The organism is Mesorhizobium sp. M0195, from assembly GCF_040322115.1.
In the GTDB taxonomy this organism is placed as follows: Bacteria; Pseudomonadota; Alphaproteobacteria; order Rhizobiales; family Rhizobiaceae; genus Mesorhizobium.
Window position 1 is genome coordinate 1 of sequence record NZ_JAMYSV010000025.1, and the last position, 55,574, is coordinate 55,574.

The 55,574-nt window shown below is 62.5% G+C and carries 45 protein-coding genes and 1 pseudogene; 30 read left to right on the forward strand and 16 right to left on the reverse strand.

What is annotated here, in order from left to right:
- Positions 1-826 (reverse strand): alcohol dehydrogenase catalytic domain-containing protein (locus NKJ12_RS28080; RefSeq protein ID WP_352706565.1); only part of this gene is annotated, 826 nt, incomplete at its 3' end.
- Between the two features lie 213 nt (positions 827-1,039).
- Here NKJ12_RS28080 and NKJ12_RS28085 point away from each other — a divergent pair.
- From NKJ12_RS28085 to NKJ12_RS28100, 4 genes are all read left to right on the forward strand, one after another.
- On the forward strand, positions 1,040-3,049 hold the full coding sequence (locus NKJ12_RS28085; RefSeq protein WP_352706567.1) for an acetyl-CoA carboxylase biotin carboxylase subunit: 2,010 nt from the start codon (positions 1,040-1,042) through the stop codon (positions 3,047-3,049).
- A 421-nt stretch (positions 3,050-3,470) separates the two neighbouring features.
- A complete protein-coding gene (dnaE, locus tag NKJ12_RS28090) occupies positions 3,471-6,998 on the forward strand; it encodes a DNA polymerase III subunit alpha (protein ID WP_352706569.1) in 3,528 nt (1,175 codons plus the stop codon).
- 39 nt (positions 6,999-7,037) lie between these two features.
- Positions 7,038-8,048, forward strand: a complete 1,011-nt coding sequence (locus tag NKJ12_RS28095; RefSeq protein ID WP_352706572.1) for a methyltransferase — start codon at positions 7,038-7,040, stop codon at positions 8,046-8,048.
- Between the two features lie 108 nt (positions 8,049-8,156).
- Entirely contained in the window at positions 8,157-8,960 is an 804-nt protein-coding gene (locus NKJ12_RS28100; RefSeq protein ID WP_352691110.1) for an ion channel, read from the forward strand.
- 9 nt (positions 8,961-8,969) lie between these two features.
- On the opposite strand, the gene NKJ12_RS28105 is transcribed toward NKJ12_RS28100, so the two are convergent.
- Positions 8,970-9,851, reverse strand: coding sequence for a DMT family transporter (locus NKJ12_RS28105; RefSeq protein WP_352706574.1), 882 nt, complete (start codon positions 9,849-9,851; stop codon positions 8,970-8,972).
- A gap of 174 nt (positions 9,852-10,025) precedes the next feature.
- Between NKJ12_RS28105 and NKJ12_RS28110 the strand changes: the two genes are divergently transcribed.
- Positions 10,026-10,532, forward strand: a complete 507-nt coding sequence (locus tag NKJ12_RS28110; protein WP_352706576.1) for a hypothetical protein — start codon at positions 10,026-10,028, stop codon at positions 10,530-10,532.
- Positions 10,533-10,535: 3 nt separating this feature from the next.
- Here the strand turns inward: NKJ12_RS28110 and NKJ12_RS28115 are convergent, their stop codons facing one another.
- Positions 10,536-11,864 carry a DNA polymerase IV gene (locus NKJ12_RS28115; RefSeq protein WP_352706578.1) on the reverse strand — a complete coding sequence of 443 codons (1,329 nt, stop codon included), beginning with the start codon at positions 11,862-11,864 and terminating at the stop codon, positions 10,536-10,538.
- 68 nt (positions 11,865-11,932) lie between these two features.
- On the opposite strand from NKJ12_RS28115, the gene NKJ12_RS28120 reads away from it, so the two are divergent.
- The gene (locus NKJ12_RS28120) at positions 11,933-12,508 is read left to right on the forward strand and encodes a GNAT family N-acetyltransferase (protein ID WP_352706581.1); all 576 of its coding nucleotides are present in this window, start codon (positions 11,933-11,935) and stop codon (positions 12,506-12,508) included.
- A 104-nt stretch (positions 12,509-12,612) separates the two neighbouring features.
- A complete protein-coding gene (locus NKJ12_RS28125) occupies positions 12,613-14,166 on the forward strand; it encodes a hypothetical protein (protein WP_352706583.1) in 1,554 nt (517 codons plus the stop codon).
- A gap of 184 nt (positions 14,167-14,350) precedes the next feature.
- Here NKJ12_RS28125 and NKJ12_RS28130 read toward each other — a convergent pair whose 3' ends face one another.
- Entirely contained in the window at positions 14,351-14,650 is a 300-nt protein-coding gene (locus tag NKJ12_RS28130; protein ID WP_352706585.1) for a DUF3572 domain-containing protein, read from the reverse strand.
- Between the two features lie 217 nt (positions 14,651-14,867).
- On the opposite strand from NKJ12_RS28130, the gene NKJ12_RS28135 reads away from it, so the two are divergent.
- The 8 genes and pseudogenes from NKJ12_RS28135 to NKJ12_RS28170 all read left to right on the forward strand — a co-directional run bounded on the left by NKJ12_RS28135 (position 14,868) and on the right by NKJ12_RS28170 (position 23,395).
- Entirely contained in the window at positions 14,868-15,239 is a 372-nt protein-coding gene (locus NKJ12_RS28135) for a response regulator (RefSeq protein WP_006334976.1), read from the forward strand.
- 34 nt (positions 15,240-15,273) lie between these two features.
- Positions 15,274-16,647: a PleD family two-component system response regulator gene (locus tag NKJ12_RS28140; protein ID WP_352706587.1), complete on the forward strand. Its 1,374-nt coding sequence runs from the start codon at positions 15,274-15,276 to the stop codon at positions 16,645-16,647.
- 463 nt (positions 16,648-17,110) lie between these two features.
- Entirely contained in the window at positions 17,111-17,845 is a 735-nt protein-coding gene (locus tag NKJ12_RS28145) for a FadR/GntR family transcriptional regulator (protein WP_352508833.1), read from the forward strand.
- The gene (locus tag NKJ12_RS28150; protein ID WP_352706589.1) at positions 17,842-19,029 is read left to right on the forward strand and encodes a PLP-dependent transferase; all 1,188 of its coding nucleotides are present in this window, start codon (positions 17,842-17,844) and stop codon (positions 19,027-19,029) included. Before NKJ12_RS28145 ends, NKJ12_RS28150 begins: the two co-directional genes overlap by 4 nt.
- Positions 19,030-19,059: 30 nt before the next feature.
- Positions 19,060-20,336, forward strand: a pseudogene (locus NKJ12_RS28155) (ABC transporter substrate-binding protein).
- Between the two features lie 215 nt (positions 20,337-20,551).
- Entirely contained in the window at positions 20,552-21,475 is a 924-nt protein-coding gene (locus NKJ12_RS28160; protein ID WP_352706591.1) for a carbohydrate ABC transporter permease, read from the forward strand.
- Entirely contained in the window at positions 21,475-22,323 is an 849-nt protein-coding gene (locus tag NKJ12_RS28165; protein WP_352706594.1) for a carbohydrate ABC transporter permease, read from the forward strand. The genes NKJ12_RS28160 and NKJ12_RS28165 overlap by 1 nt, the downstream gene beginning before the upstream one ends.
- Positions 22,324-22,327: 4 nt before the next feature.
- Positions 22,328-23,395, forward strand: coding sequence for an ABC transporter ATP-binding protein (locus NKJ12_RS28170; protein ID WP_352706595.1), 1,068 nt, complete (start codon positions 22,328-22,330; stop codon positions 23,393-23,395).
- A gap of 169 nt (positions 23,396-23,564) precedes the next feature.
- On the opposite strand, the gene rpmG is transcribed toward NKJ12_RS28170, so the two are convergent.
- The 8 genes from rpmG to NKJ12_RS28210 all read right to left on the reverse strand — a co-directional run bounded on the left by rpmG (position 23,565) and on the right by NKJ12_RS28210 (position 32,619).
- On the reverse strand, positions 23,565-23,732 hold the full coding sequence (rpmG, locus tag NKJ12_RS28175) for a 50S ribosomal protein L33 (protein ID WP_006201775.1): 168 nt from the start codon (positions 23,730-23,732) through the stop codon (positions 23,565-23,567).
- Positions 23,733-23,851: 119 nt separating this feature from the next.
- Positions 23,852-24,307 (reverse strand): YqfO family protein, encoded by a 456-nt coding sequence (locus NKJ12_RS28180; protein WP_352706598.1) that lies wholly within the window; start codon positions 24,305-24,307, stop codon positions 23,852-23,854.
- 109 nt (positions 24,308-24,416) lie between these two features.
- Positions 24,417-25,592 (reverse strand): MFS transporter, encoded by a 1,176-nt coding sequence (locus tag NKJ12_RS28185; RefSeq protein ID WP_254820145.1) that lies wholly within the window; start codon positions 25,590-25,592, stop codon positions 24,417-24,419.
- A gap of 16 nt (positions 25,593-25,608) precedes the next feature.
- A complete protein-coding gene (locus tag NKJ12_RS28190) occupies positions 25,609-26,343 on the reverse strand; it encodes an NUDIX hydrolase (RefSeq protein WP_352706600.1) in 735 nt (244 codons plus the stop codon).
- 72 nt (positions 26,344-26,415) lie between these two features.
- A complete protein-coding gene (locus NKJ12_RS28195) occupies positions 26,416-26,868 on the reverse strand; it encodes a DUF983 domain-containing protein (RefSeq protein ID WP_352706603.1) in 453 nt (150 codons plus the stop codon).
- Positions 26,868-29,174, reverse strand: coding sequence for a ribonuclease R (rnr, locus tag NKJ12_RS28200; protein ID WP_502905742.1), 2,307 nt, complete (start codon positions 29,172-29,174; stop codon positions 26,868-26,870). Before rnr ends, NKJ12_RS28195 begins: the two co-directional genes overlap by 1 nt.
- A gap of 6 nt (positions 29,175-29,180) precedes the next feature.
- On the reverse strand, positions 29,181-31,796 hold the full coding sequence (gene topA, locus NKJ12_RS28205) for a type I DNA topoisomerase (RefSeq protein WP_352706605.1): 2,616 nt from the start codon (positions 31,794-31,796) through the stop codon (positions 29,181-29,183).
- 445 nt (positions 31,797-32,241) lie between these two features.
- A complete protein-coding gene (locus NKJ12_RS28210) occupies positions 32,242-32,619 on the reverse strand; it encodes a COG4315 family predicted lipoprotein (RefSeq protein WP_254820149.1) in 378 nt (125 codons plus the stop codon).
- A gap of 206 nt (positions 32,620-32,825) precedes the next feature.
- On the opposite strand from NKJ12_RS28210, the gene NKJ12_RS28215 reads away from it, so the two are divergent.
- Positions 32,826-33,572, forward strand: a complete 747-nt coding sequence (locus tag NKJ12_RS28215) for a cytochrome c biogenesis CcdA family protein (RefSeq protein WP_254820150.1) — start codon at positions 32,826-32,828, stop codon at positions 33,570-33,572.
- A 22-nt stretch (positions 33,573-33,594) separates the two neighbouring features.
- On the opposite strand, the gene NKJ12_RS28220 is transcribed toward NKJ12_RS28215, so the two are convergent.
- Entirely contained in the window at positions 33,595-34,488 is an 894-nt protein-coding gene (locus tag NKJ12_RS28220) for an SDR family oxidoreductase (RefSeq protein WP_352706630.1), read from the reverse strand.
- 129 nt (positions 34,489-34,617) lie between these two features.
- Between NKJ12_RS28220 and NKJ12_RS28225 the strand changes: the two genes are divergently transcribed.
- From NKJ12_RS28225 to NKJ12_RS28240, 4 genes are all read left to right on the forward strand, one after another.
- A complete protein-coding gene (locus NKJ12_RS28225) occupies positions 34,618-35,565 on the forward strand; it encodes an AraC family transcriptional regulator (protein WP_352706609.1) in 948 nt (315 codons plus the stop codon).
- Positions 35,566-35,695: 130 nt separating this feature from the next.
- Positions 35,696-37,057 carry a bifunctional UDP-N-acetylglucosamine diphosphorylase/glucosamine-1-phosphate N-acetyltransferase GlmU gene (glmU, locus tag NKJ12_RS28230; RefSeq protein WP_352706610.1) on the forward strand — a complete coding sequence of 454 codons (1,362 nt, stop codon included), beginning with the start codon at positions 35,696-35,698 and terminating at the stop codon, positions 37,055-37,057.
- A gap of 235 nt (positions 37,058-37,292) precedes the next feature.
- The gene (gene glmS, locus NKJ12_RS28235; RefSeq protein ID WP_352706613.1) at positions 37,293-39,116 is read left to right on the forward strand and encodes a glutamine--fructose-6-phosphate transaminase (isomerizing); all 1,824 of its coding nucleotides are present in this window, start codon (positions 37,293-37,295) and stop codon (positions 39,114-39,116) included.
- A 79-nt stretch (positions 39,117-39,195) separates the two neighbouring features.
- Positions 39,196-39,948: a DUF502 domain-containing protein gene (locus tag NKJ12_RS28240; RefSeq protein WP_352479017.1), complete on the forward strand. Its 753-nt coding sequence runs from the start codon at positions 39,196-39,198 to the stop codon at positions 39,946-39,948.
- Here NKJ12_RS28240 and recG read toward each other — a convergent pair.
- A complete protein-coding gene (gene recG, locus NKJ12_RS28245; protein ID WP_352691101.1) occupies positions 39,900-42,008 on the reverse strand; it encodes an ATP-dependent DNA helicase RecG in 2,109 nt (702 codons plus the stop codon). The genes NKJ12_RS28240 and recG overlap by 49 nt on opposite strands.
- 91 nt (positions 42,009-42,099) lie before the next feature.
- On the opposite strand from recG, the gene NKJ12_RS28250 reads away from it, so the two are divergent.
- The 6 genes from NKJ12_RS28250 to NKJ12_RS28275 all read left to right on the forward strand — a co-directional run bounded on the left by NKJ12_RS28250 (position 42,100) and on the right by NKJ12_RS28275 (position 49,127).
- On the forward strand, positions 42,100-42,387 hold the full coding sequence (locus NKJ12_RS28250) for an FAD assembly factor SdhE (RefSeq protein WP_352706616.1): 288 nt from the start codon (positions 42,100-42,102) through the stop codon (positions 42,385-42,387).
- A 13-nt stretch (positions 42,388-42,400) separates the two neighbouring features.
- A complete protein-coding gene (gene mfd, locus NKJ12_RS28255) occupies positions 42,401-45,901 on the forward strand; it encodes a transcription-repair coupling factor (RefSeq protein WP_352508815.1) in 3,501 nt (1,166 codons plus the stop codon).
- 180 nt (positions 45,902-46,081) lie between these two features.
- Positions 46,082-47,455, forward strand: coding sequence for a class II 3-deoxy-7-phosphoheptulonate synthase (locus NKJ12_RS28260; RefSeq protein ID WP_352508814.1), 1,374 nt, complete (start codon positions 46,082-46,084; stop codon positions 47,453-47,455).
- A 125-nt stretch (positions 47,456-47,580) separates the two neighbouring features.
- Complete coding sequence (locus NKJ12_RS28265) at positions 47,581-48,000, forward strand: GFA family protein (protein WP_352508813.1); 420 nt, start codon at positions 47,581-47,583, stop codon at positions 47,998-48,000.
- Between the two features lie 77 nt (positions 48,001-48,077).
- Positions 48,078-48,437 carry a diacylglycerol kinase gene (locus NKJ12_RS28270; protein WP_352508812.1) on the forward strand — a complete coding sequence of 120 codons (360 nt, stop codon included), beginning with the start codon at positions 48,078-48,080 and terminating at the stop codon, positions 48,435-48,437.
- 102 nt (positions 48,438-48,539) lie between these two features.
- Positions 48,540-49,127 carry a hemerythrin domain-containing protein gene (locus NKJ12_RS28275; RefSeq protein WP_352508811.1) on the forward strand — a complete coding sequence of 196 codons (588 nt, stop codon included), beginning with the start codon at positions 48,540-48,542 and terminating at the stop codon, positions 49,125-49,127.
- Between the two features lie 3 nt (positions 49,128-49,130).
- Here the strand turns inward: NKJ12_RS28275 and NKJ12_RS28280 are convergent, their stop codons facing one another.
- Positions 49,131-49,718, reverse strand: a complete 588-nt coding sequence (locus NKJ12_RS28280; protein WP_352706618.1) for a DedA family protein — start codon at positions 49,716-49,718, stop codon at positions 49,131-49,133.
- Positions 49,715-50,278, reverse strand: a complete 564-nt coding sequence (locus NKJ12_RS28285) for a DUF1003 domain-containing protein (RefSeq protein WP_352479010.1) — start codon at positions 50,276-50,278, stop codon at positions 49,715-49,717. The genes NKJ12_RS28280 and NKJ12_RS28285 overlap by 4 nt, the downstream gene beginning before the upstream one ends.
- A gap of 83 nt (positions 50,279-50,361) precedes the next feature.
- On the opposite strand from NKJ12_RS28285, the gene NKJ12_RS28290 reads away from it, so the two are divergent.
- The 4 genes from NKJ12_RS28290 (at position 50,362) to NKJ12_RS28305 (ending at position 55,443) form a co-directional block, all read left to right on the forward strand.
- Positions 50,362-51,075: a DNA-3-methyladenine glycosylase I gene (locus tag NKJ12_RS28290; RefSeq protein WP_352706621.1), complete on the forward strand. Its 714-nt coding sequence runs from the start codon at positions 50,362-50,364 to the stop codon at positions 51,073-51,075.
- A gap of 65 nt (positions 51,076-51,140) precedes the next feature.
- On the forward strand, positions 51,141-52,823 hold the full coding sequence (locus tag NKJ12_RS28295) for an NAD+ synthase (protein WP_352706623.1): 1,683 nt from the start codon (positions 51,141-51,143) through the stop codon (positions 52,821-52,823).
- A gap of 26 nt (positions 52,824-52,849) precedes the next feature.
- On the forward strand, positions 52,850-53,263 hold the full coding sequence (locus tag NKJ12_RS28300) for a GNAT family N-acetyltransferase (protein WP_352507841.1): 414 nt from the start codon (positions 52,850-52,852) through the stop codon (positions 53,261-53,263).
- 374 nt (positions 53,264-53,637) lie between these two features.
- On the forward strand, positions 53,638-55,443 hold the full coding sequence (locus NKJ12_RS28305) for an ABC transporter ATP-binding protein (protein ID WP_352706626.1): 1,806 nt from the start codon (positions 53,638-53,640) through the stop codon (positions 55,441-55,443).
- Positions 55,444-55,574 lie beyond the last annotated feature (131 nt).

A 55,574-nucleotide genomic window follows, 5' to 3' on the forward strand; every position in this document is an offset into this window, starting at 1 on the left:
TGACCTTGGTGTTGCCGGTGCAGTCGAAGGTGTAGTCGGCGCCGCCGATCTGGTCGGCGCCGCGCTTGGTCATGTTGACGAGATGGGCCACGATGTCGCCATCGATCTCCTTCGGATTGACGAAATGCGTCATGCCGAACTTCTCGCCCCATTCTCGTCTGTCGTTGTTCACATCGACGCCGATGATCATGTCGGCGCCGGCAAGGCGCAGGCCCTGGATGACGTTGAGGCCGATGCCGCCGAGGCCGAAGACGATCGCCGTCGCGCCTTGCTCGACCTTGGCCGTGTTGATCACAGCACCGATGCCGGTGGTGACGCCGCAGCCGATGTAGCAGATCTTGTCGAAGGGCGCGTCGGCATCGACCTTGGCCACCGCGATCTCGGGCAGCACGGTGAAGTTGGAAAAGGTCGAGCAGCCCATATAGTGGAACAGCCTGTCCTTGCCGATCGAGAAGCGCGAGGTGCCGTCGGGCATCAGGCCCTGTCCCTGCGTGGCACGGATGGCGGTGCACAGGTTGGTCTTGCGCGACAGGCAGGACGGGCACTGCCGGCATTCCGGCGTATAGAGCGGGATGACATGGTCGCCCTTCCTGACCGAGGTGACGCCCTTGCCGACGTCGACGACGAGGCCGGCGCCCTCATGGCCGAGGATCGCCGGAAACAGGCCTTCCGGGTCGGCGCCCGACAGCGTGAACTCGTCGGTGTGGCAGATGCCGGTTGCCTTGATCTCGATCAGCACCTCGCCATCGCGAGGACCCTCGAGGTCGACCTCCATGATCTCCAGCGGCTTTCCGGCGGCGACAGCAACAGCGGCGCGCGTTTTCATCAGGCAATCCTCCCAAGACGGTCTGCAATCCAAGCTAGATTTAACTTACCATTCAGCTCCGCGCTATGCACGAAGCGACGTTCCGACCCCGGATTTTCGTCAGCGCTCACCGATCTACATCCGGGATAGGCTCCGACTTTGCCTTGACCGCCCTTCTGAAGCCCATAAAACGGGAAGCCCGTTAAAAAAAGGCAGCCGAGGGACGAGGCCTGCATGTTCACAAAGATCCTGGTCGCCAACCGTGGCGAGATCGCCTGCCGCGTGATCAAGACGGCGCGCAAGATGGGCATCGTCACCGTCGCGGTCTATTCCGATGCCGACCGCGACGCCGTGCATGTCGAAATGGCCGACGAGGCGGTGCATATCGGGCCTTCGCCGGCCGCGCAAAGTTATCTGGTCCCGGAAAAGATCATCGCCGCCTGCAAGGCCACAGGAGCAGAGGCCGTGCATCCCGGCTACGGTTTCCTGTCCGAGCGGGCATCCTTCTGCGAAGCGTTGGAGCAGGAAGGCATCGTCTTTATTGGCCCGAAGCCCAAGGCCATCAAGGCGATGGGCGACAAGATCGAATCGAAGAAGTTCGCCAATACGGCCAAGGTGTCGACGGTGCCCGGCTGGCTCGGCGTCGTCGAGAACGCCGCCCATGCCGAAAGAATAGCCGGCGAAATCAGCTATCCCGTGATGATCAAGGCTTCGGCCGGCGGCGGTGGCAAGGGCATGCGCATCGCCTGGAGCAAGGCAGAGGTGCGCGACGGCTTCGACCGGGCGCGGTCGGAGGCCAAAAGCTCGTTCGGCGATGACCGCGTCTTCATCGAAAAGTTCATCGTCGATCCGCGCCATATCGAAATCCAGGTGCTCGCCGACGCGCATGGCAACACGCTCTATCTCGGCGAGCGCGAATGCTCGATTCAGCGCCGCAACCAGAAGGTCGTGGAGGAGGCGCCGTCGCCGTTCCTCGACGCCAAGACCCGCAAAGCCATGGGCGAGCAGTCGGTGGCGCTGGCCAAGGCCGTCGACTACCAGAGCGCCGGCACGGTCGAGTTCATCGTCGACAGCGACAAGAACTTCTATTTTCTGGAAATGAACACGCGGCTGCAGGTCGAGCATCCGGTGACGGAGCTCATCACCGGCATCGACCTGGTCGAGCAGATGATCTGCGTGGCGGCAGGCGAAAAGCTCGCCATCAAGCAGAGCGACGTCAAGCTGAACGGCTGGGCGGTGGAAAGCCGCCTCTATGCCGAAGATCCGTATCGCAACTTTCTGCCGTCGATCGGCAGGCTGACGAAATACCGGCCGCCGAAAGAGGGAAAATTCGGCGAAATCGTCATCCGCAACGATACCGGCGTTACCGAGGGCTCGGAAATCTCGATGTTCTACGACCCGATGGTCGCCAAGTTGTGCACCTGGGCGCCGACGCGGCTGGCGGCGATTGATGCGATGTCGGAAGCGCTGGACAGTTTCGTCGTCGACGGCATCGAGCACAACATACCGTTCCTGGCGGCGCTGATGCAGCATCCGCGCTGGCGGGAAGGGCGGCTATCGACGGCGTTCATCGCCGAGGAGTATCCCGACGGCTTCGCGCCCATTGTGCCAGACGCCGAGGAGAAAGCGGTGCTGGCCGCGATTGCCACCGCGGTGGAACTGCTGCGCCGCGACCGGCTCGACCGGCTGGGCGGGCGGCTGGCGCCGCATTCCGGCGCCTTGAAACGCGATTGGGTGGTGAAGATCGGCCCGGACTATCTTTCGGTCGCCATCGTCGAAGGGATGATTTCCATTCCGATGGAGCTCGACCTCACAATCGACGGCAAGGCACTGACCGTGAACTCCGACTGGCGGCCGGGCGATCTCATCTGGCGCGGCACGGTCGGCGGCCGCAAGGTCGCGGCGCAGGTCAGGCCGGTGCTGAACGGGTTCCGCATCGCCTGGAAAGGCATCTCGGTGACAGCCCGCGCCATGCTGCCGCGCACCGCCGAACTCGAAAGGCTGATGCCGGAAAAAGTGGCGCCGGATACCTCGAAGATGCTGCTTTGCCCGATGCCTGGCCTCGTCGTGTCGATCGCCGTTGCCGAGGGGCAGGAGGTCAAGGCCGGCGAGACGCTTGCCGTGGTCGAAGCGATGAAGATGGAGAACGTGCTGCGCGCCGAGCGCGACCTCATCGTCTCGAAGCTCAACGCCAAGCCCGGCGACAGCCTTGCCGTCGATGCGGTGATCATGGAATTCGCGTGAGGCTGTAATCTGCTTGAGGTTGGTGGGACAAAGGGGAGCGAAGGAACGCGATCCTGCAATTGGTTGAGCACGCTTGCTTGAGGAGGGACAAGGCGAGGGGCGTGCGGAATTCGGTTTTTTTGCCCTCACAACGTATTTTGTTCTTGCTTTGTGCCGGCAGCTATGCTACTAATCTGAGTATAGTGCTAAATGGCTCCAACGACCCGCCCGCTGTGGCGGGTTTTGTATTTCCGGCCTGAGGTTGGCGGGACGGCGCCCCTCTCTGTCCTGCCGGACATCTCCCCACGAGGGGGGAGATCGGCAGCTTCGGCGGTTGCTCTAAACGTCCAAAGCTCCAATCGCTTCTGCTGGACTCATGTTATCTGCTGCCGGACAATACATCTTGATCGACTGAGTCCCTGTGAGGCGGCGCGAAAAAACCATGGCGGATGAGAGACTTCCACGCGATCCCTTGCTGCGCGAGGCCTATGCAAAGGCATCGCGGGCAGAGGCGGCGGCGCGTCGGTTCATTCATCTGCGCGTGCATTCGGCCTATTCGCTACTCGAAGGTGCCTTGCAGCTCGGCAAGATCGTCGGCCATGCGGTGCAGGACGAATGCCCGGCAATCGCCGTCACGGACACCAACAATCTGTTCGGTGCGCTGGAATTCGCGCAAAAGGCAGTGAAGGACGGCATCCAGCCGATCATCGGCTGCCAGATCGACCTCGCCTTTTCCGGTGAGGCGAACGACAGCCAGCGCGACCGCAGGCGGCAGGGGCCGGAGATGCGGCCGGTGGTGCTGATCGCCGCCACCGAGGCCGGCTACGGCAATCTGGTCAGGCTGGTCAGCCGCGTCTACCTCGAGACACCGCCCGGAGAGGCGGTGCATCTGACGAGCGAGATGCTGCAAGGCCATTCCGACGGTCTGATCTGCCTTACCGGCGGGCCGCGCGGTCCGATCGGCAATGCCTTGAAAGAGGACCGCCGTGAACTCGCCGAGACCCGGCTGCTGGCGCTCAAGGGCCTGTTCGGCGACCGGCTCTATGTCGAACTGGAACGGGTCTCCGGCTACGACCGCGCGATCGAGCAGTCGTCGGTCGATCTCGCCTACCGCCACGATCTGCCGCTGGTTGCCACCAACGAAGCGTTTTTCTTCTCTCGTGAAGACTATGAGGCGCATGACGCCCTGATCGCCATCGCCGAAGGCTCCGTGGTTGCGGCCGATAATCGCCGCCGCCTGTCGCCCGACAATTTCCTGAGAAGCCAGGCCGACATGGCGAGGCTGTTCGCCGACCTGCCGGAAGCGATCGACAACACCGTCGAGATCGCACTGCGCTGCTCCTACTATCCGAAGACACGAAACCCGATCCTGCCGCGCTTTGCCGGCCGCGATGTCGCCGACGCCGATGCGGCGGTCAAGGCGGAGGCGCAGGAGCTTGCCAGGCAGGCGCATGAAGGACTGGAGGCGCGGCTGGCGGCGCACGGGCCGACGCCCGGCTATACAGTCGAGCAATATCGCGAGAGGCTGGATTTCGAGCTCGGGGTCATCGAGAAGATGAAATATCCCGGCTATTTCCTGATCGTTGCCGACTTCATTAAATGGGCCAAGGCGCAAGGCATTCCGGTCGGCCCGGGCCGCGGATCAGGCGCCGGCTCGCTGGTCGCGTATTCGACGACCATCACCGACATCGATCCGCTGCGTTTTTCGCTGCTGTTCGAGCGCTTCCTCAATCCCGATCGCGTGTCGATGCCCGACTTCGACATCGACTTCTGCCAGGACCGGCGCGAGGAGGTCATCCGCTACGTCCAGCAGAGATACGGCCGCGACCAGGTCGGCCAGATCATCACCTTCGGTACCCTGCAGGCGCGCGCCGTGCTGCGCGACGTCGGCCGCGTGCTGCAGATGCCTTACGGGCAGGTTGACAAGCTGAGCAAGATGGTGCCGTCGAACCCGGCCAATCCGGTCAAGCTCGCCGACGCCATCGCCAACGAGCCGCGCTTTGCCGAGGAGGCCGAGCGCGAGCCGATCGTACAGACGCTGCTCGACACGGCGCAGAAGCTGGAAGGTCTGTACCGTCACGCCTCGACTCATGCCGCCGGCATCGTCATCGGCGACCGGCCGCTGTCGGAACTGGTGCCGATGTACCGCGATCCGCGCTCGGACATGCCGGTCACCCAGTTCAACATGAAATATGTCGAGCAGGCCGGGCTGGTGAAGTTCGACTTCCTTGGCCTGAAGACGCTGACCGTGCTGGACAGGGCGGTCAAGCTGATCCGCCGCCGCGGCATCGAGATCGATCTCGCCCACATTCCGCTCGACGACCCAGAAACCTACGCCATGCTGTCGCGCGGCGAAGTGGTCGGCGTGTTCCAGGTGGAAAGTGCCGGCATGCGCAAGGCGCTGATCGGCATGCGGCCCGACTGTATCGAGGACATTATCGCGCTCGTTGCGCTCTACCGGCCGGGGCCGATGGAGAACATCCCGACCTACAACGCCAGAAAGCACGGCGAGGAGGAGATGGCGTCGATCCACCCGAAGATCGACCATCTCGTCAAGGAGACGCAAGGCGTCATCGTCTACCAGGAACAGGTGATGCAGATTGCGCAGGAGCTCTCCGGCTATTCGCTGGGCGAAGCCGATCTGCTGCGCCGCGCCATGGGCAAGAAGATCCGCGCCGAGATGGACAAGCAGCGCGAGCGCTTTGTTTCGGGCGCGGTCGAGCGCGGCGTCGGCAAGCCGCAAGCCGACTTCATCTTCGACCTGCTGGCAAAGTTTGCCGACTACGGTTTCAACAAATCGCATGCCGCCGCCTATGCCGTCGTCTCCTACCAGACCGCCTATCTGAAGGCGCATTACCCCGTCGAATTCCTGGCGGCATCGATGACGCTCGACATGGGCAATACGGACAAGCTCGCCGATTTCCGCCAGGATGCGCTGCGCCTCGGCATCGAGGTGGTGGCGCCGTCGGTGATGACGTCGTTCCGGGATTTCGAGGTCGGCGAGAACCGCATCTTCTATTCGCTGGCCGCGCTCAAAGGCGTCGGCGACGCCGCAGTCGAGCACATCGTCGCCACGCGCGGCGAAAAACCGTTCAAGAGCCTCGCCGATTTCTGCGAAAGGGTCGATCCGAAGATCGTCGGCAAACGTGTCTTCGAGAGCCTGATCATGGCCGGCGCGCTCGACTGCTTCGGTCTCGACCGGGCGGCGATGATGGCCGGCGTCGAGCGGATGATGGGGCTGGCGTCCTTGGCGCAGCAGAATGCCGTCACCGGCCAGCACGACATCTTTGGCGCCTCGCTGGGCGCACAGTCGCAGGCACTCAACTTGCCGGCGACCGACCCCTGGCTCGCCGCCGACCGCCTGCACCGCGAGTTCCAGGTGGTCGGGTTCTATCTCTCGGCGCATCCGCTCGACGAATACAAGGCGGCGCTGCAGAAAATGCGGGTGCAGACCTGGGCCGAATTCTCGGCCGCCGTCAAACGCGGTGCGGCCGCCGGCCGGCTCGCCGGTACCGTCACCACCAAGCAGGAACGCAAGACGCGCACCGGCAACAAGATGGGCGTCGTGCAGTTTTCCGACACGTCCGGCCAGTATGAAGCGGTGCTGTTTTCCGAGGGACTGGCGCAATATCGCGACCTGCTCGAGCCCGGCCGCTCGGTGGTCATCACCGTTTCGGCCGAGGACAGGCCGGAAGGCGTCAATCTGCGCATCCAGACCGTGCAGTCGCTGGAGGACGAGGCAAGCCGCATCCAGAAAGCGCTACGCATCTTCGTGCGCGACGCAGCACCGATCGGCACGCTTGCCGGCCAGCTTGCCGTCAAGGGCGAGGGACAGGTAAGCTTTGTGCTGATAAAGGATGACGGCCAGGGGGAGGTCGAGATCGAATTGCCCAGTCGTTATCGTATCTCGCCGCAGATCGCGTCAGCCATGCGCGCGGTGCCGGGCGTGGTTGAAGTGGAGCTGGTTTAAAATACCGAAACCTTCGGGTTTTGGCGATTGGGGGGCGCCATGGATGAACGCGCAGCCGCTTTCGAACTAACACGGATGGTCAACGGGTACCGCGTCTCGCAGGCGATCTCGGTCGCCGCGACGCTCGGCATCGCCGACCACATCAAGGACGGCAAGCGCTCGGCAGCAGATCTTGCAAGCCTGACCGACACACATCCGCGCGCGCTCTATCGGTTGCTGCGGGCGCTTGCGGCGGTCGGCATATTTCACGAGGCAGAGGACGGGCAGTTCTCGCTAACGCCGCTTGACGCCGCCTTGCGCTCCGATGCTGAGTTTTCCGCTGCACCCTGGGCCGCCTTCGTCGGAAGGCCCTATTACCGGCAAGCGTGGAGCGAACTGCTCTACCGCATCCAAACCGGCAAGAACGCATTTCGCCACGCGCATGGCAAGGGCGTCTGGGAATACCGGGCAGAGCATCCAGAGGAGTCCGCTATCTTCGATCGCGCCATGGCAGCGAATTCGCGCGGCGTGGCGGCAGCCATCCTGGCGGCGTATGATTTTTCGTGGTTTCCGGTCATCATGGACGTCGGCGGTGGCCAGGGCGCGCTGCTTGCCGAAGTCCTGGCCGCGACCCCGGGCAGCCGCGGCATCCTTTTCGACCAGCCGCATGTGGTAGCGCCGGCCGCCTCGGTGCTGGCGGCGAAAGGTGTCGCCGATCGCTGTGAGATCGTCGGAGGCGATTTCTTTGCCGAGCTGCCCGTGGCGGCCGACGCGCTGCTGCTCAAATGGATTTTGCATGACTGGGACGACGAGACCAACGTCGCGATCCTGCAAAACTGTCGCCAGGCGATCCGTGCGGGCGGCAAGTTGCTGGTTTTTGAGGCCGTGCTTGAGCCGCCCAATCAGGGGGCGAATGCCAAATTCTCCGACCTCAACATGCTGGTCGCGCCCGATGGCCAGGAGCGGACGGCCGATGAATTCAAGTCGCTGCTGGCAAAGGGTGGCTTCGAGGTGACCGAGATCATCCAGGCAGGGCCACGCATCAGCGTTGTAGAGGCAAGGCCGGTTTGATCGCGGCTGAAGCCATTTGCCGCAACCGCCGGGATCGGTCGGATGGCGCAAGCTTCCGCCTGCCCTGTCCACTGGACGTCTGTCGCAGCGAAGGCTATCGCGATCGTCATGAAGGTAGCTGACAAGAACGGAGCCCAAGATATTTCAGCCTTGGCCCGGCTGCGCGACATGTTGCGCAAGCTGTATCACGGGCGCACAGCGGCGGCGTTCCGGTTTCAGCTTGCGGCTGTTGTCATCGACCTTGCCATCATTGCCTTTTTCATCGCCACGCCGGTGATCCAGAAGTCGTCTTCGTTCCTCTGGCTGGACTACTCCGTGGCAGCACTTGTCGCCGCCGACATGATTGCCCGGCTGCTTGCCTCCAACGACATGCTGCGCCTGATGAAACAGCCGGCGTCGTGGATTGATGCCTTCATCCTGCTGACTCTGCTGATGCCTACGGCGCTGGCCAATCTCGGTTTTTTGCGCATCCTGCGGCTGTGGTCGCTGTCGCGTAGCGGCGCGCTGTGGCGATTTCTCGAGATGCGCGGCTTCAGGCGATGGCGCGAGGCGAGCCGTGCGGTCATCAATTTCCTGACATTCCTCTTTGTCATCACGGGTTTCGTCTACACCTTCTTCTTCCGCACCGTGGGTGGTCTCGAGGGCTATGTCGATGCGCTGTATTTCACGGTCGCCACGGTCACCACGACCGGTTTCGGTGACATCGTCCTGCCCGGTGTGGCCGGCAAGCTCACCGCGATCGCCACCATGATCATTGGCATATCGCTGTTCGTCCGGCTTGCACAGGCGCTCTTCCGTCCCACCAACGTGTTCTTTCCTTGCCCGCAATGCGGGCTGCAGCGGCACGAGCCCGACGCCGTTCATTGCAAGGCCTGTGGGCACGTTCTGAACATACCCGACGACGGCGATTGAAACGCAGGGCTACGCTGCCGCCACTTCCGCAGGTTTGGCGGCTTTTTTCTGCAGATTGAGCAGATTGCCAAGCAGGATCAGCAGGGCGCCGCCGGCGGTGAAGGCGTCGATCTGCTCGTGATAAAGCAGCCATCCGATCATCGCCGACAGCGGTACGCGCAAAAAGTCCATTGGCGAGATGACCGTCGCATCGGCATAGACAAGTGCGCGGGCCATGCAGAAATGCGACGACATGCCGGTAAACGCGATCAGCAGGATCCACGGCCAGAGCTCGAGCGACGGGTTGCGCCATTCGTAAAGCGCCGGGACGAGGCCAAGCACCGACTGGATGATCAGCATCCAGAAGATGATGCGCACGACGCTGTCCGTCCGCGTCAGCGACTTGACGAGAACCACCGAGACGCCGAAGCAGACCGCTGCTCCCAGCACGATAACATGCCCCGGATTGACCGCGCCGACGCCCGGACGCACGATGATCACCACGCCGATCAGCCCCAGCACGATCGCCGCCAGCCTTGGCCGGGAGAGCCTTTCGCCGAGGAAAGCTACCGCCAGCAGCGCAGTCCAGATCGGCGTCGTGAATTCGATCGAGATCAGCACCGCAAGCGGGATCAGCGTCAAGGCATAAAGCCAGGCAGCCTGGCCGGTATAATGGACGACGTTGCGGGCGAGATGGGCCAACGGGCGTCCGGTGCGCATCGCCGGAAAACCGCCTGACATCATGACCAGCGGCAGCAGGATGAAAAAGCCGATCACCGAGCGCAACTCGAGCACCTGGAAGACGTTGAGTTCTGCCGTCGTGGCGCGGCCGGCCACCGACATCGCCAGGAACGAGGCGATCGACAGCGCCATCCAGAACGCGGCCTTGGGGATCGAGGGTGCGGGTGCCATGGGCGCTATGTCGCAAGCCGGCGCTTTCATCGCAACCGCTAGCCGGCGCATTCGACTGGGCCAGCCGTGAAGCGTTGCAAACAGTGATGTTGAAGCCGGAACCCGCTGCTGAGGGAAGCGTTGGTCCCTCAGTGTTTGCGTGCTGTGTTTTGGATACCAACGAGGAGCGGTCCGATGAAATCACTTGCACGATTTGTACTTGCCGGGTGCCTGACGGCCGGGGCCGGCGCAGCGCATGCCGACGATCCGGATTTTCTTCGCTCATTCCAGGGGAATTTCGCCGGCAAAGGCACCGTCAAGGTCACCACCGATGCGCCGACGGTGAATGTCTCCTGTCATTTCAATTCCGACGCAACGTCGAGCTCGCTATCGCTCGACGGCAGCTGCCGCGGTCTTATCGTGGTGACGCGCGCCATCAGCGCCGATCTCAAATCGAGCGGGACGAAATACACCGGCACCTATGTCGGATCGCGCACCGGGCCGGCGCAATTGAGCGGCAGCCGCTCCGGCAACGCAATCAATCTCGGCATTCGTTGGGCCAAGGAGGTCAATGGCGACCGCAGGGCGCAAATGACTGTTGAGAAAACCGGCGAGGACGGCATGCGGCTGACCGTCGTCGATACCGATCCGAAAACCGGCAAGAGTGTGGTGACCACCCGGATCGATCTGCGGCGCACCTGACTATCACTCCTCGACCGGTTCGGGCGGATGGGCATCGCGGCCCTTGCCGAAGGTATAGCCGGTTTCCACCGCCCTGCGGCCGAACTTGCCGCGCAGCGTATCGATAGCACCTTCGGCCATGGCGCGCTTGCGTGACTGGACGTCGACCAGATCGGGCGGGTCCGCCCGGTCATCGTCGGAGAGGTCGCTGACGCCAATGCCGAGCAGCCGGTATTTCGTGCCGTCGGCCTCCTTGCGCAGCAGTTCGAGCCCGGTCTGAAAGATGCGGTCGGCCAGCCGGGTCGGATCGCCGAGCTGGCGATTGCGCGTACGGATCTTGAAATCCTGGGTCTTCAGCTTGAGGACGACGGTGCGTCCGGCAATGCCGGACTTTTTCAGCCGGGCCGAGACTTTTTCCGACAGCGCCCTCAGCACCGAAACCAGGTCGTCGACGGAGGCGATGTCGGTGTCGAAAGTGGTTTCCGCCGAGACGCTTTTCGCGTCCTGGTCGGGAACGACGCGACGGTCGTCCTCGCCGCGCGAGAGCCGGTAGAGCCGGTCACCCATAACGCCGTAGCGGCGCATCAGATCGCCGCGCTCCATGCGCTGCAGCTGGCCGATGGTGCGGATGCCGTCGCGCTCGAGCGTGACAGCAAAGGCCTTGCCGACCCCCCAGATCAGCGTCACCGGCTGCTCGGCCAGGAAGCCAATAGCCTCGGTCTCGCCGATCGCCGAAAAGCCGCGTGGCTTGCGGAAGTCCGATGCTACCTTGGCCAGGAACTTGCAGTAGGAAAGGCCGGTCGAAACGGTGATGCCGATCTCCTTTTCCACGCCGAGTGCGAAGCGCGCCAGCACCACCGCAGGCGGCAGGCCATGCAGGCGCTCGGTACCGGCGAGGTCGAGAAAGGCCTCGTCGATCGAGAGCGGCTCGACCAGCGGCGTCAGCGCCTGCATCATGGCGCGCACCTCGCGGCCGACGCGCACGTATTTTTCCATGTCCGGCGGCAGAACCACCGCTTCGGGACAGGCTTCGAGCGCCTTGAACATCGGCATTGCCGAGCGCACGCCATGGATGCGGGCGATGAAGCAGGCGGTAGATACGACGCCACGCTTGCCGCCGCCGATGATCAATGGCCGGTCCTTCAACGCCGGGTTGTCGCGCTTTTCGACCGCCGCGTAGAACGCGTCGCAATCGATATGGGCAAGGCGCAGCCGGTAGAGCTCCGGATGGCGGGCGAGCCGTGGACTGCCGCAGCGCTCGCAACGGCGTGCCTCGCTGCGCTGAAAATTCAGGCAGTCGCGGCAAAAACCGTGTTCGGGGTTGTTGACAGGAGCCGCCATCGCTGCGAACATAAAGAGAACAAATGCAATGGTACGTCAGGACGGACGCCACGACAAGGCGGTGGGCCGGGAGAGAGCTCATGAATACGACCATAGCGCCGCTAGTGCCTGAGCTTTGGGCGGATTTCGAGGATCTTTTTGGCAAGCAGGGCGCCTGTTACGGCTGCTGGTGTACGCATTTCCGGTTAGCGCCTGCGGTGCGCCGCGCGAGCAATCGCGAGCGCAACAAGGACCACATCAAGGCGCGAATCGAGGCCGGGCCGCCGCCTGGCCTGTTGGCTTTCGAGGGTGGCCAGGCGGTCGGCTGGATGCAGATCGGCCCGCGTGCCGACGTGCCCGAATGGAACAACCAGGGCAGGGGGTCGGCGCCGATCGACCCCGCCGACGCCGCCGATCCGGGCGTCTGGGCGATCTCCTGCTTCTTCATCCGCACCAAGGCACGCGGCAGGGGCCTGTCGCACCGCCTGGTCGCGGGCGGCATCGAGTTCGCCCGCCAGAACGGCGCGCGCCTGATCGAGGCCTGCCCCATCGACCTGTCGAAGGATTCGCGGTCGATCGGGCTGTTCGTCGGCTCGTCGCGGGTCTTCGAAAAGGCCGGGTTCCAGCGGTTGGTCGAACGCAAGCCAGGCCGACCGCTGGTGCGGCTGGTGCTTTAGGCAATGCCGCAGGCCATTCGGGTCGCGCCGCCTCGCCTTGCGGTTGGGGTGGTAATTTCCTACGAAATGAGAAAGTGCAGATAATTCCAATGGCCCAACGGAGAATGAGCGTGAACCGTGTCCTGCCAGTCGTCTTTGTGCTCGCGCTCAGCGCACCCGCCTTCGGCCAAACCGTTGATGAGCAGGGCGCGAAGCAGCTTTCCGAGAATCTGGCCCGCTATGTCGGCAGCCAGGCAATCGACAAGGGTGTCGTAAAGGTTTCGCTTGAGGGCGACGCCTATAAGATCGCCTTCGACTTCAAGGCGCTTGCCGGGATGTTGCCGAAGCAGAATTTCGCGAAATTCAACTTGGCGCCCTATGCCCTCCTTGCCAAACCGCGCAGGGATGGGAAATGGGACGTCTCGGCGGACATGTCGACCAGCGCTTCCTTCGAGGTCGAGGGGCCGCAAGGGCCGCAGAGCACCCAGTTATCAATCGCAGGCGGCAAGTTCGCCGGCGTCTATGATCCCGAGTTGGCGGCTTTCGCCAGCGCCACTACATCGATGACCGGCATGACGATGGACTCCCGGGACGCCATGCAACGCGTGAAAGTGAGCACCGGCCCCGGTACGGCCACCATGAGCGCCGCCAAGGCGGTGAATGGCGGCGCCGACTTCACCATGACGCAGACGATAGCGGTTTTTGCCGAAGCGATCGACTTTGACGACCCCAATAGCGGGCTGAAATTCCCGCTCGCAATCACGTCGCCGGGACTGTCGGTCAATGCGACCGGCAAAGGCATACGAACAAAGCCGCTTCTCGATCTTCTGGCATTTGCAGTGGCCAATGAGGACGAGGCCAAGCTCAAAGGCAATCAGGCGCAACTCAAATCGCTGCTGCTCGCCGCATTGCCGCTATGGGAGCGGATCGACGGAACCTACGGGTTCAAGGATTTCGCCGTGGACAGCCCCGTCGGACGTTTCGGCGCGGCGGAACTGGCCACCAGTTTCGGGAGCGACGGCATCGCGCAGAACGGGACGATCAACTATGCAATCAGAGCGGCAGGGCTGACGATACCTCGAAACGTGCTGCCGAGCTGGAGTGCCGCGCTGTTGCCCACCGACATCGACCTGAATTTCGGCGGCGCCAATATCGATCTCGACAGCATGGCGAAGAAAACCATCGAAACCCTTGATTTCAGCAAGGATCCACCGCTGCCGGCAGATTTCGGCAAGCAGATCTTCGCCGATTTCCTGGCCAAGACGCCAAAGGCCATTCTCCGACACAGCACGATCAAGAACGGCAACATCGAGATTGCGATGGAAGGCGAAATGACGTTCCCCGGCAAGAAGCCCGAGGCGAGCATGACCATCGATGTCGCGGGCTATGACAAGATCGTGGAGGCCCTGCAGACGGCGGCCAAGACCGAACCGGAAGCGGCACAGTATTTTCCGTTCGCACTCGCCGTCAAAGGGTTCGGCAAGGCACTGCCGGATGGTCGACTGGAATGGATCATCAACGCCAAGGCAGACGGCTCGGTCACGGTCAACGGCGCCATGCTGAAGCCGGCCGATGCCGTTCAGGACAACCCCATCATGGACCCAAGCGATGTTACCGTTCCGGATCATGGCTCGGGCGAGAATGACAATGGCGGGGCAGGGGCGAAGTTGAAACCCTAAATGCCGAGCTTGGAGCGGTTCATCGTTTCACGAAAGCGCCGATCCGCTCCACGTCTTTATTTTTGCGCAACTCCGGACGGAAAACCGTTTCACCCTTTTCCTGGAATTGCTCTCCACGCGGCTGGCGTCAAAGCCCGAGTGCACTCACGATTTTCGGCGCGGCGATCTGTCTCGGGATCGTCCCTTATATCGAATGCTCATGATTGTCGTCGCCGAGCGGCAGCGCCCGCAATGCCTTGCCGACTGCGGCGGGCGGCGTTCCGGTCTCCTCGGAAAAACGCATCAGCGTCGGCTCGTGGGCAAGGATGAACTGCAGCACGCCGGCCAGGAATCCCGGTTCATCCGCCGCCCGGCGGATGGAATGAGCTTCGATGCCGGTGATCGCCAGGAAGCGGGGCAGAAGTTCCGGATCGGCGGCGACGAAGCCCAGCGCCTTTACGGCAATGGTTTCCGCTTCCTCGCGCATTGACGCTGCGTTTGCCATCGCTACCTTCCTTCGTGGGCGGAATCGTTCTGTTTTCGCAGTAGTGGCAAGTGTCGCCGGCAGCAAGCTCGCCGACCTGGAATCCGAAAGCTTTTAGGGCGGCCGGTTTCCGTTTCGTCAATCATATTGCCGTATAGTGGGAACAGGTTTGGTGCGTGCCGACAAGGGGCGCATGACGGCACCCTTCGAGTGGAAGGCCGGCCGGGACGGGAAATCGATGCCAAAGAAGGTTATGATCGTCGAAGACAACGAGCTCAACATGAAGCTCTTTCGCGACCTCATCGAAGCGAGCGGCTACGAGACGGTGCGCACACGCAACGGCCTGGAAGCGCTGGATCTGGCGCGGCAGCACAGGCCGGACCTCATCCTGATGGACATCCAGCTGCCGGAAGTATCGGGCCTCGAGGTCACCAAATGGCTGAAGGAGGACGATGATCTCCACGTCATCCCGGTCATTGCGGTCACCGCCTTCGCCATGAAGGGGGACGAGGAGCGCATCCGCCAGGGCGGCTGCGAAGCCTATATCTCCAAGCCGATCTCGGTGCCGCGTTTCATCGAAACCATCAAATCCTATCTGGGCGATGCCTGATGTATTTTTCCAGCCGAGCCGGAGCTTTTGTGAAATGACCGCGCGGATCCTCGTCGTCGACGACATCCCAGCCAATGTCAGGCTGCTGGAGGTTCGGCTGCTCGCCGAATATTTCGAGGTTCTGACCGCCACCAACGGGCCGGACGCGATCGAGATCTGCGAGAACGGCAAGGTCGATGTCGTGCTGCTCGACGTGATGATGCCCGACATGGACGGGTTCGAGGTCTGCCGGCGGCTGAAGGGCGACCCGGCGACATCGCACATCCCGGTCGTGATGATCACCGCGCTCGACCAGGTTTCGGACCGGGTGCGCGGCCTCGAGGCCGGCGCCGACGATTTTTTGACCAAGCCTGTCAACGATCTGCAGCTAATGACGCGCGTGAAGAGCTTGGTCAGGCTGAAGTCGCTGACCGATGAACTGCGGCTGCGCGCCTCGACGACACGCAATATCGGCATCGAGGAGCTTTTGAGCCGCAACTTCGCTACCGATGACGCGGTGCCGAAGGTGCTGCTGGTCGACGAGCGCAAATCCTCGTTCGAGCGCATCCAGAAGATGCTGCGCGGCAGTGCCGCTCTCGACGTCGCCAACGATCCGCATGCCGGCTTCTTCCAGGCCGCCGAGCTGCCCTACGAATGCGTGATGATCTCGACGGCCTTCGCCGATTTCGACCCGCTGAGGCTCTGCTCACAATTGCGCTCGCTTGATCGCACCCGTTTCCTGCCGATCATCCTTCTGGCGGACGAGGGCGAGGAGGGGCGTATCATCCGCGGCCTCGAACTCGGCATCAACGACTATCTGATGCGGCCGATCGACCAGCAGGAGCTGACGGCGCGGCTGCGCACGCAGGTGCGCCGCAAGCGCTACAACGACCAGCTTCGCGCCAGTGTCACCCAGACCATCGAGATGGCGGTGACCGATGCCCTGACCGGTCTGCACAACCGCCGCTATCTCGACAGCCATCTGCAGACGCTGTTCGACCGCGCCGTGGCACGGCGCCGGCCGCTGTCGGTGATGATCACCGATCTGGATCGCTTCAAGAGCATCAACGACGCGTATGGCCATGACGGCGGCGACGACGTGCTGCGTGAATTCGCGCGGCGGCTGCGCAAGAATGTGCGCGGCATCGATCTAGCCTGCCGCTTCGGTGGCGAGGAGTTCGTGGTGGTGATGCCGGACACGGACGGCGCGGTAGCCGAAAAGGTCGCCGAGCGCATTCGCGCCGAAATCGCCCAACTGCCGTTTGCCGTTGGCAGCGAGGGCAAATCGATCGAAGTCACCGTCAGCGTCGGCGTGTCGTCGGTGCTGAAAGGCGTGGACACGGTCGCGGCGCTGATGAAACGAGCCGACCTCGCGCTCTATGAGGCCAAGAGCGGCGGCCGCAATCGCGTCGTCGCCAAGGCGGCGTAGCACCATAGACGAATTAGCCGGTCAACCCGACAAGGTTACGAATTTACCTTAATCCAAGCGAGTTGCGAGGCTTGGTTAAGAAACTGTTGATTTTCATAAGTTGTTGCGCAAATGTGCAGCCCTTAGACGTAACCGGCACGAGGCCTAGATCGCCGGTTCGACCCAAAGAATACCCCATGATGCTCAGGTCCGCCGCATCTCCTGGGTCCGTGGGGTCGGCTGGCCGGCGCTGGCACATAGTGGCCTCCTCGTACCGCTGCCAAACGCCGGCCGGCCCCCAATTTTCAAAACACATCAGGATTTTGCGCCAAGACCCGGAAAACGCTTTGGTTTTGTTGCGACAGCGACAGCGCCCTTTGAAATAGCCGGCTGGGCAGAGCGTATGCGCCCGCAGTCGGTTGACAGGGCCTGTCTTCTATGCAGAAATTGGTTGGACCATTGAGCCATTTTGTGACCCGTTGGCATGACCGAATTCGGCCTTTCCCCCATACAGGCAACTGCTCGCGACGACGCGGTGCTGAAGGCGCTGGCCGGCTTTGTAATGCGGGAAGCTCTCGGGCCCGGCCAGAGACTGCCGACCGAACGCATCCTGGCCGAGCGCCTCAAGGTGAGCCGCAACACCGTGCGCGAGGCGCTGACGCGCTGGGAAGGGCTCGGCCTGGTCGAACGGCGGCAAGGCAGCGGCACCTATCTCAAGGGAGTGGTCTCGCTGGACATGCTGCACATGCCGCTGACGCTGGCCGGCGGCAATGATTTCACCAGCCTGATGCAGACGCTGGAAATCCGCCGGGCACTGGAAGCGGAAGCCGCCGCCCTGTGCGCCGTTCGCGCGGACCAGGCCGAGATCGCCGAGATCGCGCGCAAGCTCGACATTATGGAGCAGGCCTTCCACACCCGCGCAGGGATGTCGGCGGAGGAGGACTGGGAATTCCACCAGTCGATCTACCGCAGTTCCGGCAATCCGCTGTTCGAGCAGATCATCGCCGCCATGCACGAACTGTTTCATCGTTTCTGGGAGCATCCGCTCGGCGTGCGTGATTTCGGCCACGCCAGCTTTCCTTACCACCGCACCATCTACGAACGCATCGCCGCGCACGATCCTGAGGGGGCCCGGGCCGAGGCGCTCAAGCTGATCGCCACCGTCGAGGACGATCTGAAGCGCGGCGCGGCCAAACTCGAACTTTCAGGCCAGAAATGAGCGATCATCCCGCCGGTTTCGAAAACGACTATCTCGCCGAGGCGGCGACGCTTCTCGCCCATGACGAGCCTTTCCCCGGCGGCGCGGTAGTGCCGCCGATCTACCAGACTTCGCTCTTCACCTTCTCCAATTATACGGAGATGGCCGATACATTCGCCGGCAGGCGACGCCAGCCGATCTATTCGCGCGGCGACAACCCGACGGTCATGGAGTTCGAGGCGCGTGTCGCCGCTCTCGAAGGGGCGGAGGCCGCGCGCGGCTTTTCCAGCGGCATGGCGGCGATCAGCGCCACGGTGCTTGCTTTCGTCGGTGCCGGCGAGCGCATGGTTGTCGTGCGCAATTGCTACGGCGATGCCTACCGGCTGTTCGAACGGCTTTTGCCACGGCTCAACATCAAGGTCGACTATGTCGACGGTTCCGATCCGGACGCGGTCGCGGCAGCACTTCCCGACGCCAAGCTGCTCTACCTGGAAAGCCCGACGTCGATGATGTTCGAGCTCCAGGACATAACCCACCTGGCGCGGCTGGCCAAAGAGCAGGGCATCGTCACCACGATCGACAATTCCTGGGCGACGCCGGTGTTCCAGAAGCCGATTTCGCACGGTGTCGACCTGGTGCTGCATTCGGCCTCGAAATATCTCGGCGGCCACAGCGATACCGTCGCCGGTGTGGTGGCCGGTTCGGCTGCCCATATCCGACATATCAACGAGCAGACCTATTCCTATCTCGGCGGCAAACTTTCGCCTTTCGAGGCCTGGCTGTTGCTGCGTGGCCTGCGCACATTGCCGCTGCGGTTGCCGCATCACATGAAGAGCGGGCTGACCATCGCCAAGCGGCTGAAAGCGCATGGCCATGTCGAGCGGGTCAACCACCCGGCCTATTCCAACCATCCGGGCAAGGCGACGCTTGCCGGCTATGCCGGGCTGTTCTCGTTCGAGGTGACGGAAGACGTCGACATCCCGGCTTTCGTCGATGCGCTGAAACTCTTTCGCATCGGCGTCAGCTGGGGCGGCCATGAGAGCCTAGTCGTTCCAGCAAAGGCCTCGCTCGAGCAGACGCCGGGCCTGAATTCGATGGCGCGCTTCGGCGTCAGCCCGCGAACCATCCGGTTCAGTGTCGGATTGGAGAGTGTCGAAGACCTGTGGGCTGACGTTGCCCAGGCCTTCGACAAAGCAAAAAGATAAATGGAGCCGTTCAAAATGGGAGTGCTGAACATGAAAAAACTGAGCATCCTTCTTGGTGCCGTCGCAGGTCTGGCGATTTCCGCCGGCAGCGTGCTGGCCGATTCCACGGTCAAGATGGTCGAGGTCATCACCAGCCCGCCGCGTACCGAATTCCTCAAGAAACAGATCGCCGAATTCGAGGCGGCCAATCCGGGTGTCAAGGTCGAGCTGGTATCGCTGCCCTGGGGCCAGGCGTTCGAGAAGTTCCTTACCATGGTGCAGGCGGCGACACGCCCGACATCGTCGAGATGCCGGAACGCTGGATGGGCCTCTATGCGACCAACGGCCAGCTCGAGGATCTCGGGCCATATATGGCCAAATGGGACGATGCCAAAACGCTGGGCGAGCGTGCCAAGCAGTTCGGCTCGACCGTCAACAACAAGCAGTACATGATCCCTTACGGCTATTACTTGAACGCGCTGTTCTGGAACAAGAAGCTGTTCAAGGAGGCCGGTCTGGACGGTCCGCCGGCGACGCTCGATGAATTCGTCGAGGACTCCAAGAAGATCTCGGCAATACCGGGCAAATACGGCTACTGCCTGCGCGGCGGCCCTGGCGCCTTCAACGGCATGCACATGTTCATGAACATTGCCGCCGGCAAGGGCGGCTATTTCAACGAGGACGGCACCTCGACCATCAACGAGGAAGGCTCAGTCAAGGGCCTGCAGATGCTCGCCGACATGTACAAGAACGGCCTGGCGCCTAAGGACGCGGTGAGCTGGGGTTTTAACGAGACCGTCACCGGGTTCTATAGCGGCACCTGCGCCATGCTGAACCAGGATCCCGACGCGCTGCTCGGCATCGCCGATAAGATGAGCGCCGACGACTTCGCCGTGGCGCCGATGCCAGTCGGACCGAGCGGCAAATCCTATCCGACGCTCGGTTATGCCGGCTGGGCGATGTTCGCCAATTCCCAGCACAAGGACGATGCCTGGAAGCTGATGGCAACGCTTTTGTCGCCCAAGGACAATCTGGAATGGGCAAAGGAAGTCGGCGTCATTCCAATCCACAACGGCGCCGACCAGGACGCTCACTTCAGGACCGAGCAGTTCAAAGGCTGGTTCGAGGAACTGAACAACGGCGACAAATACGAGATGGTGACGCCTCCGACGCATCTGGAAAATCTCGGCAATTTCGTCGACCAGGTGGCGATCAAGAATTTTCAGGAAGTGCTGCTTGGTCAGAAGGCGGCAAAGGACGTGGCCGACGAATGGGCCAAGTTCCTGACCAAGGAACAGCAGGACTGGATGGCCAAGAACAAGAAATAGCGTTCCTCCCTTCTCCCCGTTCACGCGGAGAAGGTATCACAAAGTGAAGGATGAGGGGCGGCGCCAACCCGTCGTGGCTCGTGTTGCCTCTCATCTGCCTGCCCGTCCCCCGCAGCAGCTGCGCTGCAGCTGCGGAGGGTGGACCGGCATCTCCCCGTAAACGGGAAAGGCGCTGTCGCCAGCACATGCTTGCCCCAGGAGACAATCCAGCACCCATGACCTACGCCGTGTCCGAAATACGATCCGTCGGCAGGCCGCGAAAAAAGCGGCTATCCCATGCCGCAATCGAGCCCTGGCTCTATCTCAGCCCGGCGATCGTGCTGCTGGTCGTCGTGCTGCTGGTGCCGCTGGTTATCGGTGTCGGTTACTCGTTCCGCAAATTCTCCGCTTTCAAATCCGAGTATGTCGGGCTTGGGCAGTATCAGGCGATGCTGTCGGATCCCGTGCTCGGGCAGGCGCTCGTCAACACGCTGTGGTGGACGGCAGCCAGCCTGTTCTTCCAGTTCTTCCTCGGCCTTGGCCTGGCGCTGTTGCTAGACACGCCGTTCCGGGGCAGAAAGATCGTGCAGGCGGTGGTGTTCCTGCCCTGGGCGGTACCGTCCTTCCTCTCGGGCCTGACCTGGGCCTGGCTGTTCAACCCGATCATCGGGCCGCTGCCGCATTGGCTCTACGCCTCGGGGCTGAAGACCGAGCCAACCAACGTGCTCTCCGATCCCTCGACAGCCATGTGGGGACCGATCGTCGCCAATGTCTGGTTCGGCATTCCCTTTTTTGCCATCACGCTTTTGGCGGCGTTGAAGTCGATCCCGTCAGAACTGCATGAGGCAGCGGCCATCGACGGCGCCTCGCCGTGGCAACGCTTTACCAAGGTGACGCTGCCGTTCCTGGCGCCAACCATCGTCATTACCGTCATGCTGCGCACGATATGGATCGCCACCTTCGCCGACCTGATCTTCGTCATGACTGAAGGCGGGCCTGCCGGTTCGACGGCCACGGTGCCGGTCTATATCTACGTCAGCGCGTTCAAGTCGCTGGACAAGGGCTATGCCTCCGCTGTGGCGGTGCTGCTGCTTGTGCTGCTCATCGTCTATGCGGTTGCGCTGATCGGCATCCGCCGTTCGCTGGTAAGGCACGTCTGATGATTGCCGGACGCTCCGTCTCCTCGCGCGTTCTCGGCGGCATCGGCCTTTACGGCGCGATCGGAGCCTACATGGCCTTCGCGCTGTTCCCGATCTTCTGGACGTTGAAGATCTCGGTCACGCCGGAGCGGCTGCTCTATTCCGAAGGCATCACTTTCTGGCCGTCGCAAACGACGCTGCAGAACTTCGTCACCGTGCTCGAAGCCACCGATTTTCCACGCTATTTCCTGAACAGCGTTATCGTTTCGGTGTCGACGGCCGCCTTCGTAACGGTCATTGCCACGCTTGCCGGCTACGCCATGTCGCGTTTTTCGTTCCGCGGCAAGGCGACCCTGGCCATCCTGCTTTTGCTCACCCAGACTTTCCCGCTGGTGATGGTCATTCCGCCGATCTACCGCATCATGGGACAGATCGGCCTCATCAACAGCCTGACCGGCCTCGTCATCATCTACACCGCCTTCAATACAGCCTTTGCAACCTTCCTGATGCAGTCGTTCTTCGACGGCATCCCGCGAGACCTGGAAGAGGCAGCGATGATCGACGGCTGCACACGCCTGCAGGCGATGCGCAAGGTGATCGTGCCGCTGACGCTGCCCGGCATGGGGGCGACGCTTGGTTTCGTCTTTACCGCCGCGTGGAGCGAGTTGCTGTTTGCGCTGATGCTGATTTCCAGCGACGACCAGAAGACTTTCGCGGTCGGCTTGCTCACCTATATCGGCAAATTCGCGGTCGACTGGGGACAAATGATGGCGGCTTCCATCCTGGCGCTGATCCCCGTCTGCGTCTTCTTTGCCTTCCTGCAACGTTACCTCGTCACCGGCCTTACCGCCGGCGCCGTCAAGGGATAGATCGATGGCCTCCGTCACACTCGACAAAGTCCGCAAAGACTATGGAGCCGTGCGCGTCCTGCACGCGGTCGATCTCGAAATCGCCGACGGCGAGTTCGTGGTCCTGGTCGGCCCGTCCGGCTGCGGGAAATCGACCCTGCTGCGCATGATCGCCGGGCTGGAGGAGGTCTCCGGCGGCGAGATCCATATTGGCGAGCGCCTGGTTAACGACATCGCGCCAAAGGACCGCGACATCGCCATGGTGTTTCAGTCATACGCGCTCTATCCGCATATGGACGTGTCGAAGAACATGGGCTTCAGCCTGATGTTGAGGAAGGCCGGCAAGCCAGCCATCGAAGCAAGGGTGGACGCCGCCGCCAAGCGGCTCGGGCTCGATGCCCTTCTGCAACGCCTGCCGCGGCAATTGTCCGGCGGCCAGCGCCAGCGCGTCGCCATGGGACGGGCCATCGTGCGCGACCCGAAGGTCTTTCTCTTCGACGAGCCGCTTTCGAACCTCGACGCCAAGCTGCGCGTCCACATGCGTGCCGAGATAAAGGCGCTGCACCAGCAATTGAAGACCACTTCGGTCTATGTCACCCATGACCAGACCGAAGCGATGACAATGGCCGACCGTATCGTCGTCATGCATGACGGCCTCGTCCAGCAGGTCGGCGCGCCGCTCGATCTGTACGACCGGCCGGTCAACATGTTCGTCGCCGGGTTCATCGGCTCGCCCGGCATGAATTTTCTGCCTGCCGTGGTTGAAAAGGGCGCCGGGCCGGATGCCATCCTGGCCGACGGCCAGAAGCTGAGGCTGCCCGACGGCCTGCCGCTCAGGGATGGCGATGCGATCACCGTCGGCTTGCGGCCCGAGCATATCCGGCTCGCCGACAATGGCGCGCTGAAAGGCGAGGTGGGCGTGGTGGAGCCGCTCGGCTTGTCGACCCAGTTCTATACCAGGCTTGCCGGCCAGCAGGTCTGCGTGTTTGCCATGGGCCGGGCCAGCGTGAAGCCGGGTGAGGGCGTGCGCCTGTCGGCTGATCCGGCGTCGCTGCATCTGTTCGATCCGGCAAGCGGCGATCGCATCGACTAGAGCGGTTCCGGTTCTCTTGGAACCGGTAACTCGCTCTAATTATCTGTTTTGCCGCATTTATGCGGACGCCAAATGATTCCATTTGGCTGCAAAATGCTCTAGTCCTGAATTCCCGAAACGAAAAACGCCGCCCGGAAGGCGGCGTTTCGGTACTGCGAGAGAAACCCGATTACTTGATCTTGGTTTCCTTGAATTCGACGTGCTTCTTGGCGACCGGGTCATATTTGCGGAACGACAGCTTGTCCGTCTTGGTGCGGCTGTTCTTGCTGGTCACGTAGAAGAAACCGGTGTCAGCGGTCGACAGAAGCTTGATCTTGATGTTTGCGGCTTTGGCCATGATGTTCGTCCGTTAATGTTCGTGGAGTTTTGGCCGCTGGAGCACGGGAAACACCCGGACGCGGGAAACTTGCCGCGACACATAAAGAACGCGCCCGGAAAGTCAACCCTTGTCCAGGTTCATGCGTCTTCCGTGACTGGCAACACCTTCTTCCAATCTCCCGTCGTGTTCCACCAGCGGTTCGGGTTGGCGCGATCGTCGAGACCCTTGGAGCGGCTGGCAAGCAGTGGCTGAATGCGGATCACCGGCTCCTGATAGCTGTGAACCTGGTAAATCGCTTCGACGACGCGAGCGGCGAGCTTCTGATCATCTGGCAGTTCGAACGACACCTCGACAGTCCCAGGCCGCCTGCGCAATTCGGTCTCGGCGCCGGCGGCGGCACCTTCAAGCGGCCGGTAGCGTTCGATGCCCTCCGCCGACTGAAAGGCATTGCTGTCATATTTGCCCATTCTGAGCGGCGCGATCGCGACCACAGCTTCCATGATGCGATCGACATCAGCTGCCGGTGCCTGAAAGGTCACCAGCAGCAGCAATTCCATCCGCAGCGATTTCGTTTCGAAGCCACTATCGATCATCCGAGGTCTCCCTGCTTATGCACTTGGGGGAGCATATACTCGAGCCCTCCTGACACGGTTGTGTCAGTAGTTGGTCAGCAGTGGGAGCGATGTCGGAAGCTGGACCGACTCAGAGGATTTTGCGGAGCAGCCTGGTGCCGACCAGCACGATATAGCACGCGAAGAACAGGCCGAGCGCCCAACCGAAGCCCGACGGCCCGAAAGCGTCCATGCCGATGCCGATTGCCTGCGGGCCAAGCACCATGCCGACGCCGTAGCAGAGCACGAAAGCGGCGTTGGCGGAGGCCAATTCGTGGCCGGAAAGCTGCGAGCCGAGATGCGCCAGGCCGATTGTGTACATGGCAGCGACCACACCGCCCCAGACGAACAGAAGCGCTGCCATCAAATGCCAGTTCTGCGCGAAGAACGGCATGAAGATTGTGCCGGCAAGCCCGACGGTGGCACAGGCCATCAGCAGATAGCGGCGGTCGCTGACGCGGTCGCTGATCATGCCGATCGGGATCTGCAGCAGCACGTTGCCGAGGCCGATCATGGTGAGCAAAAGGGCTGCGTCCGCCTCTGAGTAGCCGATGCGGCTACCATAGACGGGGAACAGCGCAAAGCCGCCGGTCTCGACCGCGCCGAATACCAGCACGGCGGCGGTCGCCGTCGGCACCAGCCAGATATAACGCAGGAAATTGCTGGTTTCGCCGTCCGAGACGATCGTCGGGCTCTCGTTGCGTGCCGCCAGCACCGGTATGGCAGCCAGCGTAACCAGCGCGATGGTGACGCCGAAAGGGAGGAAACCGCTGCTGCCAAGGTGGGCGAACAGCCAAGGCCCGGCAGCAAAGCCGAGAGACAGCACGGTGGCATAGATGCCGAGGACCAGTCCGCGCCGGTGTGGCGGCGCCGAGGTGCTGATCCAGAATTCCGAGAGGATGAACAGCACCGTCAGCGCGATATGCAGCAGGACCCGCAGCGGAAACCACATCCAGAAAGCTGGCGCGAAATGGAAACCGACAAAGGCCAGCGCTCCGGCCGCAATCATGGCAAGCATTGTCCAGGCGACCCCGAACCGCATGGCAAGCGGAGTGGCGAGCGGCGCGCCGGCGATCGAGGCGAGGCCGGCGACCGCGGTGTTGAGGCCGATCATCGACGCGGAGTGGCCGCGTGTTTCAAGGATCACGCTGAGCAGCGGCATGCCGAGCCCGATGGCAATGCCGACGACGCTGATCGACGAGATCGCCGCGACCATCGGCAGCCAGTGTACGCGTTCCTTGCCCTGCGGCTGGATGTCGACTGTCATGGAATGCCTGGCTGCTCTAGAGAATTTCGCGGACGAAGCGATTGCGGACAAGCCGGTAGAACGGCACGCGACCGCCGGGGCTCAGCAGCGGATCCTGGGCGAGGCGGATTTCCAGTCCCTCCAGGACCGTGCGCGTGATGTCTGGGATATCTGCTTGCCTGGCCTTGGCCAGCGGCAGCCAAACGACGTCCTCCAATTCGTTGGTCGGACCGCCATCCGGCAGTTCCACGGCGACATCGTCGCGCCATGCGGCGAGAAAGCGCGTATCGAACCGGCGCACCCGGTTGGGCGGGGTGATGGCGCGTGCGACGAAGCGCAGCGCTTGCAGTGATGGGATGACGCCGTGCTCGACAAAGCCCTGCCAGTCGCGCTTGGCGGTTGCGAAGACCCCTTTTTGGCCGATCAGCAGGCCGGCCTCCTCATAGGTTTCGCGGATTGCCGACAGGGCAATGGCGCGGGCGCGGGCCGGGCTGGTGCGGCCGATGCCAGCGGTCAATCTCGCTTCTTCGTCGGGATGAAGTGCGGTGGCTGTCGGGATGTGGCTGTCGGCCGGATCGGTGCGGCCGCCCGGAAACACGAATTTTCCCGGCATGAAGGCATGACGGGCGTGGCGGCGGCCCATCAGCACCAGGATCTCGTCGCCCTTGCCGTCGAGCAGGATCAGCGTCGCGGCGTCGCGCGGGCGTATAGGCTTGGCGTCGAGCGCGACCCGCTCAACCTTGTCGACTTCCGCCTTGGTCACAACGTCCATGCGCTCGACCTAGCGGAATCTTCTCCGATGCGAAAGTGGCGTCCAGCCATGCCGATTGCGCCAGCCTCGGTTTCAAGCCTCGGGATGCGACTCGATCAGATCTTCGTCACCGCCAAAGCCGTGCATATAAAACGCCCATTGCAAGCCGATGACAGCGCCCTTGACTGGCTGCAGCAGGACGACGGCGAGAATGATGGTCAATGGCACCCAGATGGCGATGTGCTGCCAGGTCGACAGCGTCGAGGTCGCCTCCACACCCATGAAAGCGCCAAGCACGATGTGGCCGACAATGACCACCACAAGATAGGCCGGCAGGTCGTCGGCGCGATGGTGGTGGAGCTCCTCGCCGCAACGACCGCATTTGTCGACGGTCTTGACGAAGGCGCGAAACAGCTTGCCCTCGCCGCAATGCGGGCAGCGGCCGAGCATGCCGCGCTTCATTGCCGTCCATAGCGGCCGGGCGGTCCGGCCCGAGTGATGTTCGCCGCCGAAAACCCGTTCTTCCACCTGCAGTTCTGTTGGCATTACCGTCTCCTGCCGCGGGAGCCTGGACGCGATTGCGACGCCCGGGCGCGGCCTTTGGCCTTGTGAAACGACCGTTTGGAGCCGGGCAGCGGCTTTGGCTCGGTCAGCATCTCGAAACGCATCGCGCCGGCCATCGGCGCCACCTCGATCAGGCGAACCTCGACGCGATCAGCAAGCTGATAGCCCTTGCCGGTGCGTTCTCCGAAAAGCGATCGAGCAGTTTCGTCGTATATATAGTAGTCGCCGCCCAGGGTTGAAACCGGAATGAAGCCATCCGCGCCATACTGCGGCAATTGGACAAACAGGCCCGATTTGGTGACGCCCGAAATACGGGCGTCGAAACGGTCGTCGATGCGCTCGGCGAGATAGGCGGCGATCAGCCGGTCGACCGTGTCGCGCTCGGCAGCCATCGCGCGCCGCTCGGTCGCCGAAATCAGCGCCGAGACCTCTTCCAGCCGCTCCGCCTCGTCCTGCGTCAGGCCCCCCGGACCAAGGCCGAGTGCGGCAATCAGCCCGCGATGCACGATCAGGTCGGCATAGCGACGGATCGGCGAGGTGAAATGCGCGTAGCGCTTCAGGTTGAGGCCGAAATGGCCGATATTGGCCGGCGAATATTCGGCCTGGCTCTGCGAGCGCAGCACCACTTCGTTGACCAGTCCCTCATTGTCGGCGCCGCGCACGCGAGCGAGGATGCCGTTGAACTGGTTCGGCCGCATCTGCGCGCCGCGCGCCAGCGACAGGCCGAGCGTCTGCAGGAATTCACGCAGCGATTCCTGCTTGGCGAGCGAAGGCGCGTCGTGGATGCGATAGACCAGCGCCTGCCGCTTCGCCTCGAGTGTCTCGGCGGCGGCGACATTGGCCTGGATCATGAACTCTTCGATCAGCTTGTGCGCGTCGAGCCGCTCCGGCACGACGACCTTGTCGACGGTGCCGTCCTGCTTGAGCAGGATCTTGCGCTCGGGCAGATCGAGTTCAAGCGGCTGGCGCGTGTCGCGGCCGCGCTTCAGGATCCCGTAGGCGTCCCATAGCGGCTTCAGCACCGAATCGAGAATCGGGCCAGTCGTGTCGTCCGGTGCGCCGTCGATCGCCGCTTGCGCCTGCTGATAGGCGAGTTTCGCCGCCGACTTCATCATGACGCGATGGAACGAGTGTCTGAGTTTGTGGCCGTCGGCCGAAAAAGTCATACGCACCGCTATCGCCGGACGATCCTGGCCCTCGCGCAGTGAACAGAGGTCGTTCGAGATGCGCTCCGGCAGCATCGGCACGACGCGGTCGGGGAAATAGACCGAATTGCCGCGCTTCAGCGCTTCGCGATCGAGCGCCGTGCCATAGCGCACGTATGCAGCGACGTCGGCAATGGCGACGGTGACAACCACGCCGCCGGCGTTCTTCTCGTCGGTGTCGGGCATGGCGAACACCGCGTCATCATGATCCTTGGCGTCGGCCGGATCGATGGTGAGCAGCGGCAGCTCGCGCCAATCCTCGCGGCCGGCAAGCGTCGCCGGCTTGACCGCCTCCGCCTCGGCGATGACGTCGGCGGGAAAAATATGCGGAATGTCGTGTGCGTGAATGGCGATCATCGAGACCGCCTTTTCGCTAGTCAGCGAGCCCAACACCGCCAGAACCTTGGCTCTCGGCAGCCCGTAGCGGGAGGCCCGCGCCGGCTCGACCTCGACCAGGTCGCCGTTCTTGGCGCCGTTCTGGAATTCCTTGTCGACGACCAGCTCCGGTTGGCGCCTTTCCACCGGCTCGATGCGGAACGTGCCGTCCTTCAGCACGCGAAAAACGCCGAGAACCGCATCGGTGCGCTTCTCGAATATCTTCATAACCCGGCCGGTATAGGCGGGGCCTGCCGGGTCGTCGGTCGGAAAGGTCTTGGCCAGCACGCGGTCGCCGATACCAGGCGTCGGCCCATTGCCGCCGCGCGACACGCGGATCGCTATGACCGGAGGTTCGCCATTGCCGATCGCTTCGGTCGGGTGCGCCAGCAGCACACCGTCGGCGTCACGGCCGAAGATGTCGAGCACCGCGACGTGGGGCAGGGCGCCGACACGGGCGAGCCGCTTGCGCTCCTTGGTCAGCAGGCCTTCATCCTGCAGGTCGCGCAAGACGTCCTTCAGCCAGATACGGTCTTCGCCGCGTAGCGCAAACGCCTTGGCGATGTCGCGTTTTCCGGCGCGGCCCGGATTTTCGGCGATGTAACGCAGTATCTCGTCGCGTGACGGCCGGTAATTGTCCCTGACCTTGGCGCGGGTATCGGCGGTGCGCAGATCGCCGTGGCTTCTTCCGGAGACTTTGCGCGCCAACCTGTCCTATCCCTTTTTCCTGGCCGCCGGTTTTTTGGCTGCAGCCGGTTTCTTGGCAGGCGCGGCCGCTTTGCGGAAGGGCTTCCTGGCGCCATTGCCGCCCTTGGCTTCCTTTTCCGCAATGAGCGCAACGGCATCGTCGATCGTCACCGATTGCGGATCCTTGCCCTTCGGCAGCGTCGCATTCACCTTGCCGAAATTCACATAGGGGCCGTATTTGCCGTCGCGCACGACGATCTTGCCGCCGCCGGAAGGATGCTCGCCAAGTTCCTTGAGCGCAGCGGCTGTGCCGCCATTGCGGCCACTTTTGCCCTTCAATTGCTTCTCGGCGATCACCGAGACGGCGCGATTGAGGCCGATCGAGAACACGTCCTCGATGCTGTCGAGATTGGCGTAGGTGCCGTCATGCAGCACGAACGGCCCGTAGCGCCCCAGCCCGGCCGAAATCATCTTGCCGGATTCCGGATGCTTGCCGACGTCGCGCGGCAGCGACAACAAGGCGAGCGCCTTTTCATGATCGATCGAATCGGCAGTCCAGCCCTTGGGCAGGCTGGAGCGCTTGGCATCCTTACCGTCGCCGCGCTGGATATAGGGGCCGAACCGGCCATTGCGCAGCGTGATCTCCTCGGCGGTATAGGGGTCCTTGCCGAGCAATTTGGTGCCGTCTTCGCCACCGCCGTTCTCACCATTGGGATTGGCGGCGTCGCCAAGCTGGCGGGTGAAGGAGCATTCGGGATAGTTCGAACAGCCGACGAAGGCGCCGAACTTGCCGAGCTTCAGCGACAGGTTGCCGGTGCCGCATTTCGGACAGATGCGCGGGTTCGAACCGTCTTCGCGCGCGGGAAACACCAGCGGCGCCAGTTCCTCGTTCAACGCATCGAGGACGTCGGTGACCCGCAGCTCCTTGATGTCGGCGACGGCGCCGGAAAAATCCTTCCAGAAATCGCGCAGCACGTCCTTCCAGGCGAGCTTGCCGTCGGAGATTTCATCGAGTTTCTCCTCGAGCGAAGCGGTGAAGTCGTACTCGACATAACGCTCGAAGAAGCTTTCGAGGAAGGCTGACAATAGCCGGCCCTTGGCCTGTGGCACCAGCTTGCGCTTGTCGATGGTGACGTAATCGCGATCCTCGAGCGTCTTCAGGATCGCCGTATAGGTCGACGGCCGGCCGATGCCCAGCTCTTCCAGCTTCTTGATCAGCGAAGCTTCCGAATAACGCGGCGGCGGCTCGGTGGTGTGCTGGGTGGCGTTGATCGCCTCGCGTGTGAGCTGCTCGCCGGCACGGATCTCGGGCAGGCGGCGGCTTTCCTCGTCTTCCGAATCTTCTTCCTTTTGCTCGATGTAGGCAGCAAGGAAGCCGTCGAAGCGAACAACGGAGCCGACAGCACGAAGCTCGGCGGTACGCGAACCGTTGATGGCCTCGATCTCGACCGTGGTGCGCTCTATCTCGGCCGGCTGCATCTGGCTGGCGATGGCGCGTTTCCAGATCATCTCGTAAAGCCGCGCCTGGTCGGCGTCGAGATACTGCCTGACGGAAGCCGGCGTGCGCATGAAATCGGTCGGACGGATCGCTTCGTGCGCCTCCTGGGCATTCTTGGCCTTGGCGGAATAGTAGCGCGCCTTTTCAGGCAGGTATTTGGCACCGAATTCCTTGGTGATCGCATCGCGTGCGGCAGAGATCGCCTCCGGTGCCATCTGCACGCCGTCGGTCCGCATATAGGTGATCAGGCCGGTGGTCTCACCGCCGATCTCCATGCCCTCATAGAGCCGCTGCGCCACCTGCATGGTGCGGTTGGCCGAAAAGCCGAGACCCGACGAGGCTGCCTGCTGCAGCGTCGAGGTGGTGAAGGGCGGCCCGGGATTGCGCTTGGTCGGCTTGGCTTCGACCGACGCCGCCTTGAAGCTGGCGCCTTCGAGCATCGCCTTGATGTCGTCGGCCTGCGCCTTGTTGGAAATGTCGAGCTTTTGCAGCTTCTTGCGCTCGAAGGTGGTCAGCCGCGCCTCGAAATTTTCCTTGCGCGGCGTGCCAAGAATGGCGGCGACCTGCCAGTATTCCTCGCGGACGAAGCGCTCGATCTCGGATTCGCGGTCGCAGACCAGACGCAGCGCCACCGACTGGACACGGCCGGCGGACCGGGCGCCGGGCAGCTTGCGCCACAGCACGGGCGACAGCGTGAAGCCGACCAGATAGTCGAGCGCACGGCGGGCGAGATAGGCATCGACCAGCGGCGCATCGATCTGGCGCGGATTGGCCATCGCCTCCAGCACCGACGCCTTGGTAATGGCGTTGAAGACGACGCGGCTGACCGGCTTGTCCTTCAACGCGCGCTTTTGCTTCAGCACTTCCAGGACATGCCAGGAGATCGCTTCGCCCTCGCGGTCCGGATCGGTGGCGAGGATCAGCCCGTCGGCGTCCTTGACCGCCTTGGCGATATCGGCGAGACGCTTTCCAGACGCGGTGTCGACGGCCCAGGACATGGCAAAGTCCTCATCCGGACGCACCGAGCCATCCTTGGCCGGCAGATCGCGGACATGGCCGAACGAAGCCAGAACCTTGTAGTTCTTGCCGAGGTACTTGTTGATTGTCTTCGCCTTGGCCGGCGATTCGACGACGACGACGTCCATACGGTCTCATATCAGTTGTGATGCGGCAGAAGAATTCCGCTGCGCGCGACGAAATCTCGTTCAATGTGTCGCTCACATGGCCGCGCTTTTGCATCCGGTCAAGGCCAAGCAGTCAAAATGCGGCCCTGCACCGAATGCGCAACCCAACGGCGCGCCATGCGATTTCCGCAATCCTGGACAAGGGAAATGAGCAGCCTATCGCTGGACAAACCCGGCAATTGATCCTGGAGAACGGGACAAACTCTCCCGCGGATATAAGAGAAACATCGAGCACGCGCCAGCCCCGCTTGAACAGATGCTGTGAAGCGCGCAATCGGTAGCCCGGCATTTGCCCGGATAGTTGCAAGGAATTGGCGTGCTGAAAAGCTGGCCGCCGGGCGGTTGGGTCAAGTTCCCAGCGACCAGCCATGTTACCGCCTGTTACAGCGGATCAGAAGCTCAAGGCTTAGTCGGCCTTGGCGATATGCCAGACGCCGCCGACACCCTCGCCGGTGACGTCGCCGGCCTTCTTGTCCTTGATGAACGTGTAGAGCGGCTTGCCTTCGTAGGCCCACATCCTGGTGCCGTCGGTGCGGTCGACGATCGTCCATTCGCCCTCGGCCTTGGCGTTGGCGTCAGCCTTCAGCGGCGGCCAATTGGCGGCGCATTTGTCGTAACAGTTCGACTTGCCGGCCTCGTCCTTGTCGTAGGTGTAGAGCGTCATGCCGCTGGCGTCGGTGTAGATCTTGGTGCCGCCGACCTCCGCTTCCTTCCACGCCTCGGCGGCGAAGGATCCGGCAGTGCCGAGCAATAGCGCCGCCATGCCAATTGCGATCGTTTTCATGGACCTCTCCCGGAATGTTCGAAAAGCACGCGGAACCGCGGCTTCTTCTGATCAACGCTGCTTGGCTGCCCTTTCTTCCCGCGCTGTTCTCCACTGATCCAGGCGAGGGCGTCGACTTGCTACCCAATGTGATGGGGCCACGCGATGGTGATTGGCGGACGGCTGTTGTCGCGGCTATATGGCTGCGCAGTCATCTGGAGATGGAAATGGCGTTGGACGTCGGCTATGTCAGTGCGATCGGGGCGGGAGCAATTTCGTTCCTGTCCCCCTGCGTGCTGCCACTGGTGCCGCCTTACCTGTGCTATATGGCCGGCGTGTCCGTCGACGATTTCCGCGGCGAGGCCGGCATTACGGCAAAGGCCGGAGCGCGAGGCGCGCTGGTTAATTCCTCCATCGCTTTCGTGCTCGGCTTCTCGACCGTCTTCGTCGCGCTCGGCGCCGGCGCCTCGACCATCGGCCATTTGTTGCGGGTCTGGCAGGAGCCGCTGGCAATGGTGGCCGGTGTGCTGATCATCCTGATGGGGCTGAATTTCCTCGGCGTACTGCGTATCCCTTTGCTTTCACGCGAGGCGCGCTTCCAGTCGCAAGGCAAGCCGGCCAGCCTGATCGCCGCTTACGTCATGGGCTTGGCCTTCGCCTTTGGCTGGACGCCCTGTATAGGCCCGGTGCTGGGGCCGATCCTGACGCTTGCCGGCGGCCGCGAGACGGTGGGCGAGGGCGCGCTGCTGCTTGCCGCCTACTCGCTCGGCCTCGGTATCCCGTTCCTGATCGCTGCGCTGTTTTCCGGCGCCTTCATGCGCTTTCTCTCGAAATTCCGCGTCCATCTCGGCCGCGTCGAAAAAGCCATCGGCGCGCTGCTGGTGGTCGCCGGCGTGTTTTTCCTGACCGGCGGCGTGCAGACGATGTCATATTGGCTGCTCGAGAATTTTCCGGTGCTGGGGCAATTGGGCTAGGTTCTAGCCCGACGTGGTCTGTTCAGCCTTCGAAATAGCCCGGCTGGTCGATATCAGCGATCAGCCCAGGTCCGCTCGGCTGCCACCCCAGCAGCGCCTGGGTCCGTTCGCTCGAGGTCGGGACATCCATCGCCGCGAACATCGCGAACCAGCCAAAATGATCGGCGGCTTCTTCGGCGGACTTGGCGACGACTGGCACGTTCAGGCGACGGCCTATCACGCCGGCGATGTCCTTGAACGGCACGCCTTCTTCGGCGATCGCGTGATATCGCGCGCCACCGGCTCCATGCTCGAGCGCAAGCCGGTAGACGCGGGCGGCATCGAACCGATGCACGGCAGGCCAGCGATTGAGCCCTTCGCCGATATAGACCGACACGCCCTTCTTGCGAGCGAGGTCGATGAGAATAGGAACAAAGGCGTGGTCGCCCTGGCCATGGACCGACGGAGGAAGGCGGACAACCGATGCGCGCACCCCGCGTGCCGCCAGCGCGGCGGCTGTCGCTTCGGAGGCGCGGGGATACGAAGCGGAAGAGGGGACAGGCGAATCTTGCTCCGTCGCGATACGGGCCCGCGCCTGGAGCGCGGTCCCCGAGGTGACGAGCAGGAGGCGCTCGGAGCCTTCGAGTGCTCCGCCCATCGCCTCGATGGCACACCGGTCCATCTCGCAGTTTTGCGCGAACTTCGAGAAGTCATGGTTGAACCCGGTGTGGATAACCGCATCGGCGGCTGCCGCGCCCCTGCGCAGGCTCTCCACGTCTTCGAGGTCGCCTCGATGCACCTCGGCTCCAGTGGCGGCGAGCGACTTGGCCGACGCCTCCGAGCGGGCGAGGCCGAGCACCTGATGGCCGGCCCCGATGAGTTCTTGAACGACGGCAGAACCGACGAATCCGGTCGCTCCGGTAACGAAAACACGCATCACGACTTGTCCTTGTTCGTTTCTGACCACGACCATTTTCGCGGCCCGATGACGTCGTGATAGGCGCTTGAGGAAATACGATCTATGCGGTAAAGTCCGTATTATCTTCGCAATCGTCCGGAATGACACGTGGATCCTCTTTCAGATGTGCTCTCGCTGCTGAAGCCGCGAAACTATATGTCGGCCGGCTTCGATGCAGGTGGTGAATGGTCGATCCAGTTCCCCGACCAGCGGCAAAGCATCAAGACCGGAGCGGTGGTCTCCGGCCGGTGCTGGCTGTCAGTAGAAGGCGTTGCCGACGCAGTGCGCCTTGAGACGGGGGACTGCTTCCTGTTGCCGAGTGGGCGGCCTTTCCGCCTTGCAAGCGACATGAGTTTGTCGCCTGTTGAAGCCATCAAGATTTTTCCGCCTGCGCGAGCCGGCGGTGTCGTGACCCACAATGGCGGCGGTGATTTCTTTCTGGTCAGCAGCCGCTTCGCGCTTGGCGGCAATCATGCCGGCATCCTGTTGCGGATGCTGCCAGCCATTGTGCATATCCGCAAAGAGTCGGACAAGTCGGCGCTGCGCTGGTCGGTGGAGCGGATGATGCAGGAGCTGCGCGAGCCACAACCGGGCGGCTTTCTGGTGATCCAGCACCTTGCTCACATGATGCTGGTTCAGGCGTTGCGGCTGCATCTTTCAGAAGGATTGAAAGGTGGCGTCGGCTGGCTCTTTGCCCTCTCGGACAAACAGATGGGCGCGGCGATCAGCGCCATGCATGAGAATCCGGCGCATGGCTGGACGTTACAGGAACTGGCGGAACGGGCCGGCATGTCGCGATCGACCTTTGCGCTCAGATTCAAGGAGACGGTCGGCGCGTCGCCGATGGACTATTTGACGCGCTGGCGAATGCTGCTGGCCGGGGATCGGCTGACGAATTCCAGCGATCCCGTCGCCGTCATCGCGCTGTCGCTCGGCTACGAATCCGAAAGCGCCTTCAGCACTGCTTTCAAGCGGGTCATGAACTGTTCGCCACGGCAATACGGCCGTGGCCGAGCCCCCAGCTTCGCATCACGCAACGAGGCGGAAGCCGCCTGAGCCGATCGGCCTGAGCGTGCCGCGGGTTGGAGGTTCCACCGTCTCACCGGAATTTAACCGCATTGGTGCAGCATGGCGCCGGTGCTACTAACGCTCCGATTCCAGATCCCTTTCAACGGTTGCTGTCCCCATGAGCCAGAGATCCTGCCTGTCCATCATCCTCGCTGCCGGCGAAGGCACGCGCATGAAGAGTGCCGTGCCGAAAGTGCTGCACACAATCGCCGGCCTGCCAATGGTTGCCCATGTCGTCAAGGCGGCCGAAGCCGCCGGCAGCGGCGATCTGGCGCTGGTGATCGGCCATGGCGCCGATGACATGCGCAAGGCCGCACTCAAGTTTGCGCCCAAGGCCGAAGCTTTCGTCCAGGAGAAACGTCTTGGCACCGCGCACGCCGTGCTTGCCGCGCGCGCAGCAATATCAAAGGGGTATGACGACATCCTGGTGATGTTTGGCGACACGCCGTTGATCGATCCAGAAGCGCTCGCGGCGGCGCGGCTGAAGCTGGCCGAAGGTGCGGCCGTCGTCGTGGTCGGCTTCCGTACGGAACATCCTTCGGGCTACGGCCGGCTTATCGAAAAGGCCGGCAAGCTCGTGGCCATCCGCGAGGAGAGGGACTGCTCGGACGAGGAGAAGAAAATCACCTTCTGCAATGGCGGGCTGATGGCGGTCGCCGGCAGGCACGCGCTGAAGCTGCTCGATCAAGTCGGCAGCAAGAACGCCAAGGGTGAGTATTATCTCACCGACATCGTCGAGATCGCCGCTGCGCAGGGACTTGATGTCGTAGCCACCGAAGCCAGTTTCGAGAATGCGCTCGGCATCAACAACCGTGCCGAGCTTGCCCAGGCGGAAGGTATCTGGCAGGCGCGTCGACGGCAGGAAGCGATGCTTTCCGGGGTGACACTGGTTGCGCCCGAAACCGTGTTCTTCTCGCACGACACCGAGATCGGCGCCGACACGATTGTCGAGCCCAATGTTTGGTTCGGCCCAGGCGTGAAAATCGCGACGGGCGCCAAGATCCATGCCTTCAGCCATATCGAAGGCGCCACTATCGCGTCGAATTGCGATGTTGGGCCGTTCGCGCGGCTGCGGCCCGGGGCCGATCTGAGAAACAAAGCCAAGGTCGGCAATTTCTGCGAGGTGAAGCAGGCGATCGTCGAGGAGGGCGCCAAGGTCAACCATCTGACCTATATCGGCGATGCCCGCATCGGCGCAGGCGCCAATATTGGCGCCGGCACCATCACGTGCAATTATGACGGTTATTCGAAATTCTTCACCGATATCGGCGAGGGTGCCTTCATCGGCTCGAACTCCTCGCTGGTGGCACCGGTGTCGATCGGCAAGGACGGCTACATCGCCTCAGGCAGCGTCATCACCGAAAGCGTACCCGACGATGCGCTGGCCTTCGGTCGCGCCCGTCAGCGGACTCTACCCGGCAAGGGCAAGGAGTTGCGCGAACGGTTTGCTTCGGCCGCGGCGGCCCGCAAAAAAGGGTAGGCGCGACGAGCGGGATCATGTCTTTGACTGGTTTCTGGAGCCGTTGGGCCGAGATAGGATACAGAAGCGGAGAAACTGAGCAATTGCAGTAACCGGATTGCAAGTGCGCCCTATCATGGTGCATCTGTGCAGGATAGTCCGGCTGATACCGGACGAAATGGAATGTGATTTTTCGCGACGGCCCGGCAGTCTCTAAATGGCGCCGGGTTTGAGGTCGGAATCGGGGGCAGGCGCGATGTGCGGTATCGTTGGAATTGTCGGTAACTCGCCGGTCGCGCCGCTTATCGTCGATGCGTTGAAAAGGCTCGAATATCGCGGCTATGACTCGGCCGGCGTCGCCACGATCGAGCACGGCAGGCTTGACCGCCGCCGCGCCGAGGGCAAGCTGGTCAATCTCGAGCGCCGGCTGAAGGACGAACCGCTCGACGGCATGATCGGCATCGGCCACACGCGCTGGGCCACGCATGGCGTTCCGAACGAGAGCAATGCGCATCCGCATTTTTCCGACGGCGTCGCCATCGTCCATAACGGCATCATCGAGAATTTCGCCGAATTGCGCGACGAGCTGATGCGCGACGGCTACAGCTTCGCCTCACAGACCGATACCGAAGTCGTCGCGCACCTGGTGGCGCGCGAACTGGCCAGGGGGCTGAAGCCGGTCGAGGCGGCGCATAAGGCGCTGAAGCGGCTGGAAGGCGCCTTTGCGCTCGCCATCATGTTCAAGGGCGACGAGGATTTGATCGTCGGCGCGCGCAATGGCCCGCCGCTCGCCGTCGGTCACGGCGACGGCCAGATGTTCCTTGGCTCCGACGCCATCGCGCTTGCCCCGTTCACCAATTCGATCACCTATCTGGAAGACGGCGACTGGGCGGTAGTGCGCCGCAACGAGGTCGATATTTTCGACATGGGCGGCAACAAGGTCGACCGCAAACGCCAACAGTCGCTCAGCACGAGCTTCATGGTCGACAAAGGCAACCGCCGCCATTTCATGGAAAAGGAAATCCATGAGCAGCCGGAAGTGATCTCGCACACGCTGGCGCATTATGTCGATTTCGTCGGTGGCGCCTCGAAGCCGCTCGCTCTGCCGTTCGATTTCGCCAAGATCGACCGGCTGGCGATTTCGGCCTGCGGCACCGCCTATCTCGCCGGGCTGATCAGCAAATACTGGTTCGAGCGCTATGCGCGGCTGCCGGTCGACATCGATGTCGCTTCGGAGTTCCGCTACCGCGAGATGCCGCTGTCGAAGAACGATGCCGCTTTCTTCATCTCGCAATCGGGTGAGACCGCCGACACGCTGGCATCGCTCCGCTACTGCCGCAAGGCTGGCATGAAGATCGGCGCGGTCGTCAATGTGCGCGAATCGACCATGGCGCGCGAATCCGACGTCATCCTGCCGACATTGGCCGGCCCGGAGATCGGCGTCGCCTCGACCAAGGCGTTCACCTGCCAACTTTCCGTGCTGGCCTCGCTGGCGGTGCGGGCCGGCGTGGCGCGCGGAACGATTTCGCATGACCACGAGAAAACGCTGATACGCGAGCTGTCGGAAGCGCCGCGTTATGCCAACCAGGTGCTAAAGCTCGACGGGCAGATCGAAAAGATCGCGCGCGACCTCTCGCACTACAAGAATGTGCTTTATCTCGGCCGTGACACCAATTTTCCGCTGGCCATGGAAGGTGCGCTGAAGCTCAAGGAGATTTCCTATATCCATGCCGAAGGCTATGCTGCCGGCGAGTTGAAACACGGCCCGATCGCGCTGATCGACGAGAACATGCCCGTCATCGTCATCGCCCCGCATGACCGCATCTTCGAAAAGACAGTGTCGAACATGCAGGAGGTGGCCGCGCGCGGCGGCAAGATCATCCTGATCACTGACGGCAAGGGCGCGGCGCACGCTACGGTGAAGACGATGGAGACGATCGTTTTGCCGGACGTGCCGGAAATCATCTCGCCGATCATCTACGCGCTGCCGATCCAAATGCTCGCCTACTTCACCGCCGTGTTCATGGGTACGGACGTCGACCAGCCTCGCAACCTGGCGAAATCGGTAACGGTGGAATAGGTCTCGTTTAAAACTTCGCCATTCCAAAGCGCCTTCGGGTTCAGTAGTGTCGCGCTGCAAACACACGCTGCGGTGAACCATGTCGGATGCTCTCAAGACCTCAGGCATGACCCGGCTGAGAAACTATTTCCTGACCGGCTTCGTCGTTTGCGCGCCGCTCGCCATTACTGCCTACATTGCCTGGTCGCTTATCGGCTGGGTCGATTCCTGGGTCAAACCCTACATTCCGGTACGCTACAATCCGGACACCTACCTACCGTTTCCAGTGCCGGGTTTTGGGCTGATCGTTGCCCTGATCCTCATCACTTTCATCGGCTTTATGACCGCCAATATCGTTGGCCGCGCCATCGTCAACTTCGGCGAGCGCCTGCTTGGTCGCATGCCGCTGGTGCGCGGCATCTACCGTTCGCTGAAGCAGATTTTCGAGACGGTGCTGTCGAACAAGGGCGACATGTTCCGCCAGGTCGGGTTGGTAGAATATCCGCGCAAAGGGGTCTGGTCGCTTGTCTTCGTCGCCAGCGAGAAGGAAACCGAGATCAACCAGAAGCTCGACCGGGAAGGCGATCCGCTGATTGCCGTGTTCATGCCGTGTACGCCCAACCCGACGACAGGCTTTCTGATGTATGTGCCGAAATCCGACATCGTATCGCTCGACATGACGATCGAGGACGGAGCCAAGCTGATCGTGTCGGCCGGCCTGGTGGCGCCAGCTGTCAAAATGATGACGGTGAACGGCGAGCAGATCCACGGCGCGCTTGCCAATCCTCCGCTCGACACGATGCCTCAGCCGGCACGCAGGAGCCGCACGGCCTCGTCGCGGCCGAACAGATAGAGCAACAGGCGTAGCGCCGTGCCGCGTTCGGACTGCAGTTCCGGATCGCGCGACAGGATCAGCCGCGCATCGTCGCGAGCGGCCTCGAGCAGGTCGGCATGCACCTCGATGCGCGCCACCTGGAAGCCCGGCGTGCCGGACTGGCGGGTGCCGAGCAACTCGCCTTCGCCGCGTAGCTTCAGATCCTCTTCGGCGATACGGAAACCGTCCTCGGTCTCCCGCATCACCGACAAACGGCGTTTTGCCGTCTCGCCAAGCGGGTCCTTGTAGAGCAGCACGCAGGATGAAGGCTTGTCGCCACGCCCGACCCGGCCGCGCAATTGGTGCAACTGGGCGAGGCCAAAGCGCTCGGCATGCTCGATGACCATGATCGTCGCATCAGGCACATCGACGCCGACCTCGATGACGGTGGTGGCGATCAGGATACGGGTGTCGCCCTGTTTAAAGGCGCGCATCGCCTCGTCTTTGTCGGTGCCTTTCATGCGGCCGTGCACCAGGCCAATGCGGTCGCCGAACAGTGGCTTCAGCGAGGCAAAACGGTCCTCGGCCGACATCAGTTTGATTTCCTCGGATTCCTCGACCAGCGGACAGATCCAGTAGATTTTCTGGTCATCGGCGACGGCGTCGAGCATGCGTCCGATCAGTTCGTCGAGCCGTTCAAGCGGCAAGGTGACGGTGCGGATTGGCTGGCGGCCGGCCGGCTTTTCCGTCAGCTTCGACACATCCATGTCGCCGAATGCAGTCAGCACCAGCGTTCGCGGTATCGGCGTTGCCGTCATCACCAGCATGTCGGGCGCGTCGCCCTTGGCGGTGATCGCAAGGCGCTGGTGGACGCCGAAACGGTGCTGCTCGTCGACGACGGCGAACACGAGGTCATGGAACGTAACCGTTTCCTGGAACAGCGCATGAGTGCCGACGACGATGTCGATGTCACCATTGGCCAGCCCGGTCAGCGTGTCGGCACGCTCGCGGCCCTTTTCGCGACCGGTGAGGACGGCGACACGCAGCCCGGCCCGTTCCGCCAACGGCGCAATCGTTGCAAGATGCTGGCGCGCCAGGATTTCGGTCGGTGCCATCAATGCCGCCTGGCCGCCGGCCTCGACGGCACGCGCCATGGCAAGCAGCGCGATCACCGTCTTGCCGGAGCCGACATCGCCCTGCAAAAGGCGCAGCATGCGTTCGGGGTCGCCGAGATCGGCGTTGATTTCGGCAAGCGCCATTTCCTGCGACATGGTCAGCGAATAGGGTAGTGCCACGCGAAGTTGCTCGACTATGCGGCCGTCGCCGACGAGTGGCCGGCCCGATAATCGGCGGACCTTGGCCCGCACCAGCGCCAGCGATACCTGGCCGGCCAAGAACTCGTCATAGGCAAGGCGCCGCCATGCTGCGCCGTCGACCGAGACGTCGATCGGGTCGGCAGGATTGTGGATGCGGTTGAGCGCATCGGTGAAAGCAGGAAAGGCATGGCGGCGCCGGAACTCGCCGTCCTGCCATTCGGGCAGCACCGGCAGGCGGGCCAGCGCCTGGCCGATGGCCCGGCGCAGCACCTTGCCCGAGAGCCCGGCGGTCAGCGGATAGACCGGCTCGACCAGCGGCAGGTTTTCCGCGTCGCCGGCAAGTGCGATATGGTCGGGGTGAACCATGGTCGGGCGGCCGTTGAACCATTCCATGCGGCCTGAGACGACGACATGCTCGCCTACGGGCATTGCTTTTTCGAGATAGGCAGCATGGGCATGGAAGAAGGTCAGCGCGATCTCGCCGGTGTCGTCATGGGCGTAGACCCGGTACGGGACCGACCTGTTGCCGCGTGGCGGCGGCTGGTGGCGGTCGATGCGTACGTCGAGTGTGACAATGGCGCCCTCGGCCGAACCGGCGATGCCCGGGCGGTTGCGGCGGTCGATGACAGTATGCGGCAGCACGAACAAGAGGTCGCCGGCGCGCGCGGCCCGGTCGCCGAGGTCGGCTGCTACGACTTTTTCGATCAGGGCGCCAACTTTCGGCCCGACGCCGGCAAGCGAGGTGATCGGGACAAACAGCGGATCGAGGAGGGAAGGACGCATGATGTCAGCTTATGTTGCGGCGACTGTAGCGCAAGGCTGACACCGCCTTCTATCCACGCTATATGCGCCGCCTAGGCAAGGATGTTGCAAGATGACCGGAACGAAACGATCAAGCGAGGGCCTCGATGCCCGCCGCCGCAAGCTTTTGTTTCGTTCGTGGCACCGCGGCATGCGCGAGATGGACCTTATACTCGGCAGCTTCGCCGACGCCGAGATCGGCGCCTTGACCGGCGACGAAAGCGACCAATATGAGAGGCTCCTCGATATTCCCGACACCGAATTCCTGCCTCTCGTCACTGGCGAACGCCCGGTTCCGGCGGATGTCGACTGTGCCGTCCTGCAAAAAATCCTGGCTTCGCGCCGGGAGATGACCTTCTGAACAACGTGTAGCCATGAGCCTTATCCCTACGATCGGTCTGCCGAAAGGCCGCGCCGGCCAGTTCATTGTCGATGGCGTCGCCGACGGCTACGAAGCCTTTGCCCTGGTGCAGGCTGCGCACGAGATCGCCCCCGACAAGCCGGTGCTGTTCGTGGCCCGCGACGGCCAGCGCCTGCCGGCGATCGTCGAGGCGCTTGCCTTTGCCGCGCCGGGCCTCCCGGTGCTGGAACTGCCGGCCTGGGATTGCCTGCCTTATGACCGTGTCTCGCCCGGCGCCGATGCCGCCGCAAGGCGGCTCGATGCACTGGCTGCAATGATTGCGCTGGCGAAGAAGCCCCACCGCGCCGTCGTCCTCACCACCGCGAATGCGCTGTTGCAACGCATTCCGCCGGCTGAACTCGTCGAGGCGCAGATCTTCCACGCCAAACCGGGCAACCAGATAGACATGAACGTGCTGGTGTCGCGGCTGGAGAATTCCGGCTTCGAGCGAGTGCCGACGGTGCGCGGTATCGGCGAATTCGCGGTGCGCGGCGGCATTCTCGATCTCCTCGCGCCCGGCTGGACTGAGGCGCTGCGCCTCGATTTCTTCGGCGATACGCTGGAATCGATCCGCGTCTTCGATACCGCAACACAGCGCACCACCGGCCAGCGCAAGTCGATGGCGCTACAGGCGATGAGCGAGGTGGCGCTGACGCCAGAGACGATCAGCCGCTTCCGCCGCGCCTACATCGAAGCCTTTGGCGCGCCCTCGCGCGAAGATGGACTCTATGCGGCGGTCAGCGAGGGCAGGCGGTTTGCCGGCATGGAGCACTGGCTGCCGTTCTTCTATGAGCGGTTGGAAACCGTGTTCGATTATTTGCCGGATGCGCCGGTGGTGTTTGATCATCTGGCGCATGAGGCACTGGCCGAGCGCCATGCGCTGATCCTCGATCATTATGAGGCGCGCAAAAAACAGGCCGACGGCGCCTTGAAGGATGCCGTGCCCTACAAGCCGGTGTCGCCGGATTTGCTTTATCTGTCGCCCGAAAACCTGATTGCCTCGCTTGGCCCACGCGAAGCGATAGACTTCACGTCCTTCGATGCGCCCGATGCCGGTGCGAAAAAGGTTTTCCATGCTGGCTCGCGCCATGGTCGCAGCTTCGTCGAGGAGCGCGCCGACCCTAACGCCAACGTCTTCGACGTCGTCGTAAAACACATTTCCGACGAGCGCGCTGTAGGCCGCCGTGTCCTCGTCGCCGGCTGGACTGAAGGTTCGCTCGACCGGCTCGGCCAAATCCTGGCCGAGCATCATCTTGGCAATCTGAAACCGGTGGCGACGCTTGCCGAAGCCGAAAAGCTTGAGCCTGGGCAAGCGGGACTGGCCGTGCTGCCGCTCGAATCCGGCTTCGAGACGGAGAAACTGGTCGTCATCGCCGAGCAGGACATTCTCGGCGACCGACTGATCCGGCGTTCGAAGCGCAAGAAGCGCGCGTCCGACTTCATCGCCGAGGCTTCGGCATTGTCCTCAGGCGATATCGTCGTCCATGCCGACCATGGCATTGGCCGCTTCATCGGGCTGCGCACCATCGAGGCGCTCGGTGCGCCGCACGATTGCCTCGAAATCCACTATGCCGGCGACGATCGGCTGTTCTTGCCGGTGGAAAACATCGAGTTGCTGTCGCGCTATGGCTCGGATTCGGCCGAGGCGACACTCGACAAGCTTGGCGGCGGCGCCTGGCAGTCGCGCAAGGCACGGCTGAAGAAACGCCTGCTCGACATGGCCGGGCAGTTGATCCGCATCGCCGCCGAGCGACAAATGCGGGCCGCACCGGCGCTGCTGCCGGCGGAAGGCCTCTATGGCGAGTTTGCAGCGCGTTTCCCCTATGAGGAAACCGACGACCAGCAAACGGCGATCGATTCGGTCAGGGATGATCTGGGCGCTGGAAAGCCGATGGACCGGCTGATCTGCGGCGATGTCGGCTTCGGCAAGACCGAAGTCGCGCTTCGTGCTGCCTTCATCGCGGCGATGGAAGGCTTTCAGGTCGCGGTGGTGGTGCCGACGACATTGTTGTCGCGCCAGCATTTCAAGACCTTCTCGCAGCGCTTCTCCGGCCTGCCGATCCGCGTCGCCCAGGCCTCGCGGCTGGTCGGCGCCAAGGAACTGGCCGAGACCAAGAAGGGCGTCGCCGAAGGCCAAGTCGACATTGTCATCGGCACGCACGCACTGCTCGGCTCCTCGATCTCGTTCAAGAATCTCGGCCTGCTGATCATCGACGAGGAGCAGCATTTCGGCGTCAAGCACAAGGAGCGGCTGAAGGATCTCAAGACCGACGTCCACGTTCTGACGCTATCGGCGACGCCGATCCCGCGAACGCTGCAGCTTGCCTTGACCGGGGTGCGTGAGTTGTCGCTGATCGCCACGCCGCCGGTCGATCGCATGGCCGTGCGCACCTTCATCTCCCCTTTCGATCCGCTGGTCATCCGCGAGACGCTGCTGCGCGAGCGCTACCGTGGCGGCCATTCTTTCTATGTCGTACCGCGCATCAGCGATCTCGCGGAAATCCATGATTTCCTGCGCGAATCCGTGCCTGAGCTGAAAGTGGCCGTGGCCCATGGTCAGATGCCGCCCGGCGAACTCGACGACATCATGAACGCCTTCTATGACGGCCAGTACGATGTGCTTTTGTCGACCACAATCGTCGAATCCGGCCTCGATATTCCGACTGCCAATACGCTGATCGTACACCGCGCCGATATGTTCGGCCTGTCTCAGCTCTATCAGCTGCGCGGGCGCGTCGGCCGCTCTAAGGTGCGCGCCTACGCGCTGTTCACGCTGCCCGCCAACCGCAAGCTCACCGATACAGCCGAGCGCCGGCTGAAAGTGCTGCAGTCGCTCGATACGCTAGGCGCCGGTTTCCAGCTGGCCAGCCACGACCTCGACATTCGCGGCGCCGGCAATCTGCTTGGCGAAGAGCAGTCGGGCCACATCAAGGAGGTCGGCTTCGAGCTCTACCAGCAGATGCTGGAGGAGGCAGTGGCCGAAGTGAAGGATTCCGGCGAGGTGCAGGACGGCGGCTGGTCGCCGCAGATCGCCGTCGGCACAGCGGTGATGATCCCGGAAAGCTATGTCCCGGATCTGCAGCTCAGGTTGGCGCTCTATCGCCGCCTTGGCGATCTCGAAAACACTGAAGAGATCGACGCTTTTGGCGCCGAGCTTATCGACCGTTTCGGGCCGCTGCCGGAAGAGGTGAAGCATTTATTGAAGATCGTCTTCATCAAGGCACTTTGCCGCAAGGCCAATGTCGAAAAACTCGATGCCGGACCGAAAGGCGTCGTCATCCATTTCCGCAAGCGCGAATTCCCCAATCCGGTCGGGCTGGTCAAGCTCATCGGCGAACAGGGTTCGCTGGCCAAGATCCGGCCGGACCAGAGCGTCGTCTTCAGCCGCGACTGGCCGACGCCCGAAAAGCGGCTGGCAGGCTCAGCGGTTGTCATGACGCAGCTGGCACGGCTGGTGGAGAAGGCGGCGGCGTAGCAGGGTATCGCTGGTGCTCTGGACCATGACGGCGCTGGTACTTTCGCCCTGCCGTGCCATTCGCCAGCGCTGAGATTCCGGTCTAGAATAGGAAATCGGCTTCGTGTATGCAGCCGCGACCCCATATGGGGCGGATTGGCGGGCGATGGCGTCCGCGTGAAAAGAGCGTTAGGTGCTTCGATGACGAAATGGTCGCCGAATTCGTGGAGAGCTAAGCCGATCCAGCAGGTTCCTGCCTATCCGGACCTTGCCGCGCTGAGGAACACGGAAGCCCAGCTCGCCACCTTTCCGCCGCTGGTTTTTGCAGGTGAGGCACGCAAGCTGAAGAAGCAGCTTGCAGCCGTCGCTGCCGGTGACGCATTCCTTCTGCAAGGTGGCGATTGCGCCGAGAGCTTCGCCGAACATGGCGCGGACAATATCCGCGACTTCTTCCGCGTCTTCCTGCAGATGTCGGTGGTGCTGACCTTCGCTGGCGCTCAACCGGTGGTGAAGGTCGGCCGTGTCGCCGGCCAGTTCGCCAAGCCGCGCTCGTCCGACAATGAGACCAAGGGCGGTGTGACGCTGCCCAGCTATCGCGGCGACATCATCAACGGCATCGAGTTCGATGCCAAGTCGCGCATTCCCGATCCTGCAAGACAGGAGATGGCGTACCGCCAGTCGGCGGCGACGCTCAACCTTTTGCGCGCCTTCGCCCAGGGCGGCTACGCCAGCCTGGAGAACGTGCATCAATGGATGCTCGGGTTCGTCTCCGACAGCCCGCAGGGCGAGAAATACGAGTCGCTCGCCAACCGCATCACCGAGACGATGGACTTCATGAAGGCCGTCGGCATCACCTCGGAGACCAATTATGCGCTGCGCGAGACCGATTTCTATACCAGCCATGAGGCGCTGCTGCTCGGTTATGAAGAGGCGCTGACCCGCGTCGATTCGACCTCGGGCGACTGGTACGCCACCTCTGGCCACATGATCTGGATCGGCGATCGCACGCGCCAACCCGACCATGCGCATGTCGAATATTGCCGCGGCATCAAGAACCCGCTGGGGCTGAAATGCGGGCCGTCGCTGACGCCGGACGGCCTGTTGCAACTCATCGATCTGCTCAATCCGGAGAACGAGCCCGGCCGGCTGACGCTGATCGCTCGTTTCGGCTCCGATAAGGTTGCCGACCATCTGCCGAGGCTGGTGCGAGCGGTACAGAAGGAAGGCCGCAGTGTGGTGTGGTCTTCCGATCCGATGCATGGCAATACGATCGAGGCCGCCGGCTACAAGACACGGCCGTTTGACCGCATCCTGAAGGAGGTGCAGACGTTCTTCGAGGTGCACCGCGCCGAAGGCACGCATCCCGGCGGCATACACATCGAGATGACAGGCAAGAACGTCACCGAATGCACCGGTGGTGCCCGCGCCATCACCGCCGAAGAATTGCAGGATCGCTACCACACCCATTGCGATCCGCGGCTCAACGCCGACCAGGCGATCGAATTGGCGTTCCTGGTGTCCGATCTGCTCAAGAAGAGCCATCCGGTCCAGCACAAGCAGGCCGTCAACGGCTGATTAGAACGTATTCGATCATCGAGGTGGTCAGCGAAACGCGTCCGGCGGGTGTCGCATTTGCTCGTGCCTAACGCACGCAAAACTGGAATCCTGCGAAGCGACGGCAATTGCATCGGGAGGCCGATATGGCTGACAGTCACACCGGATCATGCTTGTGCGGGGCAGTGCGGTTCCAGACACGAGGACCGCTGCGCGGTGTTATCTACTGCCATTGCTCGCAGTGCCGGAAGCAGAGCGGGCATTTTTATGCGGCGACCAATGTTGCCGACCGCGACATCACGATCACGGGCGCGGACAGCATCACCTGGTACGAGGCATCTTCGTTTGCCAGACGGGGTTTCTGCAAGACATGCGGCTCGCTGCTGTTCTGGAAGCCGACGGATGATGGCTATGTTTCAGTCCTGGCCGGGCTGTTCGACGCGCCAACCGGACTTCAAGGGGAATGTCACATCTTCGTCGGCGACAAGGGCGACTATTACGCGGTCGACGACGGGCTGCCGCAGTTCGAGAAGTCAACGCCGTCGATCAAGGTGGCAGGCGACTGATTTTTGAAGAGGTCGCCTTATTCCCTTGGTCCAGCCATTGCGCTAATCCCCTGCCGGTGATTCCGAAGGGTTTTGGCATGCAGCGGCTGATCGACGCTTTTTACAACTCGGTGCGGGCGTTTCGCAAACTGGCCGCCAGCGAGGAGGCCTTCCAGCTGGAGCTGACGCTGCTTGTGCTTGCCTTGCCGCTCGGCTGGTTCCTTTCGGAATCGTGGCGCGGCTATGCGCTGCTGATCGGCGCGGTGCTGCTCATGATCATGATCGAGGTGCTGAACACCGGCATCGAGGCGGCCTGCGACGCGTTCAGCCGTGAATTCAACGTCGATATCCAACTGGCCAAGGATTGCGGTTCGCTGGCGGTGCTTATTTCGGTGGTAATCGCTGCAGGCGTCTGGGGCGTCGCCATCGTCGAGCGGATCCTCGGGGTGCCGATCTGACGTTTCAGACACTACATGCCGTCACTGCATTTCTCGTTTTGACCATGATCTTTTCCGAAAAACCGGTACCACTTTTCGGGATCATGGTCTGAGGGAACCGACATGACCAATACCGCCGGATTTCTGCTGCTTGAACGTGAGGGCCTGCCGGACGATCTGCGCTGGCTGGCCGAAAAATATCCGCGCAAGATCTGGCAGGCGCATGCCAACATTCACGGCGTGGCCAATATGTGGCTGCAGCGGCACGATATGTTCCGCGAGCTTGGCGACATGCTCACCAGTGGTATCGGCGATTATCGAGAAGGTAGGCTGAACGCGCCGGAATTCGCGCGCTGGTTCGCGCCGCGCCTCAACCATTTCCTCGGCAATCTCGACGGCCATCACAATGTCGAGGACCATCATTATTTCCCGGTCTTCGCCAGGGCCGAGACCCGTCTGAAGCGCGGCTTCGAGATTCTCGATGCCGATCACCACACAATCCATGAGGGACTGGAGCGCAATGCCGAGGCGGCAAATGCCTTCATCCGCACGCTTCAGGAGAGCGAGGTCAAGCAGCGCTTCGCCGCCGATGCCTATGCCGACGAGAACAGCCGGCTGATCGCCATGCTGACCAGGCATCTTGCCGACGAGGAAGACCTGATCATCCCGCTGATCCTGGAAAAGGGTGACCGTGCGCTCGGCATAGATTGACGATCAGCTTCCCTTGCGAAGCTCCTTCTTGGCGAAGAAGTGCGACGCCACCCAGCCGAGGATAGCCACAACCAGGCCGATTGCCAGAGCGATCAGCAGCCGCTCGTGACGGGCCAGTGCCTGGCCGACGATGCGCTCGGCACCCAGCCCGAACACATAACCGACCGTGCAGAACAGCGCCGCCCAGACCACCGATGAGATGGCGTTGAGGATGGCGAAACGCGACGCGGCAATGCCGGACAGCCCCGCCGCGATACCACCGACCAGGCGCAGGCCATAGATGTAGCGGTTCGACAGCACGAAGATGTTGGGATGAGAGGTGACGAGACGATAGGCGTGGCTGAAGCCCGGCCGGGCACGGAGCCTGATCACGAATTTATGGTCAGCGAAGCTCCGCCCCAAGATGAAGAAGAACGTGTCGCCACCGAAAGCGCCGAGCGCTGCCGCGAGGAAAGCCTGCCACAGGACGAAAACATGCTGATGCGCGAAGAAACCGCCAAGGATGGCGGCGCTTTCGCCCTCGGCCACGCAGCCCAGGAAAACCGCGACCAACCCATATTGCTCAATGAGACGATGGATGGCTTCCGTCATGAAGACGTTCGCTGCTTCGACAGAATGCCGTCGATGCGCTTCACCTGCTCGGCCAGCCGGGCGATCTCGTCTCGCATGCCGATGATCTGGCTGTGGCGCAGTTCGTCGAGCTTTTCGTGTAACGCCATGATCTCGATCTCGGCCTTGAGGTTAACCTCATAGTCGTGGGCGGCGTCGATTCGATCGCGCTCGGTCTGGCGGTTCTGCGCCATCATGATCACTGGCGCCTGCAGGGCGGCAACCATGGAAAGCACGAGATTGAGGAAGATGAATGGATAGGGATCGAAGGCGGCGCTCGACAAGAGCCAGACATTGCCTGCCGTCCACAGGATCAGGAAGCCAATGAATGCCAGGATGAAGGACCACGAGCCGCCGATCCGGGCGATGGTGTCGGCCAGGCGATCTCCAAACGTCTGGTGAAAGGCGACGGCCTTGTTGGTGTCCTTGGAGATCGTGGTGCGCTCGAGCGTAGATTGCAGTACCCGGCTTTCGAGCGCGCTGAGGCCGTCCGGCTTTCGCTTCAGCCAGCGGCTTGCCAGGTCCTCGATCGTTTTGTTCATCGTCGCCTCCGTCGTCAGCGATGAGGTAGAAGCTGCCGGTTCATACGGGAAGTGGTAGATTGACGCGATGGGATCAGGAAACAATGGTGGATTTTCAGAAAATTCGCGCCCGTGCAGCAAAACGCAAAGGCGGTGAGGCAGCCCTTACGTCGCTGCTGGGTCCAATGCCTGACAATGCCGCGGTGGCAAAGATTGCGGATGACCGGATCCTGTCGACCATGGCCGAGCGGGTCTTTGCCGCCGGCTTCGTCTGGCGCGTCATCGAGCAGAAATGGCCGGGTTTCGAGGAAGCATTTCTTGGCTTCGAACCGAAGCGGCTGCTGTTCCAGCCTGACGATTTCTGGCACGATCTCACCGCCGACAAGCGCATCGTGCGCAATCCGCAGAAGATCAAATCCGTACGCGACAACGCGGCCTTCGTCGAGCGTGTGTCGAAGGAGCACGGCGGCTTCGGCAAGTTCCTGGCCGATTGGCCGGCGGATGACCAGGTCGGGTTGATGGCCTATCTCGGCAAGCACGGCAGCCGGCTCGGCGGCAATACCGGCCAGTATTTTCTGCGCTGGCTTGAGTGGGACGCTTTTGTTGTCTCGGCCGATATGGCGGCCGCACTGCGCGATGCTGGACTCAACATCGCGGAGAGCCCGACCTCGAAGAGGGATTTGGGCAGGATCCAGGCGCAGATCAACGCCTGGGCGGCGGAAACCGGGCTGCCGCGCCGACACATTTCGCGCATTCTGGCAATGTCGATCGGCGAGAACCATCCGCCGGAAGCCTTGCGCGAATATATGAGCGAATAGGATCGACTGTTTGGTCCAAACGAACGCCATTGCCCGACGAATTTTGCCGCGCTAAACCCACGGGCATGACAGACAGGACCGCTCCAGACATATTGCGCATCGCCGTCGCCCAGCTCAATCCGACGGTCGGCGACGTCGCCGGCAATCTCGCCAAGGCGCGCGAGGCGAGGGCGGATGCCGCCCGCCAAGGCGCCGACCTCGTGCTGTTCACCGAGCTTTTCCTTGCCGGCTATCCGCCTGAGGATCTGGTGTTGAAGCCGGCATTCCTGAAGGCCTGCGAGCGGGCGGCGGAGGATTTCGCCGGCGATACCGCCGACGGCGGCCCGGGCTTCATCATCGGCACGCCGTTGAAGCGCAAGACCGGCACGCACAATTCGATCATCTTTGCTGATGGTGGCAAAATCCTTGCCGAACGCTACAAGCTCGATCTGCCGAATTACGGTGAGTTCGACGAGAAGCGCGTCTTCCAGGCCGGCCCCGAGATCCAGGGGCCGGTCAATTTCCGCGGCGTGCGCGTGGGAGTGCCTATCTGCGAAGACATCTGGGGCGAAGTTGCCGTCTGCGAGACGCTGGCCGAAAGCGGCGCGGAAATCCTGCTGGTGCCCAACGGCTCGCCCTACTATCGCGGCAAGGTCGATGTCCGCCACCAGATCGTCATCCGCCAGGTCATCGAATGCGGACTGCCGATCATCTATGCCAACCAGCTTGGCGGCCAGGACGAACTGGTCTTCGACGGCGCATCGTTTGCCATAGGTTCTGACAAGACGCTGGCCTTCCAGATGAGCCAGTTCGAGGAGACGGTCAACGTCACCACCTGGAAGCGAAAGAATGACATCTGGGTCTGCTATGACGGACCGATGTCGAAAATCCCTGAAAAGGAGGAGGCCGACTATCGCGCCTGCATGTTGGGCTTGCGCGACTACGTCAACAAGAACGGCTTCAAGAATGTCGTGCTCGGCCTTTCCGGCGGCATCGATTCGGCGATCTGCGCGGCACTTGCCGTCGATGCGCTGGGCGAGGAACGGTTGCGCGCCGTGATGATGCCTTACCGCTACACTTCGAAGGACTCGCTCAAGGACGCCGAGGACTGCGCCCGCGCGCTCGGCTGCCGCTACGATATCGTGCCGATCTTCGAGCCGGTCGAGGGCTTCCTGCACACACTGACGCAGCTTTTCGAGGGCACCAAGGAAGGCATCACCGAGGAAAACCTGCAGAGCCGCGCCCGCGGCACCATCCTGATGGCGATTTCCAACAAGTTCGGTTCGATGGTGGTCACTACCGGCAACAAGAGCGAGATGTCGGTCGGCTACGCTACGCTCTATGGCGACATGAATGGCGGCTTCAACCCGATAAAGGACCTCTACAAGATGCAGGTCTATGCGCTGGCGCGCTGGCGCAACGCGCATGTGCCGCCGGGTGCGCTCGGTCCGTCCGGCGAGGTGATCCCGAATAATATCATCGACAAGGCGCCCTCGGCGGAACTGCGAGAGAACCAGACCGACCAGGATTCGCTGCCGCCCTATCCGGTGCTCGATGACATATTGGAGTGCCTGGTCGAGAACGAGATGGGCGTCGACGAGATCGTTGCGCGCGGCCATGAGCGGGCGACGGTGACGCGCGTCGAGCACCTGCTTTACGTCGCCGAATACAAGCGCCGGCAGGCGGCGCCCGGCGTGAAGATCACCAGGAAGAATTTTGGCCGCGACCGCCGCTATCCCATCACCAACCGGTTCAGGGATGGCGGGTAGGCGATTGGCTGCATAACGGTTTAGCCATGGCCAACTTTGAGATCAGCTTTGACATGTCGCAGATCGACTTCCGGGCGACGTCCGACATTTTGAAGCAGAGCTATTGGGGCAGCGGCCGCAGCGATGAACTGCACCGCCGCGCCTTTGCCAACTCACTGTGCGTCGGCGCCTATGTCGGCGGCAATCAGGTCGGCTTTGGTCGGGCGATCACCGACCGTACGGTATTTGCCTATCTCGCCGACATCATTGTCTGGCCCGGGTATCGCGGGCAAGGCATCGGAACCCGGCTTGTCCAGGCGCTTATCGATCATCCGGATTGCAAGACTGTCACGCATTGGAGCCTGTCGACCAACGACGCCCATGCGGTTTACGAGAAGCTCGGCTTCAGACCTTCCACCGACGGCCGCTATATGCGCCTCGACCGTATCACGGCAACCTGAACAGAGGCAGCGCACAACCCGCGATTGTTGCAAAATCGTCTCACTGCTTGGACCAGATGCGCTTTGGGTTATCTACTGACTTGGCGCGGCGTTGAGGCGTCTCTATAAACGCCTTTCCGCGATCCCCTTGGGGAGGACCGAAATGCCAGGATTTGACATCGTTATGCGAGGCCGCGAAGCCTAGGTCTCAATCGGCAAGCCAGAAGGTTTCTTACCTTTGCGGCGAAGCCGAGCTGAGAACAGGCGTTCGTCGACGCCGGTCGCCGCCCGTATTCGGGCGAGCCGCCAATTCCTTGGGTGTTAATTCGCCCGACGCGGTTTTTTCAATTTTCGACCTTTTCCGGAATCGGGCTCGTTTGCGCCCGAATGACATCATGGCTCGTTTTCGAATAGATTTGCGCGCGGGCGCCTTTCGCAGCGTTCTTGGCTTCACGTTCAGTCATTGGCGGCGTCAGCCGTGGCGGCTTGCCGGCATTATGGGCACATTCCTGCTGTCGACCTTGGCAGACGTGCTGACGCCGCTCTATTCCGGCCGGCTGGTGGATGCCGTCGCCAGCAGTGCTGCGGCCGACGATGTTGCGTGGAACGCGGCGATGGCGGCCTTTTCGATGCTGGTTGCCCTGGCGCTCACCGGTGTCGTGCTACGCAATCTCGCCTTCATGGCCATTGTCGAGCTGACCTTGAAGATGATGGCGGATATCGCCGCCGACGCCTTCCACCGCGTCCAGCGCTTCTCCACCGACTGGCACGCCAACAGCTTCGCCGGATCGACGGTGCGCAAGATAACGCGCGGCATGTGGGCGCTCGACCTGCTCAACGACACGATCCTGATCGCGCTGCTGCCATCGGTCGTCATGCTCGTCGGCTCGACGCTGCTGCTTGGCTGGTTCTGGCCGCTGATGGGTGCTGTCGTCGCCACCGGTTCGGTTCTGTTCATCGCGGTGACGACGATGCTGTCGCTTGGCTATGTCGCGCCTGCGGCAAGGCTTGCAAATGCGTGGGATACACGGCTTGGCGGCTCGCTGGCCGATGCGGTGAGCTGCAACGCCGTGGTCAAGGGTTTTGGCGCCGAGGAACGCGAGGAGACGCGGCTTGCCGAGGTCGTCGCCAAATGGCGCGGTCGCACGCGCCGCACCTGGATGCGCGGCACCGTCAACGGCACCACGCAAGGGACGATGCTGCTGCTTTTGAGGGCAGCGGTCATCGGCTTCTCGCTGCTTTTGTGGTCGTGGGGGCAGGCGAGCGCCGGCGATGTCGCCTTCGTGCTGACCTCATTCTTCGTGCTGCAAGGCTATCTGCGCGACATCGGCACGCATATCCGCAATCTGCAGCGCTCGATCAACGACATGGAGGAACTGGTCGACTTCCAGTCCGAACCACTCGGCATCGAGGATCGGCTCGGAGCCAAACCGATCCGGATCACCGATGGCCGTATCACCTTCGAAAATGTAACGTTCCATTATGGCAGCCACCGCCTGCCGCTCTATCGCGACTTTTCGGTGGATATCGCGCCGGGCGAACGGGTTGGGCTGGTTGGCCATTCGGGCTCCGGCAAGACGACATTCGTCAAGCTGATCCAGCGCCTCTACGACGTGACTGCGGGCAATATCCTGATCGACGGCCAGGATATTGCTAAGGTGGCGCAGGCGTCGCTGCGCGCACAGATCGCAATCGTCCAGCAGGAGCCGATCCTGTTTCACCGGTCGCTGGCCGAAAACATCGCCTATGCCCGGCCGGCCGCCACGCAGGCCGAGATCGAGCAGGCGGCGCGGTTGGCCAGCGCGCATGACTTCATCGCCAATTTGCCGAAAGGCTATGGCACGCTGGTCGGCGAGCGCGGCGTAAAGCTGTCGGGCGGCGAGCGTCAGCGTGTTGCAATCGCACGCGCCTTCCTTGCCGATGCGCGCATTCTCATCCTGGATGAGGCAACGTCGAGCCTCGATTCGGAATCGGAGGTGCTGATCCAGCAGGCGATGGAGCGCTTGATGGTCGGCCGCACGACGCTGGTAATTGCCCACCGGCTGTCGACGGTGCGGGCGCTGGACAGGCTTTTGGTGTTCGATCGCGGCCGCATCGTCGAAGAGGGCTCGCATGACCAGCTGATCCGGCTGCAAGGCGGCATCTACCGCCGGCTGTTCGAACGCCAGGCGCTTGAACTGACCAAAGGCCTGGTGATCTGACGGTCACGGCGCCCGCCGCGGGTGGATTGAAGGGGGGGGGGCGGACGGCGAAGGATTAAAAAAAAAACCACCCCCCCCACCGAGAAGAGGTCTGGGAGGGCGGAGATGGAGGGGAAAAAAAAATAAGGGGG

What these genes read in the sequence shown, in the direction of transcription:
- NKJ12_RS28110 (WP_352706576.1), top strand. Translation starts at nt 10,026, where the DNA reads ATGAAATCACTTGCACGATTTGTACTTGCCGGGTGCCTGACGGCCGGG.
- topA (WP_352706605.1), bottom strand. Translation starts at nt 31,796, where the DNA reads ATGGACGTCGTCGTCGTCGAATCGCCGGCCAAGGCGAAGACAATCAAC.
- NKJ12_RS28290 (WP_352706621.1), top strand. Translation starts at nt 50,362, where the DNA reads ATGGTGGATTTTCAGAAAATTCGCGCCCGTGCAGCAAAACGCAAAGGC.
- NKJ12_RS28300 (WP_352507841.1), top strand. Translation starts at nt 52,850, where the DNA reads ATGGCCAACTTTGAGATCAGCTTTGACATGTCGCAGATCGACTTCCGG.
- NKJ12_RS28295 (WP_352706623.1), top strand. Translation starts at nt 51,141, where the DNA reads ATGACAGACAGGACCGCTCCAGACATATTGCGCATCGCCGTCGCCCAG.
- NKJ12_RS28120 (WP_352706581.1), top strand. Translation starts at nt 11,933, where the DNA reads ATGAATACGACCATAGCGCCGCTAGTGCCTGAGCTTTGGGCGGATTTC.
- NKJ12_RS28115 (WP_352706578.1), bottom strand. Translation starts at nt 11,864, where the DNA reads ATGTTCGCAGCGATGGCGGCTCCTGTCAACAACCCCGAACACGGTTTT.
- NKJ12_RS28275 (WP_352508811.1), top strand. Translation starts at nt 48,540, where the DNA reads ATGACCAATACCGCCGGATTTCTGCTGCTTGAACGTGAGGGCCTGCCG.
- NKJ12_RS28195 (WP_352706603.1), bottom strand. Translation starts at nt 26,868, where the DNA reads ATGCCAACAGAACTGCAGGTGGAAGAACGGGTTTTCGGCGGCGAACAT.
- NKJ12_RS28140 (WP_352706587.1), top strand. Translation starts at nt 15,274, where the DNA reads ATGACCGCGCGGATCCTCGTCGTCGACGACATCCCAGCCAATGTCAGG.
- NKJ12_RS28185 (WP_254820145.1), bottom strand. Translation starts at nt 25,592, where the DNA reads ATGACAGTCGACATCCAGCCGCAGGGCAAGGAACGCGTACACTGGCTG.
- glmU (WP_352706610.1), top strand. Translation starts at nt 35,696, where the DNA reads ATGAGCCAGAGATCCTGCCTGTCCATCATCCTCGCTGCCGGCGAAGGC.
- NKJ12_RS28125 (WP_352706583.1), top strand. Translation starts at nt 12,613, where the DNA reads ATGAGCGTGAACCGTGTCCTGCCAGTCGTCTTTGTGCTCGCGCTCAGC.
- mfd (WP_352508815.1), top strand. Translation starts at nt 42,401, where the DNA reads ATGAGCCTTATCCCTACGATCGGTCTGCCGAAAGGCCGCGCCGGCCAG.
- NKJ12_RS28100 (WP_352691110.1), top strand. Translation starts at nt 8,157, where the DNA reads ATGAAGGTAGCTGACAAGAACGGAGCCCAAGATATTTCAGCCTTGGCC.
- NKJ12_RS28210 (WP_254820149.1), bottom strand. Translation starts at nt 32,619, where the DNA reads ATGAAAACGATCGCAATTGGCATGGCGGCGCTATTGCTCGGCACTGCC.
- NKJ12_RS28305 (WP_352706626.1), top strand. Translation starts at nt 53,638, where the DNA reads ATGGCTCGTTTTCGAATAGATTTGCGCGCGGGCGCCTTTCGCAGCGTT.
- NKJ12_RS28215 (WP_254820150.1), top strand. Translation starts at nt 32,826, where the DNA reads ATGGCGTTGGACGTCGGCTATGTCAGTGCGATCGGGGCGGGAGCAATT.
- NKJ12_RS28270 (WP_352508812.1), top strand. Translation starts at nt 48,078, where the DNA reads ATGCAGCGGCTGATCGACGCTTTTTACAACTCGGTGCGGGCGTTTCGC.
- NKJ12_RS28095 (WP_352706572.1), top strand. Translation starts at nt 7,038, where the DNA reads ATGGATGAACGCGCAGCCGCTTTCGAACTAACACGGATGGTCAACGGG.
- NKJ12_RS28085 (WP_352706567.1), top strand. Translation starts at nt 1,040, where the DNA reads ATGTTCACAAAGATCCTGGTCGCCAACCGTGGCGAGATCGCCTGCCGC.
- NKJ12_RS28260 (WP_352508814.1), top strand. Translation starts at nt 46,082, where the DNA reads ATGACGAAATGGTCGCCGAATTCGTGGAGAGCTAAGCCGATCCAGCAG.
- NKJ12_RS28180 (WP_352706598.1), bottom strand. Translation starts at nt 24,307, where the DNA reads ATGATCGATAGTGGCTTCGAAACGAAATCGCTGCGGATGGAATTGCTG.
- rpmG (WP_006201775.1), bottom strand. Translation starts at nt 23,732, where the DNA reads ATGGCCAAAGCCGCAAACATCAAGATCAAGCTTCTGTCGACCGCTGAC.
- NKJ12_RS28285 (WP_352479010.1), bottom strand. Translation starts at nt 50,278, where the DNA reads ATGAACAAAACGATCGAGGACCTGGCAAGCCGCTGGCTGAAGCGAAAG.
- NKJ12_RS28265 (WP_352508813.1), top strand. Translation starts at nt 47,581, where the DNA reads ATGGCTGACAGTCACACCGGATCATGCTTGTGCGGGGCAGTGCGGTTC.
- dnaE (WP_352706569.1), top strand. Translation starts at nt 3,471, where the DNA reads ATGGCGGATGAGAGACTTCCACGCGATCCCTTGCTGCGCGAGGCCTAT.
- NKJ12_RS28190 (WP_352706600.1), bottom strand. Translation starts at nt 26,343, where the DNA reads ATGGACGTTGTGACCAAGGCGGAAGTCGACAAGGTTGAGCGGGTCGCG.
- NKJ12_RS28150 (WP_352706589.1), top strand. Translation starts at nt 17,842, where the DNA reads ATGAGCGATCATCCCGCCGGTTTCGAAAACGACTATCTCGCCGAGGCG.
- NKJ12_RS28250 (WP_352706616.1), top strand. Translation starts at nt 42,100, where the DNA reads ATGACCGGAACGAAACGATCAAGCGAGGGCCTCGATGCCCGCCGCCGC.
- NKJ12_RS28170 (WP_352706595.1), top strand. Translation starts at nt 22,328, where the DNA reads ATGGCCTCCGTCACACTCGACAAAGTCCGCAAAGACTATGGAGCCGTG.
- NKJ12_RS28160 (WP_352706591.1), top strand. Translation starts at nt 20,552, where the DNA reads ATGACCTACGCCGTGTCCGAAATACGATCCGTCGGCAGGCCGCGAAAA.
- glmS (WP_352706613.1), top strand. Translation starts at nt 37,293, where the DNA reads ATGTGCGGTATCGTTGGAATTGTCGGTAACTCGCCGGTCGCGCCGCTT.
- NKJ12_RS28165 (WP_352706594.1), top strand. Translation starts at nt 21,475, where the DNA reads ATGATTGCCGGACGCTCCGTCTCCTCGCGCGTTCTCGGCGGCATCGGC.
- NKJ12_RS28220 (WP_352706630.1), bottom strand. Translation starts at nt 34,488, where the DNA reads ATGCGTGTTTTCGTTACCGGAGCGACCGGATTCGTCGGTTCTGCCGTC.
- NKJ12_RS28145 (WP_352508833.1), top strand. Translation starts at nt 17,111, where the DNA reads ATGACCGAATTCGGCCTTTCCCCCATACAGGCAACTGCTCGCGACGAC.
- NKJ12_RS28105 (WP_352706574.1), bottom strand. Translation starts at nt 9,851, where the DNA reads ATGGCACCCGCACCCTCGATCCCCAAGGCCGCGTTCTGGATGGCGCTG.
- NKJ12_RS28130 (WP_352706585.1), bottom strand. Translation starts at nt 14,650, where the DNA reads ATGGCAAACGCAGCGTCAATGCGCGAGGAAGCGGAAACCATTGCCGTA.
- NKJ12_RS28280 (WP_352706618.1), bottom strand. Translation starts at nt 49,718, where the DNA reads ATGACGGAAGCCATCCATCGTCTCATTGAGCAATATGGGTTGGTCGCG.
- recG (WP_352691101.1), bottom strand. Translation starts at nt 42,008, where the DNA reads ATGCGTCCTTCCCTCCTCGATCCGCTGTTTGTCCCGATCACCTCGCTT.
- NKJ12_RS28135 (WP_006334976.1), top strand. Translation starts at nt 14,868, where the DNA reads ATGCCAAAGAAGGTTATGATCGTCGAAGACAACGAGCTCAACATGAAG.
- NKJ12_RS28240 (WP_352479017.1), top strand. Translation starts at nt 39,196, where the DNA reads ATGTCGGATGCTCTCAAGACCTCAGGCATGACCCGGCTGAGAAACTAT.